General features: G+C 63.2%; 49 protein-coding genes and 3 riboswitches (1 of these 52 running past the window's edge). Of the genes, 27 read left to right on the top strand and 22 right to left on the bottom strand.

The features are described from left to right. On the bottom strand, positions 1 to 414 hold the start of the coding sequence (locus tag DQW77_RS12180; protein ID WP_113258499.1) for a universal stress protein. It extends 426 nt beyond the left edge of the window; the window shows 414 of its 840 coding nt (coding positions 1-414); its start codon is at positions 412 to 414; its stop codon lies beyond the left edge, outside the window. Between the two features lie 202 nt (positions 415 to 616). On the opposite strand from DQW77_RS12180, the gene ccoN reads away from it, so the two are divergent. From ccoN to ccoP, 4 genes are read left to right on the top strand one after another with little or no spacing between them, the layout of a single operon-like run. Then, entirely contained in the window at positions 617 to 2,221 is a 1,605-nt protein-coding gene (gene ccoN, locus DQW77_RS12175; protein ID WP_113258498.1) for a cytochrome-c oxidase, cbb3-type subunit I, read from the top strand. A gap of 16 nt (positions 2,222 to 2,237) precedes the next feature. Next, a complete protein-coding gene (gene ccoO / locus DQW77_RS12170) occupies positions 2,238 to 2,963 on the top strand; it encodes a cytochrome-c oxidase, cbb3-type subunit II (protein ID WP_113258497.1) in 726 nt (241 codons plus the stop codon). A 14-nt stretch (positions 2,964 to 2,977) separates the two neighbouring features. Beyond that, positions 2,978 to 3,172 (top strand): cbb3-type cytochrome c oxidase subunit 3, encoded by a 195-nt coding sequence (locus DQW77_RS12165; RefSeq protein WP_113258496.1) that lies wholly within the window; start codon positions 2,978 to 2,980, stop codon positions 3,170 to 3,172. Positions 3,173 to 3,175: 3 nt separating this feature from the next. Further along, the gene (ccoP, locus tag DQW77_RS12160; protein WP_113258495.1) at positions 3,176 to 4,042 is read left to right on the top strand and encodes a cytochrome-c oxidase, cbb3-type subunit III; all 867 of its coding nucleotides are present in this window, start codon (positions 3,176 to 3,178) and stop codon (positions 4,040 to 4,042) included. A 114-nt stretch (positions 4,043 to 4,156) separates the two neighbouring features. Here ccoP and DQW77_RS12155 read toward each other — a convergent pair whose 3' ends face one another. After that, positions 4,157 to 4,696 (bottom strand): CBS domain-containing protein, encoded by a 540-nt coding sequence (locus tag DQW77_RS12155; RefSeq protein ID WP_113258494.1) that lies wholly within the window; start codon positions 4,694 to 4,696, stop codon positions 4,157 to 4,159. Between the two features lie 555 nt (positions 4,697 to 5,251). Here DQW77_RS12155 and DQW77_RS12150 point away from each other — a divergent pair. The 5 genes from DQW77_RS12150 (at position 5,252) to ccoS (ending at position 10,528) form a co-directional block, all read left to right on the top strand. Further along, positions 5,252 to 6,163: a LysR family transcriptional regulator gene (locus tag DQW77_RS12150; protein ID WP_113258493.1), complete on the top strand. Its 912-nt coding sequence runs from the start codon at positions 5,252 to 5,254 to the stop codon at positions 6,161 to 6,163. A 102-nt stretch (positions 6,164 to 6,265) separates the two neighbouring features. Then, on the top strand, positions 6,266 to 7,702 hold the full coding sequence (ccoG, locus tag DQW77_RS12145; RefSeq protein WP_404947936.1) for a cytochrome c oxidase accessory protein CcoG: 1,437 nt from the start codon (positions 6,266 to 6,268) through the stop codon (positions 7,700 to 7,702). Continuing rightward, positions 7,702 to 8,157 carry a FixH family protein gene (locus DQW77_RS12140; protein WP_181711257.1) on the top strand — a complete coding sequence of 152 codons (456 nt, stop codon included), beginning with the start codon at positions 7,702 to 7,704 and terminating at the stop codon, positions 8,155 to 8,157. The genes ccoG and DQW77_RS12140 overlap by 1 nt, the downstream gene beginning before the upstream one ends. Positions 8,158 to 8,167: 10 nt before the next feature. Then, positions 8,168 to 10,363, top strand: a complete 2,196-nt coding sequence (locus tag DQW77_RS12135; RefSeq protein WP_113258492.1) for a heavy metal translocating P-type ATPase — start codon at positions 8,168 to 8,170, stop codon at positions 10,361 to 10,363. A 6-nt stretch (positions 10,364 to 10,369) separates the two neighbouring features. Then, the gene (gene ccoS / locus DQW77_RS12130; RefSeq protein ID WP_113258491.1) at positions 10,370 to 10,528 is read left to right on the top strand and encodes a cbb3-type cytochrome oxidase assembly protein CcoS; all 159 of its coding nucleotides are present in this window, start codon (positions 10,370 to 10,372) and stop codon (positions 10,526 to 10,528) included. A 165-nt stretch (positions 10,529 to 10,693) separates the two neighbouring features. On the opposite strand, the gene DQW77_RS12125 is transcribed toward ccoS, so the two are convergent. From DQW77_RS12125 to DQW77_RS12095, 7 genes are all read right to left on the bottom strand, one after another. Further along, positions 10,694 to 12,100 (bottom strand): D-alanyl-D-alanine carboxypeptidase family protein, encoded by a 1,407-nt coding sequence (locus DQW77_RS12125; RefSeq protein WP_181711256.1) that lies wholly within the window; start codon positions 12,098 to 12,100, stop codon positions 10,694 to 10,696. A 245-nt stretch (positions 12,101 to 12,345) separates the two neighbouring features. Next, on the bottom strand, positions 12,346 to 13,338 hold the full coding sequence (locus DQW77_RS12120) for an ABC transporter substrate-binding protein (RefSeq protein WP_258523847.1): 993 nt from the start codon (positions 13,336 to 13,338) through the stop codon (positions 12,346 to 12,348). Positions 13,339 to 13,373: 35 nt separating this feature from the next. After that, a complete protein-coding gene (locus tag DQW77_RS12115; protein WP_113258490.1) occupies positions 13,374 to 14,216 on the bottom strand; it encodes an ABC transporter permease in 843 nt (280 codons plus the stop codon). Beyond that, positions 14,213 to 15,079, bottom strand: a complete 867-nt coding sequence (locus DQW77_RS12110; RefSeq protein ID WP_113258489.1) for an ABC transporter permease — start codon at positions 15,077 to 15,079, stop codon at positions 14,213 to 14,215. Before DQW77_RS12110 ends, DQW77_RS12115 begins: the two co-directional genes overlap by 4 nt. A gap of 39 nt (positions 15,080 to 15,118) precedes the next feature. Beyond that, positions 15,119 to 15,904 (bottom strand): ABC transporter ATP-binding protein, encoded by a 786-nt coding sequence (locus DQW77_RS12105; protein WP_113258488.1) that lies wholly within the window; start codon positions 15,902 to 15,904, stop codon positions 15,119 to 15,121. Positions 15,905 to 15,998: 94 nt separating this feature from the next. Then, complete coding sequence (hydA, locus tag DQW77_RS12100) at positions 15,999 to 17,462, bottom strand: dihydropyrimidinase (protein WP_113258487.1); 1,464 nt, start codon at positions 17,460 to 17,462, stop codon at positions 15,999 to 16,001. Between the two features lie 85 nt (positions 17,463 to 17,547). Continuing rightward, a complete protein-coding gene (locus DQW77_RS12095; protein WP_113258486.1) occupies positions 17,548 to 18,798 on the bottom strand; it encodes a Zn-dependent hydrolase in 1,251 nt (416 codons plus the stop codon). Positions 18,799 to 18,936: 138 nt separating this feature from the next. Between DQW77_RS12095 and DQW77_RS12090 the strand changes: the two genes are divergently transcribed. Continuing rightward, a complete protein-coding gene (locus tag DQW77_RS12090; protein ID WP_113258485.1) occupies positions 18,937 to 19,578 on the top strand; it encodes a TetR/AcrR family transcriptional regulator in 642 nt (213 codons plus the stop codon). Between the two features lie 71 nt (positions 19,579 to 19,649). After that, entirely contained in the window at positions 19,650 to 20,273 is a 624-nt protein-coding gene (locus tag DQW77_RS12085; protein ID WP_113258484.1) for a TetR family transcriptional regulator C-terminal domain-containing protein, read from the top strand. Between the two features lie 27 nt (positions 20,274 to 20,300). Here the strand turns inward: DQW77_RS12085 and cobO are convergent, their stop codons facing one another. Continuing rightward, positions 20,301 to 20,909 carry a cob(I)yrinic acid a,c-diamide adenosyltransferase gene (gene cobO, locus DQW77_RS12080; protein WP_113258483.1) on the bottom strand — a complete coding sequence of 203 codons (609 nt, stop codon included), beginning with the start codon at positions 20,907 to 20,909 and terminating at the stop codon, positions 20,301 to 20,303. 188 nt (positions 20,910 to 21,097) lie between these two features. Between cobO and DQW77_RS12075 the strand changes: the two genes are divergently transcribed. Beyond that, complete coding sequence (locus DQW77_RS12075) at positions 21,098 to 21,502, top strand: hypothetical protein (RefSeq protein ID WP_181711255.1); 405 nt, start codon at positions 21,098 to 21,100, stop codon at positions 21,500 to 21,502. 32 nt (positions 21,503 to 21,534) lie between these two features. On the opposite strand, the gene cobN is transcribed toward DQW77_RS12075, so the two are convergent. From cobN to DQW77_RS12050, 5 genes are all read right to left on the bottom strand, one after another. Then, entirely contained in the window at positions 21,535 to 25,260 is a 3,726-nt protein-coding gene (gene cobN, locus DQW77_RS12070; protein ID WP_113258482.1) for a cobaltochelatase subunit CobN, read from the bottom strand. A gap of 129 nt (positions 25,261 to 25,389) precedes the next feature. Then, positions 25,390 to 25,860, bottom strand: coding sequence for a GNAT family N-acetyltransferase (locus DQW77_RS12065; protein WP_113258481.1), 471 nt, complete (start codon positions 25,858 to 25,860; stop codon positions 25,390 to 25,392). Then, the gene (gene cobW, locus DQW77_RS12060) at positions 25,860 to 26,930 is read right to left on the bottom strand and encodes a cobalamin biosynthesis protein CobW (RefSeq protein ID WP_113258480.1); all 1,071 of its coding nucleotides are present in this window, start codon (positions 26,928 to 26,930) and stop codon (positions 25,860 to 25,862) included. The genes DQW77_RS12065 and cobW overlap by 1 nt, the downstream gene beginning before the upstream one ends. Positions 26,931 to 26,971: 41 nt before the next feature. Then, positions 26,972 to 27,466: a hypothetical protein gene (locus tag DQW77_RS12055; protein WP_113258479.1), complete on the bottom strand. Its 495-nt coding sequence runs from the start codon at positions 27,464 to 27,466 to the stop codon at positions 26,972 to 26,974. 62 nt (positions 27,467 to 27,528) lie between these two features. After that, the gene (locus DQW77_RS12050) at positions 27,529 to 28,173 is read right to left on the bottom strand and encodes a HupE/UreJ family protein (protein WP_113258478.1); all 645 of its coding nucleotides are present in this window, start codon (positions 28,171 to 28,173) and stop codon (positions 27,529 to 27,531) included. Between the two features lie 115 nt (positions 28,174 to 28,288). Continuing rightward, a riboswitch (cobalamin riboswitch) is annotated at positions 28,289 to 28,511 on the bottom strand. Positions 28,512 to 28,718: 207 nt separating this feature from the next. On the opposite strand from DQW77_RS12050, the gene DQW77_RS12045 reads away from it, so the two are divergent. From DQW77_RS12045 to preA, 6 genes are all read left to right on the top strand, one after another. Continuing rightward, positions 28,719 to 32,174 (top strand): chromosome segregation SMC family protein, encoded by a 3,456-nt coding sequence (locus DQW77_RS12045; protein ID WP_181711254.1) that lies wholly within the window; start codon positions 28,719 to 28,721, stop codon positions 32,172 to 32,174. 315 nt (positions 32,175 to 32,489) lie between these two features. Beyond that, complete coding sequence (locus DQW77_RS12040; RefSeq protein ID WP_113258516.1) at positions 32,490 to 33,890, top strand: selenium-binding protein SBP56-related protein; 1,401 nt, start codon at positions 32,490 to 32,492, stop codon at positions 33,888 to 33,890. 3 nt (positions 33,891 to 33,893) lie between these two features. Beyond that, positions 33,894 to 34,553 (top strand): hypothetical protein, encoded by a 660-nt coding sequence (locus DQW77_RS12035; protein ID WP_113258476.1) that lies wholly within the window; start codon positions 33,894 to 33,896, stop codon positions 34,551 to 34,553. A gap of 146 nt (positions 34,554 to 34,699) precedes the next feature. Continuing rightward, positions 34,700 to 35,467, top strand: a complete 768-nt coding sequence (locus DQW77_RS12030; protein WP_113258475.1) for a FadR/GntR family transcriptional regulator — start codon at positions 34,700 to 34,702, stop codon at positions 35,465 to 35,467. A gap of 157 nt (positions 35,468 to 35,624) precedes the next feature. Further along, a complete protein-coding gene (locus tag DQW77_RS12025; RefSeq protein ID WP_113258515.1) occupies positions 35,625 to 36,956 on the top strand; it encodes an NAD(P)-dependent oxidoreductase in 1,332 nt (443 codons plus the stop codon). A gap of 38 nt (positions 36,957 to 36,994) precedes the next feature. Beyond that, positions 36,995 to 38,299 carry an NAD-dependent dihydropyrimidine dehydrogenase subunit PreA gene (gene preA, locus DQW77_RS12020; RefSeq protein WP_113258474.1) on the top strand — a complete coding sequence of 435 codons (1,305 nt, stop codon included), beginning with the start codon at positions 36,995 to 36,997 and terminating at the stop codon, positions 38,297 to 38,299. A gap of 73 nt (positions 38,300 to 38,372) precedes the next feature. Here preA and DQW77_RS12015 read toward each other — a convergent pair whose 3' ends face one another. The 3 genes from DQW77_RS12015 to DQW77_RS12005 all read right to left on the bottom strand — a co-directional run bounded on the left by DQW77_RS12015 (position 38,373) and on the right by DQW77_RS12005 (position 41,816). Then, positions 38,373 to 40,346 (bottom strand): M48 family metallopeptidase, encoded by a 1,974-nt coding sequence (locus DQW77_RS12015; RefSeq protein WP_181711253.1) that lies wholly within the window; start codon positions 40,344 to 40,346, stop codon positions 38,373 to 38,375. A gap of 113 nt (positions 40,347 to 40,459) precedes the next feature. Beyond that, a complete protein-coding gene (locus DQW77_RS12010) occupies positions 40,460 to 40,855 on the bottom strand; it encodes a metallopeptidase family protein (protein ID WP_113258514.1) in 396 nt (131 codons plus the stop codon). A 43-nt stretch (positions 40,856 to 40,898) separates the two neighbouring features. Beyond that, positions 40,899 to 41,816, bottom strand: coding sequence for an MBL fold metallo-hydrolase (locus tag DQW77_RS12005; protein ID WP_113258472.1), 918 nt, complete (start codon positions 41,814 to 41,816; stop codon positions 40,899 to 40,901). A 494-nt stretch (positions 41,817 to 42,310) separates the two neighbouring features. On the opposite strand from DQW77_RS12005, the gene DQW77_RS12000 reads away from it, so the two are divergent. The 4 genes from DQW77_RS12000 (at position 42,311) to gltX (ending at position 46,457) form a co-directional block, all read left to right on the top strand. Next, positions 42,311 to 43,012 (top strand): class I SAM-dependent methyltransferase, encoded by a 702-nt coding sequence (locus tag DQW77_RS12000; RefSeq protein WP_147094970.1) that lies wholly within the window; start codon positions 42,311 to 42,313, stop codon positions 43,010 to 43,012. Further along, complete coding sequence (locus tag DQW77_RS11995) at positions 42,999 to 43,679, top strand: class I SAM-dependent methyltransferase (protein ID WP_181711252.1); 681 nt, start codon at positions 42,999 to 43,001, stop codon at positions 43,677 to 43,679. The genes DQW77_RS12000 and DQW77_RS11995 overlap by 14 nt, the downstream gene beginning before the upstream one ends. A gap of 33 nt (positions 43,680 to 43,712) precedes the next feature. After that, complete coding sequence (locus DQW77_RS11990; protein WP_113258469.1) at positions 43,713 to 45,047, top strand: MFS transporter; 1,335 nt, start codon at positions 43,713 to 43,715, stop codon at positions 45,045 to 45,047. A gap of 84 nt (positions 45,048 to 45,131) precedes the next feature. Continuing rightward, complete coding sequence (gltX, locus tag DQW77_RS11985; RefSeq protein ID WP_113258468.1) at positions 45,132 to 46,457, top strand: glutamate--tRNA ligase; 1,326 nt, start codon at positions 45,132 to 45,134, stop codon at positions 46,455 to 46,457. Positions 46,458 to 46,518: 61 nt separating this feature from the next. Here the strand turns inward: gltX and DQW77_RS11980 are convergent, their stop codons facing one another. Next, positions 46,519 to 47,118, bottom strand: coding sequence for a gamma-glutamylcyclotransferase family protein (locus DQW77_RS11980; RefSeq protein WP_113258467.1), 600 nt, complete (start codon positions 47,116 to 47,118; stop codon positions 46,519 to 46,521). Positions 47,119 to 47,191: 73 nt separating this feature from the next. Between DQW77_RS11980 and DQW77_RS11975 the strand changes: the two genes are divergently transcribed. The 4 genes from DQW77_RS11975 to gcvP all read left to right on the top strand — a co-directional run bounded on the left by DQW77_RS11975 (position 47,192) and on the right by gcvP (position 52,437). Further along, positions 47,192 to 47,644 carry an Rrf2 family transcriptional regulator gene (locus DQW77_RS11975; RefSeq protein WP_113258513.1) on the top strand — a complete coding sequence of 151 codons (453 nt, stop codon included), beginning with the start codon at positions 47,192 to 47,194 and terminating at the stop codon, positions 47,642 to 47,644. 30 nt (positions 47,645 to 47,674) lie between these two features. Beyond that, positions 47,675 to 47,761: riboswitch (glycine riboswitch) on the top strand. Next, positions 47,762 to 47,844, top strand: a riboswitch (glycine riboswitch). Between the two features lie 83 nt (positions 47,845 to 47,927). Beyond that, the gene (gene gcvT, locus DQW77_RS11970) at positions 47,928 to 49,052 is read left to right on the top strand and encodes a glycine cleavage system aminomethyltransferase GcvT (RefSeq protein ID WP_113258466.1); all 1,125 of its coding nucleotides are present in this window, start codon (positions 47,928 to 47,930) and stop codon (positions 49,050 to 49,052) included. A gap of 35 nt (positions 49,053 to 49,087) precedes the next feature. Next, positions 49,088 to 49,447: a glycine cleavage system protein GcvH gene (gene gcvH / locus DQW77_RS11965; RefSeq protein WP_113258465.1), complete on the top strand. Its 360-nt coding sequence runs from the start codon at positions 49,088 to 49,090 to the stop codon at positions 49,445 to 49,447. A gap of 140 nt (positions 49,448 to 49,587) precedes the next feature. Further along, positions 49,588 to 52,437 (top strand): aminomethyl-transferring glycine dehydrogenase, encoded by a 2,850-nt coding sequence (gcvP, locus tag DQW77_RS11960; protein ID WP_113258464.1) that lies wholly within the window; start codon positions 49,588 to 49,590, stop codon positions 52,435 to 52,437. Positions 52,438 to 52,452: 15 nt separating this feature from the next. Here the strand turns inward: gcvP and DQW77_RS11955 are convergent, their stop codons facing one another. Then, the gene (locus DQW77_RS11955; RefSeq protein ID WP_113258463.1) at positions 52,453 to 54,972 is read right to left on the bottom strand and encodes an ABC transporter permease; all 2,520 of its coding nucleotides are present in this window, start codon (positions 54,970 to 54,972) and stop codon (positions 52,453 to 52,455) included. Then, positions 54,969 to 55,658, bottom strand: coding sequence for an ABC transporter ATP-binding protein (locus DQW77_RS11950; RefSeq protein ID WP_113258462.1), 690 nt, complete (start codon positions 55,656 to 55,658; stop codon positions 54,969 to 54,971). The genes DQW77_RS11955 and DQW77_RS11950 overlap by 4 nt, the downstream gene beginning before the upstream one ends. Here DQW77_RS11950 and DQW77_RS11945 point away from each other — a divergent pair. Then, positions 55,657 to 56,340, top strand: a complete 684-nt coding sequence (locus DQW77_RS11945; RefSeq protein WP_113258461.1) for an arylesterase — start codon at positions 55,657 to 55,659, stop codon at positions 56,338 to 56,340. The genes DQW77_RS11950 and DQW77_RS11945 overlap by 2 nt on opposite strands. Before the next feature lie 45 nt (positions 56,341 to 56,385). Here DQW77_RS11945 and DQW77_RS11940 read toward each other — a convergent pair whose 3' ends face one another. Next, the gene (locus DQW77_RS11940; protein ID WP_113258460.1) at positions 56,386 to 56,592 is read right to left on the bottom strand and encodes a cold-shock protein; all 207 of its coding nucleotides are present in this window, start codon (positions 56,590 to 56,592) and stop codon (positions 56,386 to 56,388) included. Positions 56,593 to 57,671 lie beyond the last annotated feature (1,079 nt).

The following is a 57,671-nucleotide window of genomic DNA, read 5'->3' as shown; positions in this document are numbered from 1 at the left end:
CCCTTCGAAAAGCGTGGCCTCGGTTACCGCCTCCAGCTCGGCGCCGCGCCCTTCGCCGTAGGGTTGTGGCAGAATTGCAAGGTCCGAATAACGCGCCCGCCCGGCAACATGCCGACCAAGATCGATCATCTGGCTCATGCCGCTTTCAGTACCCCAGCGGATATCGCTGCCGGACAAGATCTTGCGGGCCGCGGCCTCGATCTCGTCCGCTTCCTGACGGGCACGGGAAATTGTCTCTTCCAGCACCACCGCGCTGGCTCCGGCATAGTAATACCCGGTCTGAGTGCGGTCGACACCCATGCACAGCACATCGAGATGCGCATCATGTGCCCGCGCGGCCGCGACGGCATGAGTCAGCACTTCTTCGACAAGGTTTTCGTCGGTCAGGACCGACACGAGGGAATTAAAGGCCATGGTCGCGCTCCTATGCATATGTTTCATCGGTACCAGTTAATCTGGACAGATGATTTGCCGCATTGATACCGGTCAAGAATTGAGAGACCAACTGTTGATGCAGATCAAGGCGACGCTCGGGGCGAGTGCCCATTAACAGCCACAGTCTGAAAGCGGCCGCACGACCTGCGAGTCGTGTGGTATTGAGACGAAGGGACGCAACATGACGAACTACTTCAAGCTGATCGTGCTAGGCTTGGTCACGCTTCTGGCACTGATCGCGGCGAATTACGCGCGGGATCTGGCCTATCTGGTCAATGCGCTTACGGTGGCGCTGGTGGCTGCAGGAATGTTCCTGTGGGTGCTTCGCAACACCGACGAACCCGGCACCAGTGTCGATATGTCGGGTGAATACATGGACGGGGTTGTCCGCGCGGGGGTGATCGCAACCGCGTTGTGGGGGGTCGTCGGCTTTCTTGCCGGCACGTTCATCGCCTTCCAGCTGGCCTTTCCGCATCTCAATTTCGAATGGGCGCAGGGATACATGAATTTCGGCCGGTTGCGGCCTCTTCACACCAGCGCGGTGATTTTCGCTTTCGGGGGCAATGCGCTCATCTGCACATCATTCTACGTCGTGCAGCGCACCAGCGCCGCGCGGCTCTGGGGGGGCAACCTGGCGTGGTTCGTCTTCTGGGGCTATCAGCTTGTTATCGTGCTGGCCGCGACGGGCTATCTGCTCGGGGCGACGCAATCCAAGGAATACGCGGAACCCGAATGGTACGTGGACCTGTGGCTGACAGTTGTGTGGCTGGCCTATCTGGCGGTCTTTCTTGGCACTATCGTCAAGCGCAAGGAGCCGCATATCTACGTGGCCAACTGGTTCTATCTTTCATTCATCATTACCGTCGCGATGCTGCACGTGGTCAACAATCTCAGCATCCCGGTCTCGATCTTCGGGTCCAAGTCGGTTCAGGTCTTCTCGGGCGTGCAGGATGCGATGACGCAATGGTGGTACGGGCACAACGCCGTGGGCTTCTTCCTGACCGCGGGCTTTCTCGGGATGATGTACTACTTCGTGCCGAAACAGGCAGAACGCCCGGTCTACAGCTACAAGCTCAGCATCATCCATTTCTGGGCGCTGATCTTCATTTACATCTGGGCCGGTCCGCACCACCTGCACTACACGGCGCTGCCCGACTGGGCCTCGACCCTCGGCATGGTGTTCTCGATCGTTCTGTGGATGCCGTCCTGGGGCGGGATGATCAACGGGTTGATGACCCTCTCGGGGGCGTGGGACAAGCTGCGTACCGATCCGATCATCCGCATGATGGTGATTTCCGTAGGGTTCTACGGCATGTCGACTTTCGAAGGGCCCATGATGTCGATCCGCGCGGTGAACTCTTTGTCGCACTACACCGACTGGACGATCGGGCACGTGCACTCGGGTGCGCTTGGCTGGAACGGGATGATCACCTTCGGTGCGCTCTACTTCCTCGTGCCGAAGCTGTGGAACCGCGAACGGCTCTATAGCCTCAGCATGGTCAGCTGGCACTTCTGGCTCGCCACTATCGGCATCATCCTCTACGCCGCGTCCATGTGGGTTACCGGCATCATGGAGGGCCTGATGTGGCGCGAGGTGGATGCCAACGGCTTCCTCGTGAACTCCTTTGCCGACACGGTGGCGGCCAAGTTCCCGATGTACGTGGTGCGCGGTCTTGGCGGGGTTCTCTACATCACCGGTGCAATCATCATGTGCTACAACCTTTACATGACCGTCCGGCGGAGCCCGGCTGTGGAAAGCAGCCACTCCACGGTCCCGGCCGCGTAAGAGGAGGGACTGAGAAATGGCAATTCTGGACAAACACAAGATACTCGAGAAGAACATCACGCTTCTGACGATCTTCGCCTTCCTCGTGGTCACCATCGGCGGTATCGTGCAGATCGCACCCTTGTTCTGGCTCGAGAACACGATCGAGGATGTGGAGGGCATGCGCCCCTACTCCCCGCTCGAACTGACCGGGCGCGACATCTACATCCGCGAGGGATGCTACGTATGCCACAGCCAGATGGTGCGCCCCATGCGCGACGAGGTGGAGCGTTACGGGCATTACTCTCTCGCGGCGGAATCGCAGTACGACCACCCGTTCCAGTGGGGATCCAAGCGTACCGGGCCGGATCTGGCGCGGGTTGGCGGGCGCTACTCGGACGAGTGGCATGTCGATCACCTGCGTGATCCGCAGTCGGTGGTGCCGGAATCGGTGATGCCCAAGTACGGGTACCTGGAGGACCGGCTCATCGAGCCCGAGCATATCGAGGATCTTCTGGAGACCCACCGCATGGTCGGTGTGCCGTACACAGACGAGATGATCGAGAACGCCAAGGCGGATTTCAAGGTACAGGTCGAACCGTTCGGGGATTTTGACGCCATGCTGGAACGTTATCCGGGGGCGCAGGTGCGCAATTTCGACGGCGCGCCCGGCATTTCCGAGGCGGATGCGCTCATCGCCTACCTGCAGATGCTGGGCACGTTGGTTGATTTCTCGACCTTCACGCCAGTGGCAAGCCGCTGAAGGAGGGCCGGATCATGGAAACCTATTCCCTGCTTCGCGAATTCGCCGACAGCTGGATGCTGCTCTTTCTCTTCGTGTTCTTCATCGGCGTCGTAATCTGGGTTTTCCGCCCCGGCGCCTCGAAGACCTACGAGAATCCGGCGAACATTCCCTTCCGTCATGAAGACAAACCCGCCGGCGACGATGAAGCCGACGCCAAGGAGGCGTAAGACATGGCAAAGCAACCCAACAAGAAACAGGAACCGGAAACCACAGGGCACGAGTGGGACGGGATTCAGGAATTCAACAACCCCTTGCCGCGCTGGTGGCTGTGGGTCTTTTACGCCACGATCATCTGGGGCATCTGGTACACCATCGCCTATCCGGCGTGGCCGGGCATCAAGGATGCGACTTCGGGGTACATGGGCTGGTCCACCCGTGCCAACGTGGCCGAGTCCATCGCCGAGGCCGAGGCAGCAAATGCGGAGATCAACCAGCGGCTGGTGTCGGCGGAGCTGGCACAGATCCCTGAAAAGCCCGAACTGGCAAGCTATGCGTCATCGGCCGGTGATGCGGTGTTCAAGACGTGGTGCGCGCAGTGCCACGGATCGGGCGCGGCTGGCGCCAAGGGGTATCCCAACCTGCTTGACAACGCCTGGCTCTGGGGCGGGACGATGGAGGAAATCCATTATACCATCTCCCACGGCATCCGGAACGAGGATGACCCCGACGCGCGCTACTCTCAGATGCCCGCCTTCGGCGAAATCCTGTCCGACCAGGAGATCGAGCAAGTCGTCAATTACGTGATGACCCTTTCGCCCAGCTATGATCCGCAGGACGCATCGATGGCAGAGGCGGGCGAAGGCGTGTATCTGGACAATTGCGCGGCGTGCCACATGGAAGACGGCACCGGCGACCAGTTTCAGGGCGCCCCCAACCTGACCGATGCGATCTGGCTTTATGGCGGGGATTACGAAACCGTGAAACATACCGTCGTCAACAGCCGTTTCGGTGTAATGCCGCCCTGGACCGACAGGCTGAGTGAAGCCGAGATCCGCGCGGTTACGGCCTATGTGCACCAGTTGGGCGGCGGCCAGTAGGCCCCGCTTGCGCCACACCCGCGGGCAGTTCCATGTCCGCGGGTCCGGCACCGGCCTTTCCCACCTGTTCGCGCGTTTACGGGGAGGGCCGGTGACCGTCTCAATTGATCAGGATCAGACCACGCTCAGCACCACGATCATCGCCAGCGCGTAGATCAGGATGCCACCACCTATCAGGAAATAGTGGAACTTCCCGATCACGGTGGCTTTTGCAAGGCTGCGGGCCTGTTCCATCAGGTCTGGCCATGTGTAGCTGACAAAATCACCCTGGGTGAAAATGGCCGTGATCCGTCCCTCGTCATCCACGACAGGCAGCCGGCGAAACCGTTCGTTCGACATGATCCGCAACCAGTCGAGAAGATTGTCATCTTCCTTTGCAAGGCGCGGCTCTCGCGTCATGATCTCTGACAGTCTGGTTTCACCGGGATCGCGTCCCGTCGCGACCAGCTTGTTCATGATGTCCCTTTCGGTCACGACACCGATAACCCGCGACTCCTTGTCAGTGACGATGACGCAGCCGTAGCTTTTCGCCGACATGTCGGTTACCGCCTCCGCAACCGTTGTATCCGGGTCACGGGTCAACGGGCGTGGTTTGCTGGGATATTCCGGTCTGTCCCTGAGGCGCGCACCCTGGCGCGGCGTCGTTTCGGTCAATTTCCATCTCCTGTTCGCGGTTCGGCGGTATCCGGACGTAGCTAGGTCTCGCCTGTCCCGAGTCAAAAACGGCGCGGCGGTCCGGGAGCCGCCGCGCCTTGAGGGTCCGGCCGGGCCAACCCCGCAGGGCCGGAGAAAGCCCGCCCGAACCTTTCCGCGTCACACCCGCGTCAGGAGGCCATCATTGCCTCGGAAACGGCGGCCGAATTCTCCTGCCGCCTAGACGGGGACGGCCGGTTTGGGTGGCGCCGTCCCCGGTACCTGAGGGCCGCTCGAATCTCCGGGAGATGGGTGCCGGATCAATCGCGGCGCCGGCCCGTCAAATGAGCTTCCAACTCGGCATTCCGGCGGTTGTCGAAGCGCTCTCCACCTGTCCAATGCGCCGGCGCATCCCAGCGGGCGGGATTATGTCTGCCCGTTGCGGTTCTGAAAGTATTTGCGAAAATCCCAATCATGGCGTTTCCTTTCCTGATTTGCGTTCTGGCTTGAATATGGACAAATTCGTGCCATCCTGCGACTCAGGAAAAATTCAAACATGTAAGTTTGGTTTACACGATGGATTGGCTTTCCCTGCCGCCGCTGACATCTCTTCGCGCCTTTGCCGCGTTGTCGGAAACCGGGTCGACCGTGGCTGCCGGTGTCCAGCTCAATGTGAGCCATGCGGCAATCAGCCAGCAGGTCAGGACACTCGAGTCGCACATGGGTGTACGGCTTGTTGACAGGACTGGCCGGCAATTGTTGCTGACCGCCGAAGGCCGCGAACTTGCCGAGGCTTTGAAACTGGGATTCGGGGCAATCGCCCGCACTGTCGACGCACTGACCGGGGCCGATGCGGATCGCCCGCTGCAGGTTTCGACCACGCCGAGCTTCGCCGCGCATTGGCTGATGCCGAGGCTGACCGAGTTTCAACAGGCCCATCCGGGCATCGACCTCATGATCGATCCGACGCCACAGATCGTCCGACTGGAACCCGGCGGCCTGGACATCGCGATACGCTACGGCACCGGCGACTGGGCGGGACTGGATGCACATCCGCTTTTCCGCAGCCCGATCATAGCGGTGGCCGCCCCCGAGCTGGTGGCCGATCGTGAGGTCAGCGACCCCGCCGACCTGACCGGGCTGCCGTGGTTGCAGGAATTCGGGACCAATGAATCAAGCGATTGGCTGCGCCGCAGGGGGGTGACCCGTGACCGCGAGGGCGGTCTGACGCAGGTGCCGGGCAATCTCTTGCTGGACGGGTTGCGCAACGGTTACGGCGTGGCCGTCACAGTGCATGAATGGGTGCGTCAGGACATAGAGGCCGGGCGTCTTCTGGAACTGTTTCGTGACGACGGGACGGCGGGATATCACATTGTCACGCGGCCCGGGGTCCTGCGCCCTCCGGCCAAGGCTTTCGCGGCCTGGCTGCGCGGACAAGCCGCGACAATGCGCGCGTTGTCATCCGTTGGCGCCGACCGAGGTCACTGATAACATCATTTTCAGAGTCAGAATTTGATGCATGTCAAGGTCCACGGGACCTGCACCTGAGACAAGACCGCGAGCAGAACGCGCAAATTCGGAGTGATTCCGTTGGCACAATCCCAACCTGAAACGCCAGAAAGCCTTTATGCCGCGCGGGAACCCGTATTTCCGAAGCGGGTGAGCGGCAGTTTCCGAAATCTCAAGTGGGTGATCATGATCGTCACCCTCGGGATCTACTATGTGACCCCCTGGATCCGTTGGGACCGCGGGCCCAACCTGCCGGATCAGGCGGTGCTTGTGGACCTTGCCAACCGTCGCTTCTTCTTCTTCTGGATCGAGATCTGGCCGCACGAGTTCTACTTCATTGCCGGCCTGCTCGTGATGGCGGGGCTTGGGTTGTTCCTGTTCACCTCGGCGCTTGGCCGGGTCTGGTGCGGCTATGCCTGTCCACAGACGGTCTGGACCGATCTTTTCATCCTCGTGGAGCGCTGGATTGAGGGTGATCGAAATGCGCGATTGCGCCTTCACCGCCAGAAAAAGCTGGATTTCCGCAAGGCAAGACTGCGCCTGACCAAATGGACGACGTGGCTTTTGATCTCGGTCGCCACCGGTGGTGCATGGGTGTTCTATTTCACCGATGCACCGACGCTTCTGGTTGATCTCTTCACGCTCGATGCGCATCCGGCCGCCTACACCACCATCGCGATCCTGACAGGCACAACCTTCCTGTTCGGTGGGTTCGCACGCGAACAGATCTGCATCTACGCCTGCCCCTGGCCGCGGATCCAGGCGGCGATGATGGACGAGGATACGCTGACCGTTGGCTATCGTGAATGGCGTGGCGAGCCGCGCAAGCACTCAGAGGAGGTCAAGGCCGGGGCCGAGCAGGGTGACTGCATCGACTGCATGGCCTGTGTCAACGTGTGTCCGGTCGGGATTGACATCCGTGATGGTCAGCAGCTTGAATGCATCACCTGCGCCCTGTGCATCGATGCATGTGACGATATCATGGCCAAGATCGGCAAGCCGCGCGGCCTGATCGACTACATGGCGCTGACCGACGAAGAGCGCGAGCGCGCGGGTCATCCGCCAAAACCGATCATCAAGCACATCCTGCGTCCGCGGACGATCCTCTACACGTCGCTCTGGGCGCTCGTGGGGGTGGGTCTTCTGTTCGCGCTCTTCATCCGGTCCGACATCGACATGACCGTTGCTCCGGTTCGCAATCCGACCTTCGTGACCATGGCCGATGGCACGATCCGCAACACTTACGAGGTCCGCTTGCGCAACAAGCACGGTGAGGAACGTCCCTTCCGCATGACAGTCAAGGGCGACCCGGCGGTGCGCGTGACGCTTGAAGGCACCCCATACGAAACGGTAACCGTGCCGCCCGACAGTACGTACAATCAGCGTGTCTATCTTCAGGCTCCGCCCGGATCCGACGCGGCCAACCGGGAACGCACGGATGTGCGCCTGTGGATCGAAGACATCTCGAGCGGCGAGCGCGCCTACAAGGACACTGTATTCAACGGAAGGGCAAACTGATGGGCGAACGCAAGATCACGGGCCGCCATGTCTTCCTCGGTTTCGCGGCGGCCTTCACGGTGATCATCGGGGTCAACCTCCTGCTTGCATACTCGGCGGTCAACACGTTTCCGGGGCTTGAGGTAAAGAACTCCTATGTCGCCAGCCAGACTTTTGATGAACGTCGTGAAGCGCAGGAAGCTCTGGGCTGGACAGTGGATGCTAGCCATTCCGGCGGCCTTCTGACCTTGGCCATCACGGGGCCCGACGGCCGCCCTGTCGAGGTCAAGGCGCTGGATGCCACAGTTGGCCGGGCCACACATGTGGCCGAGGACGTACGCCCTGATTTCCGTTTTGACGGAAAGGCTTATCTGGCACCGGTGCCGCTTGGCGACGGAAACTGGAATATCCGTCTCGAGGCAATGGCCGACGATGGCACGATATTCGAGCAACGGGTCGTGCTGGTCAAGGAGTGAGATCGCGAGAATGACTGCAGGCATGCGCCCTTCGCCGTCGGCCTGCCCGGCCTGCGCTTCCGCACCGGCGGCGGGACATCCGGCCGTCCCGTCACCATCGGCGACCGCGCAGATCGCTCTTTCGCTTCCGACAATCCATTGTTCAGCCTGCATCAGCCGCATCGAAAAGGGGCTCAACGCCGACCCCCGGGTCAATTCGGCACGCGTGAACCTGACGTTGAAACGCGCGAGTATCGACGCCGGGCCCGATGTCACGGCACGGGAGATGCAGGATCTGGTCCAGGGGCTGGGCTATGAGGCGCACGAACTGGATGCCGGCACCCTCAACGCGACCGCGACCAACCGGGCAGGGCGCGACCTTCTGATGCGTCTTGCGGTCGCCGGCTTCGCCTCGATGAACGTGATGTTGTTGTCAGTCTCGGTCTGGTCCGGGGCGGAAGGACCGACGCGCGACCTTTTTCACTGGATATCGGCGGCGATCGCGCTTCCGGCCATTGCTTTCTCGGGGCAGCCCTTCTTCCGCAATGCCTGGACAGCGTTGTCGCGCCGGCAGCTCAACATGGATGTCCCGATCACCCTGGCCATCGTCCTGGCCATCGTGACCTCTTTGTGGGAAACGTCGCTATCGGGAGAACACGCCTATTTCGATGCGGCTCTGGCCCTGACCTTCTTTCTGCTGGCCGGCCGGTACCTGGATCACCGCACCCGCGCAATCGCCCGGTCCGCCGCCGAGGAGCTGACCGCGCTGGAGGTGCCGCGTGCCATGCTGTTGCGTGGTGACGGCTCCGGAGTGGAGGACGAGGTGAACGTGGCGGATGTACGCCCCGGCGATCTGGTTCGCGTGCGTCCGGGGGGGCGCATGCCCGTGGATGGCGAGATTGTCGAAGGCACGTCCGAGATCGACCGCTCGTTGCTTACCGGGGAGACGGTGCCGGTCTTCGCCGGGCAGGGGCAGGAGGTTTCGGCGGGAGAAGTGAACCTGACCGGGCCTCTCACGGTGCGGGCCACCGCCGTGGGCGCTGACACCTCTCTGCATCGAATGGCGGATCTGGTTGCGATCGCCGAGTCGGGACGGTCGCGTTACACCTCGCTGGCCGACAGGGCCGCGAAGCTTTACGCGCCGGGGGTCCACATTCTTTCGGCGCTGGCTTTCGCAGGCTGGTATCTGGCCACTTGGGATTTGCGTACCGCGCTGAATATCGCCGCCGCCGTGCTGATCATCACCTGCCCCTGTGCCCTTGGCCTCGCGGTGCCTGCAGTGACGACAGCCGCCTCCGGGCGGCTTTTCCGGCGCGGCATGCTTATCAAGCACGAGACCGCGCTGGAGCGGCTTGCGGAAGTCGATACTGTCGTGTTCGACAAGACCGGCACTCTGACTTCGGGGTCGCCCGTCCCCTCGAACCTGTCGGATCTGCCGCGCCGCGACGTCGAGTTGGCGTTGGCGCTGGCCGAGGGATCGTCACATCCTCTGGCGCAAGCCATCAGCCGGAACGCCCGCGCCGCCGGCATCGCGCCCGCCCCGGTGACCGACCTGACCGAGGTACCGGGCTATGGCACCAAGGCCATCCACGAAGGGCGGGAGGTCCGCCTGGGGCGGGCAGGATGGACGGGGGCGGACGGCATGGAGGCAACAGCGACTTTTTTGCAGCGGGCCGACGAGCCACCGGTCGCTTTCACCTTTGTCGATCGGCTCCGCGAAGGTGCGGCCGAGGCCGTGACGGCCCTGCGTGACAGTGGCCGGGAGGTTATTCTCATGTCGGGTGATACCACACCGGCGGTCGAGATGCTGGCGGGACGACTTGGAATCACGCGCTGGCTCGCCGAGGCATTGCCGGCGGACAAGGCCGATCGGATCGCCGCCCTGCGTGACCAGGGACGCCGGATCCTCATGGTGGGTGACGGTCTCAACGACACCGCAGCGCTGGCGGCCGCGCATGTCTCGATCTCGCCCGCTTCCGCGCTGGATGCCGCGCGGGTGGCCAGCGATATCGTTCTGTTGGGGGGAGATGTTTCGCCAATCGCCTCGGCGTGCGATACCGCACGAGCGGCCACACGCCGCATCCGCGAGAACTTTCGCATCGCGACAGTCTACAATATAGTTGCGGTTCCATTGGCGGTGGCCGGCCTCGCAAGTCCGCTTATCGCGGCACTGGCAATGTCGGCCAGTTCGATCACGGTTTCGCTCAACGCCCTGAGACTGAGGTAGGCAGAAATGAACGTCCTCGTTTTCCTGATCCCCGTGTCGCTGTTCCTGGGCGGACTTGGCCTGCTGTTTTTCGTCTACACGGTGAGATCCGATCAATACGACGATCCCGAGGGAGATGCGCGACGGATCCTGAGCGACGAATACGACGATCACCCAAAACAGTAGTCCCTGCCAACTCGACAACCTGATCGCGGCACGGCCTGTGTCTCTGAAGGGTGCGCCGGCTTGTTCCGGTCACGGCGCGGGGCCGTGCCTTCGGGCTGCCCAAGGACGGATATTCCTGTCAAACGGAATGGCATGGCGATACCGGGTTCCGATGGTGGCCTGTGCTCAGGCGCCGTCACCGGGATGTATCATGAAACAGGTGATCTTCTTTGCCTGAAGACGTCGACAGGCCAGATCCGCCTTCTCGCGGGTAAGGCCCATGAAATTGGCGTCATATCCGTCCTTGCTCTGGCTGACCTTGCGCAATGCTCCGTCGAGGGTCGTGATCTCGTTCAGGGCGGTGGCTAGCAGCACTTTGCGGGCCTGATAACGGCTGCCATAACGGCCCACGTTGATCCCCCAGTTCCGCCCGCCGGAAGTAGAAAGCCGTGTCACGATCCGAGGGGTATCGTTGCTCTTTGATGCCTCCCGGACAAGGTCGGCGGGTCGTGCGGCGGGTTTCACGGGATCGGCCTTGGCTGTTTCAATCCGTGCGGCGTTCAGCGCCTTCTCGATCCCGGCCTTGTCAGCGATGATCACCGGCGGCTCCGGCAATGGACGGGCGCGCGGACGCAGGCTTTTTCGTACCGCTGCTGCCGCGGTCAACCGCACCTTCCTGCCGAAGGCGCCCGGTGCGTTGCCGCTGCCGATCCGGCCCATGTAGGGGGGGCGGGGTGGGGTGCGCAACGCCACGCGTGACGGTGCGGCGCGAAAGCCAAGATCCAGAAGTTCCTTTACCCGTGCGTTGCGCGTGCGGGTGGACCGGCCTCCGAAAACCGTGGCGATGACCCGTTCTCCCCCACGCTCGGCGCTGGCCACAAGGTTGAAACCGGCGGCACGGGTATAACCGGTCTTGATGCCGTCGGCACCACGATAGGCGCGCAACAGTTTACGATTCGTGTGATAGACCTTGCCCATTCCGGTATTGGCACTGATGCGCGAGAAAAGATTGTAATAATCCGGGTAGTCATAAAAGACGTGACGACCGAGGATTGTCATGTCATGCGCCGTCGAGAGGTGTCCGTTCTCCGTCAGGCCGTGGGCGTTCCGAAACGTCGTGCGGCTCATGCCCATTGCACGGGCAGTGCGATTCATGCGCCGTGCGAAGCGGGCTTCCGATCCCTCGATCGCCTCGGCCAGCGCCGTGGCCGCATCATTGGCCGATTTTACGGCCGCGGCCCGGATGAGATAGCGCAGGCGGATCGTCTGACCGGCGCGCAATCCCAGTTTGCTGGGTGGTTCGCTGGCCGCGTGCCGCGAGATGCGTACCGGATCGTCGAGGCCGATCTCGCCATTCTCGACCGCCTCGAACACGATGTAGAGGGTCATCATCTTGGTCAGCGAAGCTGGATGCAAACGTGTATCCGCATTCTCGCTATGAAGGATCTCGCCGCTGCGCGCATCCATGACCATGGCCGCGTAGGGCGCCGAAGCCGCGCTGAGCGGCACGAGCACCAGAAGCCAAAACGCCGTCACCACAAAAACGCCCAGCCGGGTGTGTCGCCTGCTTGATGTCAGGGAGTGTCCGCTCATGTCCCGCCTCATGCCACCGGTTTGCCCGGTTGACCCGTTTGTTACCGACGAGGCATAGCACATTCAGAGTGACTAATAAACCCTTATGTATAAAGAGTTTTGACAGTATGGGGAAAAAGGTGACCCCATATGTTGGGCCGCTGGCCACGAGCCGCGCAAGACCGTCCATTGTGGCGGGAATGTGGCAGTGAAAAGGGCGCACCCAGTCAGGATGCGCCCGTTCCTTTCGGTCCCTTTCGCGGGGCTCAGTTCAGTGCTTTGTCGGTCACCTCGTGCGTCCACGCGCCGTCACCGGGGTGTTCGGTGATCACCGGATCGGAGCCGCCCGAAAGAAGCGAGTCCACCGTGCGCTCGAAATCGGCGGGATCGAGTTCACCATTCGATCCGGCGGTCAGCTTGGCGATTTCCCGCATCATGCGCTTCTGGTGCTTTTCCGTCTGGGCGCCGGTCGCGTCGTTCTCGAGCACGATCATCGCCGCTTTGTCCGGGTTTTCCTCGGCCCATTTCCAGCCCTTCATCGAAGCCCTCACGAAGCGTGCCAGCTTGTCGACCTCCTCGGGATCGTCGAGCTTCTCCTCAAGAACGTAAAGCCCGTCCTCAAGCGTCGCCACGCCCTGCTCCTCGTACTTGAAAGTGATCAGTTCCTCGGGCTGGATGCCCGCGTCGATCACCTGCCAGTACTCGTTATACGTCATCGTCGAGATGCAGTCTGCCTGCCCCTGAAGCAGCGGATCGACGTTGAAGCCCTGCTTGAGGACTTCAACACCATCCTCGCCGCCATCCGTCGGTATACCCAGCTGGCTCATCCAGCTCAGGAAGGGGAACTCGTTGCCGAAAAACCAGACGCCAAGCGTGCGGCCGCGGAAATCCTCCGGCTCCTCGATACCGGTGCTCTTGAGACAGGTCAGCATCATGCCCGAGGATTTGAACGGCTGGGCGATGTTGACCAGCGGCAAGCCCTTTTCCCGCGCGGCCAGCGCGGCGGGCATCCAGTCCACCATCACGTCGGCGCCACCGCCGGCGATCACCTGGGTGGGCGCGATGTCCGGCCCCCCGGGCTTGATGGTGACATCAAGGTCTTCTTCTTCGTAGAAGCCCTTGTCCTGGGCGACGTAATAGCCGCCGAACTGCGCCTGGGTGACCCATTTGAGTTGCAGGGTCAGGTCGTCAGCGGCATGCGCCATGCCGGCCCAGCTACCCAGGGCCGCAAGCCCGATTGTATTGAAGATCTTGTTCATTTCTTTTCTCCCTTGTTGAACTGGTTGTGTTTTCCTCACGCCCGGCCTCTCTGTGATGGGTGCCAGAATGTCACCGCCTTTTCCAGAAGCGCAACCCCCCCGTAAAAGCCCGACCCGACAATCGCGGCCACCACGATCTCGGCCCAGACCATGTCGATGGCAAGCTGACCGACCGATGTTGAGATCCGGAACCCCATTCCCTTGATGGGTGATCCGAAGAACTCGGCGACGATGGCACCGATCAGCGCCAGGGTCGTCGCGATCTTGAGGCCGTTGAAGATGAACGGCATCGCCGCGGGGAGGCGCAGCTTGAGAAGCGTCTGCCAATAGCTCGCCCCGTAGGTGCGCATCAGGTCGCGCTGCATGCTGTCTGTGTCGCGCAGCCCGGCCACGGTGTTCACCAGCATCGGGAAAAAGACCATCACCACGACGACCGCCGCCTTGGACTGCCAGTCAAAGCCGAACCACATCACCATGATTGGCGCCACGCCGATGATCGGAAGGGCGGCGACGAAATTGCCCACCGGCAGCAGACCGCGCGTGAGAAACGGCGACCGGTCGATGATGATGGCGGCCAGCACCGCGGCGCTGCAGCCCATGGCATAGCCCGTGAAGGCCCCCTTCACGACGGTCTGGACAAAGTCGATCCACAGCGTGCCGAGACTGGCGGCAAAGCGGTCGGCGATGGCTGTCGGGGCAGGCAGGATGACCGGGCTGACCTCCAGTCCGCGCACGATCAGTTCCCACATCACCAGGATGGTGAGGCCGAAGATGACCGGCACGGCATAGCGCGCCGCCCGCGCGCCGGTCTCGGCCAGCCGCACGTTGGCCCACCACGCCACGAGCCAGATCAGCAGTGCCAGTATGACCAGCGTCATCGTGCCACCCCCATGCGACGGTCGGCGGCGCGCTGGATCGCACCGACGACGATGATCAGGATGCCGGCCAGGATCGCCGCGCCGAACAACGCGGCCCACATGATGAGCGGCTGCCCGAACTGGCTTCCGATCAGCATTCGCGCGCCCAGCCCGTTGATCGCGCCCGTGGGCAGCTCGCCAACGATCGCGCCGATCAGGCTGGCGGCGATGGCGACCTTGAGCGAGGCGAAGAAATAGGGCAGCGATGCCGGCAGCCGCAGTTTCCAGAACACTTGTGATCGATTCGCGCCGTAGGTCTTCAGCAGGTCGAGCTGCATCTGGTTGGGCGCGCGCAGCCCGGACACCATGCTGACCAGGACCGGAAAGAACGACAGGTAGGCCGAGATGATCGCCTTTGGCAGAAGCCGGTCCTCGACCCCGACCGCGTTGGCCACCACCACGATCATCGGGGCCAGCGCCACGATGGGCACGGTCTGACTGATGACAGCCCAAGGCATCACCGACATGTCCACCGCGCGGCTGTGAACGATGGCGATTGCCAGCCCCACGCCGATGACGATGCCAAGTGCAAAGCCCCAGAGTGTCGCCTCCAGCGTGACGAAACCGTGATAGACAAAGCTGCGCTTGGATGTCACGGCATGGCCGAAAACACCGTCCCACAGCGCCACGACGACCTGGTGGGGGGCCGCGACCAGGGGGCGGTCCTGCGTCATCGTGGCGACCACCAGATCGGTGAATCCCATTTCGCGGCCCAGCCTCTCGGCCATCTGCAGCGCCCAGGTGGAGTTCATCCAGATGGCCGCGATGTACCAGATGACGATGATGACACCGACGACGGTGAGCACGGGCAGGGCGTTGCGCATCACAAGCCCTCCCTGCCGGGCCGGTGGCACCTTTGCCGGTCAATCCTCATAGCTGTGCCCCGCTCGCAGGCCTTCGCGGACGCGATGCGCGACCTCAAGGAACTCTGGTGTGTCGCGGATGTCGAGGGGGCGATCACGGGGCAGGGGGCTTTCGATGACATCCGTGATCCGGCCGGGCCGCGGGCTCATCACCACGATCCGGGTGCTCAGATACACCGCCTCGGGGATCGAATGGGTAACGAAACAGATTGTCTTGTTGGTTTTTTCCCATAAACTCAGCAACTGCTCATTGAGATGGTCACGGACGATCTCGTCAAGGGCCCCGAAGGGCTCGTCCATCAGCAGGAGATCGGCATCGAAGGCCAGGGCGCGGGCGATGGACGCGCGCTGCTGCATCCCGCCCGAAAGCTGCCACGGAAACTTCTTCTCGAACCCGGCGAGATCCACGAGTTCCAGAACCGAATTCACCCGTCGCGCCTGTTCGGCCCGGTCATACCCCATGATCTCCAGCGGCAGCCGGATATTGCCGCCGATGGTGCGCCATGGATAAAGCCCGGCTGCCTGGAATACATATCCATAAGCTCTTGATTTCCGGGCATCCGCCGGGCTGGTGCCGTTCACCTCGATATCGCCCGCGCTGGGGCTCTCGAGATCCGCCATGACCCGCAGAAAGGTTGTCTTGCCACAGCCCGAGGGGCCGATGAAGCTGACAAAATCACCCCTTTCCACCTCAAGGCTCACATCCTTGAGCGCGTTCACTGGCCCGTCATTGGTCTCGAATGTCAGCGACAGGTCCTGCGCGCTGATGACTGTTTCGGTTGTCACTCCCGGTCCCCCGCTTGCACGGGGGCATTGCCCCCCGCTGGCCTCGATCTGTCAAGATGCCATTCCCGCCGTATCGCGGAAATGGCGCTTTCGTTCAAATCCCTGCCGGAATATTCATCGGATCCCGGTCGATCTGCTTGGGTGCGGTCAGTTCCTTCCATTTGCTCAGCGCGGTATGCGCCGACGGGAAGGCCGGACGCGGCACGAAGCGCCCGCGGCCCGGCTGTGGCTGGGAATTCTGCCCCCAGGCCCAGATGACCTCGCCGCGGGAGATCGTGTAGCGCGCCTGCGCGGATACCTCGAAGCCCTCGAAGACGTTGTAATCGAGTATGGAATGATGGTTGGAAGCGCTGATCGTCTTGGTGATCCTGGGATCCCAGACGGTGATGTCGGCATCCGCGCCTTCCACCAGCGCCCCCTTCCTGGGATAGATGTTGAGGATCTTGGCCACGTTGGTGGAGGTTACGGCGACGAACTCGTTGAGGGTCAGCCGCCCGGTCTCCACCCCGTGGGTCCACAGCACCGCCAGCCGTTCCTCCAGCCCGTTGGACCCGTTGGGGATCTTGGTGAAGTCGCCCACACCCATGCGCTTCTGCTCGGTCGAGAAGGCGGCGTGATCGGTGGCCACCACTTGCAATGAACCGGCCTGCAGCCCGGCCCAGAGCCCGTCCTGGTGGTCCTTGGAGCGGAAGGGCGGCGACATCACCCGCCGTGCGGCATGGTCCCAGTCCTTGTTGAAATACTCGCTTTCGTCGAGCGTCAGGAACTGCGCCAGTGGCTCGCCGTAGACCCGCATGCCCTTCTGTCGTGCCCGCCGGATCGCCTCGTGCGCCTGTTCGCAACTCACATGCACGATATAAAGGGGCACACCCGCGGCATCGGCGATCATGATGGCGCGGTTGGCAGCCTCGCCCTCTACTTCCGGCGGCCGGGAATATGCGTGCCCCTCGGGCCCCGTGATCCCCTTTTCCAGCATCTGCTGCTGAAGGTCGGCCACGACATCACCGTTCTCGGCATGGACCATCGGCAGCGCGCCGAGTTCCTTGCAACGCTTGAACGAGGCCAGCATCTCGTCATCCTCGATCATCAGCGCGCCCTTGTAGGCCATGAAGTGCTTGAACGAGTTGACGCCCATCTCCACGGCGTCCTTCATCTCGTTGAAGATGGTCTCGTTCCAGCCGGTGACCGCCATGTGATAGCCGATGTCGGAACAGATTTGCGGCGCCGATTTCTCGTGCCAGTTGTTGATCGCGTTCTTCAGGCTGCCATCGGCGCCCGGCAGGCAGAAATCCACCAGCATCGTGGTGCCCCCGCAGGCCGCGGCCCATGTGCCGGTCTCGAAGGTCTCGGCGGCGGTGGTGCCCATGAAGGGCATCTCCATGTGGGTGTGCGGGTCGATGCCGCCGGGGATGACATAGGCGCCCTCGGCGTCGATATATTCGTCGCCTTTCAGATCCGCGCCGATCTGCTTGATCTTCTCGTCCTCGATCAGGATGTCCGCCTTCCATGTCCGGTCGGCGGTCACCACGGTGCCGTTCTTGATGACTTTGGTGGTCATGCGTCTAACTCCCTGATTTCAATGCCCGGATTCCCGGCTTCTTCTGGCCGGAAATATCCCGGGGGTTTGGGGGCTGGCCCCCAATTCACTCCACTATCTCCGCCGTTTCCACAACCGCGTGCATAAGTACATCCGCGCCCGCCGTGGCCCAGTCCTTGGAAATCTCCTCGGCCTCGTTGTGGCTCAGGCCGTCCACGCAGGGGCACATCACCATCGCCGTGGGGGCCACGCGGTTGATCCAGCAGGCGTCATGCCCGGCGCCGGAGATGAGGTTGCGATGCGAGTAGCCAAGCCGCTCGGCGGCATTGCGCACGGCGGTCACGCAGCCTTCGTCGAATTCCACCGGGTCGAAGCCGCCGACTTTCTCGAATTCGACATCCAGTCCCATCTCGTCGCAGATTGCCTGCGCCTCCTTGCGCAGGCGGGTCTCCATGTCCTCGATCACCTCCAGCTCCGGTGAGCGGAAATCGACAGTGAAGACGGCCTTGCCCGGGATCACGTTGCGGGAATTGGGATGGATGTCGATATGGCCGGCTGCACCCACGGCATGGGGTTTATGGCTCCAGGCGATCTCGTCGACCTTTTCCAGCACCCGGGCCATGCCGAGCCCGGCATTCCTGCGCATCGGCATGGGGGTCGATCCGGTGTGGCTTTCCTTGCCGGTGATCGTCACCTGCGTCCAGCTCAGCCCCTGCCCGTGGGTTACCACGCCCACGTCCTTGCCCTCGGCCTCCAGGATCGGGCCCTGTTCGATATGCAGTTCGAAGAAGGCGTGCATCTTGCGCGCACCCACCTCCTCTTCACCACGCCAGCCGATGCGTTGCAGCTCATCCCCGAATGTCTTGCCCTCGGCATCCTCGCGCCCATAGGCCCAGTCCTGCGTGTGCATGCCCGCGAAGACCCCCGAGGACAACATCGGCGGGGCAAATCGGGTGCCCTCCTCGTTGGTCCAGTTGGTGACCACGATCGGATGTTTCGTCTGAATGCCCAGATCGTTGAGGGTGCGTATGATCTCGAGCCCGCCGAGCACGCCGAGCACGCCGTCGTACTTGCCGCCCGTGGGCTGGGTATCGAGGTGGGAGCCGACATAGACGGGCAGGGCGTCCGGATCGGTGCCTTCGCGCCGTGCGAACATGTTGCCCATCTGGTCGAGCCCCATCGAAAGGCCCGCCGCCTCGCACCAGCTCTGGAACAGCGCACGCCCCTCGGCATCCTCGTCCGTGACGGTCTGGCGGTTGTTTCCACCGGCAATGCCGGGGCCGATCTTCGCCATTTCCATGATGCTGTCCCAGAGGCGGTCGCTATTGATCTTCAGATTTTCGCCTGGTGCGGCCATGTTAGAATTCTCCCCGTCGCATCGCGTTGCCGGGTCAGTTCCCGGCTATTGCATTCGGTCTTTTTCTGACCGTATGGTCAAAAAGTAGAGCACCACAGCCTGACCAAGCGGTCAAGAAATTTCTGAAGGCGATTTTCGATGGTCCAGCCTCAACGCCCGCTCTCCCGCAAGGAGATACGTCAGGAAAACGAGCGCCTGATCCTCGATGCCGCCGAGAAAGTTTTCGCCGAGGCCGGATTCGGCGGCGCGACAATGCAGCTTATCGCGGATCTCGCCGGTCTGCCCAAAGCGAACCTGCACTATTATTTCCCGACCAAGGAGGCGCTTTATCGCCGGGTGGTTCAGGATATCTTTCATGTATGGCTGCAGGCGGCGGACATCTTTGACGATGCATCGGACCCTGTCGAGGGGATCGGGGCGTACATTGACGCCAAGATGGAGATCAGCCGCCGCCACCCGGCTGGATCCAAGGTCTGGGCCTCGGAAGTCATGCATCGTGCCCCGGTCATTCAGGATTACCTCGAAACGACCCTCGTCGAGTGGACCGAGGACCGGATGGCGGTGATCCACCGCTGGATACGCGAAGGGCTGATGGATCCCGTCGATCCGCGCCACCTTCTCTACATGCTCTGGGCGACAACCCAGCATTACGCCGATTTCGGGCACCAGATCGAAACCCTGAATGGCGGTCGGCCGCTCTCGGATGAGGAATGGGCCGCCGCCAAGGCTTCGGTCAAGACGATCATCCTGAACGGGATCGGGGCGCGCACGGCGCAGTGATTCCGACATGATCTTCCACGCGGCCCGGATTTGTCGCATGATGGAAGATGCCCGTATGGCCGGAGTCCCGAATGAACGATCCGCAACCTGTCAAGAAACGCAGCCGCATACAGATGCGGAATCGCAAACGTATCCTCGACGCGGCCCTCGAGGTTTTTTCGCAGCACGGTTATCGTGGTGCGACGCTGGATCAGATCGCTGCGGCCTCGGGGTTGAGCAAGCCCAATCTTCTCTATTATTTCGATGGCAAGGCCGACATCCATGTCACGCTTCTCAACCAGCTCATGGATATCTGGCTTGCGCCCCTGCATGAAATCGACCCGGACGGCGATCCGCTGGACGAGCTTCTGCACTACGTCCATCGCAAGCTCGAGATGTCGCGCGAACTGCCGCGCGAGAGCCGCCTTTTCGCCAACGAGATCCTGCAGGGCGCGCCACGAATGACCCCGCATCTGGATACCGTGCTGCGCCCGCTCGTGTCGCGGACGGTGGCGGTGATCGAAGGATGGGTCTCAACCGGTCGCCTTGCCCCGGTCGACCCTCATCACCTCCTGTTCTCGATCTGGGCCACGACGCAGCATTACGCGGATTTCGAGGCGCAGGTCAGGGTACTGATGGGCGATACACCGGTTTATCCCGGTGCGGCGGAGTTTCTGGACAACCTCTACCGGCGGCTGCTGCAGCCCCGGGATTGATGTGCGGCCGACACAGGCGTGGCAGCTTCAGTACTCCACCCCGATCTGCGCCTTGATCCCGGAGCGGAAGGGATGCTTCACCAGTTCCATCTCTGTCACCAGATCGGCAATCTCGATCAGATCGTCCTTGGCGTTCCGCCCGGTCAGCACGACATGGGTCATGTGGGGTTTTTCCTCGGCAAGGAACTGCACCACCTCGTCGATATCCAGGTAATCATAGCGCAGCGCGATGTTGATCTCGTCGAGAAGCACCATCTTGTTGGTTTCATCGCGGATCAGCTCCCTGGCCTTTTCCCAGGCCGCCTGCGCCATCTCGGTGTCGCGGTCACGGTCCTGGGTTTCCCATGTGAATCCTTCACCCATCGTATGGAAGGCGCAGATATCGGGGAATTTCGCCAGGATCATGTCCCGTTCGCCGGTGGACATTCCGCCCTTGATGAACTGCACCACCGCGCATTTCATGTCATGCGCGATGCAGCGGAAGATCATCCCGAAAGCAGCCGAGGATTTTCCCTTGCCCTTGCCCGTATGGACGATGATCAGGCCCTTCCGGTCCGTCTTGGTGGCCATGATCTTGTCACGAGCGGCCTTCTTCTTGGCCATTTTCATCGCATGGCGGTCAGCATCTTCGGTCATCGCGGCCTCTTCCCGATCAGTTGTTCAAGGCCAAGACATAAGCCGCCACGATAATTGTCCGCAAGGTATTCGATCTTGCGCGACGAATTGTTGAAGAAGCGTCGGCCCGGCCGGAATGCCGGCCTGCGGCATCCGGCACACGCATGTCGAAACAGCCTGTTAATCATTCATGGGCAAATCTGGGCCACATGCGCAGTGTTTCGCCTTTGTGCCTGGCACTGGTCCTTGCGGCCTGTGATATGCCCCCGCCGGAATTCGGCGGGCTGGAGGCGGTGCGCGTCGCCGTGAACCAAAGCGTCTTCGATGTGCGGCTCAAGGGAAAGCGCGCGCATGCGATCCGGTTGACACCGGAATGGGCCCCGAGGCCGGAAGCCGTGACGCCGCGTGCGGTGGCGGCGATGCAGGCTGTCAGCGGTTGCAAGGTGGCGCGCGTTCGTGGCGATGCGGCGGTGATGATCGGTGCTCTCGACTGCGGGGAAGGCCCGCCGCCTGTGCCGACACGTCCGCTATATCTGGATTGCGATCTTTATCTGCCCGATGATGAGTACGGCACACTCGACTGTCATGTCTCTCCCCGAGGCCCGGCAGAGTGATTCTGCGGGCCTGTCGTACTGTATGGCGCCGGTCAGGGCGTCGAAGCTCCCTGTCGAGCAGCCTCGATCCGGGAGCGTGCCGAGTTCGAGCGCGGCAGCCAGAATCCGCGCTCGATCGCTTCGGCAAGGCGTTCGGCGATCTCGCGCAGCGCCGGCGCGTTGTGATCCGCGATGAACTCGCGGGTCTCGTCATCCTCCAGAAATGCCGCCTCGACGAGGTCGAAATGGTGCCCGGGTACCACGCCGGTGGTGGCGGCGAAGGCAAAAAGGTAGTCCACCGTCGCGGCAATCTCGAAGGCGCCCTTGTAGCCGTGGCGCTTGACGCCCTCTATCCATTTTGGATTGACCACCCGCGACCGAACAACGCGCCCGATCTCGTCTTCCAGGGTTCGGATCACTGGCCGTTCCGGGCGGGAATGATCATTGTGATATATCGGCCGGTCGCGGCCCTGAAGGGTGCTCACGGCGGCCGCGGCGCCGCCTTCGAACTGGTAATAATCATCGCTGTCGAGGATGTCGTGCTCGCGGTTGTCCTGGTTCTGCACGATCGCTTCTGTCTCGCCAAGGCGTGCCTCAAGACCTGCGCGATCCGGGGTGCCCTCATCTTTCGCGCCATAGGCATAGCTGCCCCATGTCAGGTACGCCTCGGCCAGATCGGTGCGGTCGGCCCAGAGCCGCTCGTCAATCATTGCTTGCAGCCCGGCACCATAGGCCCCAGGCTTGGCGCCATAGATCCGCGCCTTGGCGCCTTCGGTCCTGGCACGGGCGGCTGCCGGATTCAGGTCTTCTGGTTCGTCCATGTCCATGACTGCCCGTGCTGCCGAATCGAACAGCGCTATGAGCTGCGGAAACGCATCGCGGAAGAACCCCGATATCCTGAGCGTCACGTCGACGCGCGGCCTGCCCAGTACGCCTTGCGGGAGGATTTCGATACCGGTCACGCGGCGGTTTGCGGTATCCCATTGCGGTTTCACGCCCATGAGCGCCATCGCCTGCGCGATGTCGTCGCCGCCGGTGCGCATGTTGGCCGTACCCCACGCCGTCAGCAGCATGGAGCGGGGCCAGTCACCATGGGTCTGCAGGTGCTTTTCGATCAGCAGGTTGGCCGATTTCCACCCCAGGGCCCATGCCGTGGGCGTTGGAACGGCGCGGCTGTCGACGGAGTAGAAGTTGCGCCCTGTCGGCAGGACATCCAGCCGCCCGCGCGTTGGTGCCCCCGATGGTCCGGGGGTCACGAAATGTCCTGAAAGCGCGGTAAGCAGACCATCGGTTTCGCGCGGTCCGCAGGCACGGATTGCAGGGAAAATTCCTGTTTGTAGTTCTTCAAGAACTGCAGCCGTCCGCGGGCCGGGAACCTGAAGGCCGGAGGGTTCATTCCCCAGGTGGCGCTGTGCCAGAAGCTCCAGCCGCTCGACGGTGTCGCCCGTGCTGCGCCAGGCATCGGCTGTAAGCCCGGTCAATTCGACGGGTCTGGGCCCGGTCCACGGTCGGGCCATGTCGCAATCCAGAGGGTCGAACCCGAGGTTCAGGTCGTCGGCCATCGCGCGGATGAGTGACGCGTCCCCGTCCTTGCCGTCGCTACGGGGAATGCGCGCCAGCGCGATGGCGAGATCGGTGAATTGCCGCCCCTCGGGCGATTGCCCGAAGATGTGAAGCCCGTCACGGATCTGTGCTTCCTTGAGTTCGCAGAGATAGGCATCGAGCCGTGCAAGATCGGTATCCTCGTCCTGTCCCGACATGCCGATATCCTTGTCGAGCCCGGTTGCTGCGCTGAGAGACAGGATTTCCCGGCGCAGGTGGTCGATCCGCCGCGGGTCGACGCCCGCTGCCTCGTAATATTCGTCCACGAGCGCCTCGAGGTCGCGCAGCGGACCGTAGGTTTCCGCGCGGGTCAGCGGGGGCGTGAGATGATCCACAATCACCGCCTGCGTGCGCCGCTTGGCCTGCGTGCCCTCTCCGGGGTCGTTGACGATGAAGGGATAGACATGCGGCATCGGCCCCAAAATGGCCTCTGGCCAGCAGGTCCCGGACAGCGCCAGGGCCTTGCCCGGCAGCCATTCGAGATTGCCGTGCTTGCCCATATGCACGACCGCGTTGGCGCCGAACCGATGCCGGAGCCAGAAGTAGAACGCCAGATAATTATGCGGTGGAACGAGGTCGGGCGAATGGTAGGTGTCGGTCGGATCAATATTATAGCCGCGCGCCGGCTGCAGCCCCACCACGACGTTTCCGTACTCCAGTACGGAAAGGCTGAAATGCCCGCAGTCGACGTCGCCGGGGGTATAAAAGGGATCCGCCTCGGGCCGGCCCCAGCGGGCTTCGACAGCATCGCGGAGTTCCCAGGGCAGACGGCCGTACTCGATCTGATAATCGGCCATGCCAAGCCGCACACCGCCACGCCGCTCCGACCTGTCAGCAAGCCAGTTCGTCGGGCCGGCCATGACCGACCGCATCAAATCCTCCGGTGTCTCGGGGGCGCCCTTCACCCGGTAGCCCGCGGTCTCCAGGTCTTTCAGGGCGCGAACCGTGGCCGCAGGCGTGTCGAGCCCCACGCCATTGGCCAGCCGACCGTCCTTGTTGGGATAATTGGCCAGAATCAACGCAACCTTGCGGTCCCGGGCGGGCAGGGTGCGCAGACGTGCCCAGTTCGCCACAAGCGTTGCGACGAAGGCCACCCTGTCCCCCTGTGCGCTGTACGTGGCGATCGGGCATTGCGTGGCCTCGTCATGGAACGCTTCGCCCTTGAAACTGACCGCACGCGACAGCACCCGGCCGTCAACCTCGGGAAGCGCCACGTTCATCGCGATGTCGCGGGCCGAGAGGCCGGTCAGGCCCTCTTCCCACGCCGCTTCGGATGAACCGGCAAGCACCACCTGAAAGACGGGCGCGCCCTGCGCCGCCGCGATCGTCAATGGATTTTCGGCGCTGTCCTGCCCCTCATGCGGGGAGCCGACCGCGAAGGCGGTGGCGTTGAGGATCACCGATGGCGGCTCGGCCTCGAAAAGGCTTGTAAGCGTGGCCACGGAAACGGAATCCTTGAGTGACGCCACGAAGACAGGCAGCGGATTGAGCCCTTCGCGAAGAAGTGACTTCACCAGCCTGTTGATCGGATTGAGCCCTGCCCCCTGCACCAGTGCCCGGTAGAATATCAACGGCACCACCGGCCGGCCTTCCTGCCAGGCCTGTCGCGTGGTTGAAAGATCAGCCATACCCGCCCCGGGCCAGTAAACCCCGGCACGCAGCAGGGGACGCGCTACGGCCGGCTTGTCGCCGCCATCCAGCATCGCCCGGGCATAGGCCAGCATGTTGATCGAATTCTCGGGGCCGCCCTCCACCAGGTAGGACCAAAGCGCATCATAATCCTCGTCTGTCACGGTGGACAGATCGCGCAGTTCGGCATCCGGATTGTCATCGCCGGGCAGCAGCGCCAGCGGCACGCCGCTCTCGCGCAAACGTGCGGCATACTGCTCGGTTCCATAGCGCCAGTAGCCGGTGCCGCCCAGCACCCGCGCGACCACGAGGCGCGACCGGCTGGCGCAGGCCTCCAGATGCAGATCAACCGACATCGGGTGCTGCAGGTGGGTCAGGTTGGCCAGTCTCAGCGTCGGTGGCAGGGTCATTTCCGACCGTGCCGCGCTCAGGGCAGCGAGCTCGGTGTCGGCGGCGGAAATCACCACCAGGTCGGCGGGTGTCTGTCCCGGGTCGACTGGTTCCTGCCCGTCGTCGATGGCCCCGGGAGTCGCGGCTAGCAAGTGCATGGGTGACGGGCCTTTCGGTCATGTCCGCGTTTGTGCCGGCGCAATGGAACGATCAGGCACCGCGCATGTACTGATCCGAGGCCCTGACGCCGGGCGCACTGCCCGTGTGGCATGGTGTCCGGTATCGTTTCAGGCATCGGGCGCGGGCACGAGAAGAGGTTTTTCCATGTAAACGCTGCTGTCGTTCGGCCTGTAATCTCCGAAAATGTCACGCGCAACGAAACCGTGCTTTTCATAAAGTCGCAGCGCGGAGGTCAGAACGGTGCCCGTTTCGAGGCGCAGGCACGGCAGGTCAAGGCTGCGGGCCTGGTCCTCGATCCGGCGCAGCAATGCCCCCGCCACGCCCCGCCCGCGGGCCTGCGGATCGGTGAACATCGATTTCACCTCTCCGTAACCCGGTCTTTCCACGAGCGCCGCCGTACCCAGAACCCTGCTGTCTTCCGCGGCACTGAAAAAATGAATGCCGGGCGCGCAGAGGGCCTCGAGGTCGAGAAAGTAATTCTGATCCGGCGGAAAAAGCGCACGCATCATGGCGTGGCTGTCCTCCAGGAGGCGCCGCGCTCCGTCGCTGCGCGGATCGGTGCGGGCAATGGTCAGCATCAGGCCGAAAGGGCGGTCTCGATCGCCCCACGGTCAAGGCCAGCCTGTCCGATGACCACAAGCCTTGTCTCGCGCGGTTCGTTCGCCGCCAGCGGCTGGTCGAAATAGCTGTCGATGCGCGGCCCGACCGCTTGCAACGTCAGGCGCATCGGCTTGCCCCGTACCGCTGCAAACCCCTTGAGGCGCAGGATGTCATGGGTGCGAATCACCCTGGCGACCTGCGCCGCGAAGTCGTCCGGATCCGTGATTTCGCCGCGGGTGACGACGAAACTCTCGAAAGCATCGTGATCATGATCATGATCATGGTCATGGTCACCGGGATCATCGTCGTCGTGATCATGGTGGTGGTGATGGAGTTCATGACGTTTCTCCATGTCGGTTTCCGCGCCGCTGCCCTGCCCCAGAAGAACGTTCGCCGGAAGGGCGCCCATGCTTGTGCGGACAACTTGCACCCCATCACGCGCTTGTCCGCGCAGGTGCCCCGTCAGGAGTTCGGCCTCGGCCTCCGTCAGCAGATCGGACTTGTTGACAACGATCATGTCGGCACAGGCAACCTGGTCCGCGAACAGCTCGGACAGCGGAGTTTCATGATCGAGGTTGTCGTCCATCCTGCGTTGTGCATCGACAGCGTCCACATCATGGGCGAATTGACCATCCGAAACGGCCTTGCCATCCACCATCGCCACAACCCCGTCCACTGTCACACGGGTGGAGATCTCCGGCCAGTTGAAGGCGCGGACCAGCGGTTGCGGCAGTGCCAGACCGGATGTTTCGATCACGATATGATCGGGCGGCTCCGCCCGATCGAGGAGCTTCTGAATCGTAGGCACGAAATCCTCGGCAACGGTGCAGCAGATGCAGCCGTTGGAAAGTTCCATCACGTCATCCTCGGCGCATCCCTCGATGCCACAGCCCTTGAGGATGCCGCCATCAACGCCAAGATCGCCGAATTCGTTGATTATCAGCGCGATCCGCTTGCCGCCGGCATTTTCCAGCAGGTGGCGGATCAGGGTCGTCTTGCCGGCGCCAAGAAAGCCTGTGACGACGGTTGCGGGTATTTTTGCGGGCATGGTCTCGGGATCCTTGTCCTTTATGCGCGTGCCGGTTTCGGTCAGTCGATGACCACGGTCGTCGTGGCTTCAATCGGTTGGCCGGAGGTGGCCAGCTGGCTGTGGTCATTCGCGTTGAGCGTGACGCGGATGTCGTGCCTGCCCTGCGGCAGGGCGTGCAGATGCACCCATGGTCCGTAGGCGCGGGCCTGCTTGACGCCGTTTATATAAACATGTGCGTGACCCTGACCGGGCACGTGTACACCGTTCACGCCTTGGGGATCGAAAGCGAAATTGGTCACGTCGATATGCAGGTTGCGGCTCTGTTCGCCATCCGGGTGAACAGCAAGCGTCAGGTCGGGCGGCGGTCCCTCCACCTCGGTAATCGCCGAATGATCATGCTCGCCCTCGCCGTGGTCATGGGCGCTGTGATCATGGGAGGGGCCCGGTGGCGTTTCCGGCGACAAGGACGGTCGCCCTGCCGTTGTCCCGATCAAGAAGCCGAAACCGGCCCCGAAGAGCAGCCCCATGATCATGAACCTGACGGATTTAGTCATGACATCTGGCACCAAATGAAGCGGACGGCCCCCAACAAGCCGCCCGGCACAATTTCAAGGGCTCAGCCAGTGATCGCCGCGACGATCGGACCCTCGACGATTTCGAGGCAGAGGAAAACCCCGACCCCGGCCACCATGGCCCCGACAATACGCGCGTTGGTCGAACTGGCTTCGGCGGTCCCCAGACCTTTCTCGGCGATCCATCCCGCCGCCACCGCGATGGCATACTGAATGATGCCGAGGCCCAGCAGGTACCCGACCAGGACAGCCGTGTTGACCCCGCCCTCCTGTGCCGCGATGCTGCCGCCGAAGGCCGACCCGTGAAACAGGCCGAAGGCGGCGAAAAGCACCACTGCGATCCCGGACCCGAGCGCCCGACCGGACAGAACAACACCGCCGATCGCCAGCAACGAAATGGCAATGAAGGTTTCCTTGAGCGGCATGCCGATCCCTGCATACATCAGGCCGCAACCCACCAGCATTGTGGCAACATAGACCGCGGGAGTCAGGTAACGGTGCGCGGTAAACAGCGCCGCCACACCCATCGCGATAACGAAGAACAGGTGATCGAAGCCGAGCACAGGGTGCCCGATACCGGACAAGACGCCATGCGCGAGGGTTTCCATTGGCATCCCGCCGAGCGGGTGATGCGAGAGAGCAGGTGTCGCCGCGACGGTTGCGGCAGTGATGGCCATAATTTTCTTCATTTGTGTCCCCTTCGGTTCCTTGGCTGTGAAGGGGGGATCCTCAGAGGTTGCTCGGGCCTGCGGTCAGGCCCGGTTTCCCCCAACGGAACACCCCGTCCGTTGTTCTCCTGTCGGGCGCGGACGCCCGGTGCATGGCTGGTCTCCTGGCTTGCGGGTCATGGCGGGCACCGGCCTTCCCGGGACCGAAGTCCCAGTGGCAATTTGGTGCACGCTCTCCGCTTACAGTCGCGGGGGCGGCTGACGATTGGACGCCCTGGTTGGGTCCGCCGTCACGTCATTCCCAATTCATCCCAGGGTGCTTTGCACCCTAAAGGGGAACCTTGCAGGAGCCGGTATGGCCGCGTGCCCCGCAGCCGTCAAGGCCGATTGCGACGTGCCGGGAACGCTTTGCGCCATTTGCTGGGTGCGAATTCGCGCAAGACTTCGCAATATGTTGTGGATAAATTCGGATGGGCGGGCACATTCTGTGGATTGCCGTTGACAGGCAGTTTGCAGAACCGTCACATTCAGGGCCACCACGGAATCAAGCCGATGACAGGATCAAATTGCAATTCACCAAACTCAGATTGACCGGATTCAAGAGTTTTGTCGACCCGACCGACCTGATCGTCGCGGACGGCCTGACCGGTGTGGTGGGCCCCAACGGTTGCGGAAAGTCGAATCTGCTCGAGGCGCTCCGCTGGGTGATGGGTGAAAACCGGCCAAAGGCGATGCGCGGCAGCGGCATGGAGGATGTGATCTTCGCCGGGGCCGCTTCGCGCCCGGCCCGAAACTTTGCCGAGGTGTCGATCCACATCGACAATTCCGACCGCCTTGCGCCGGCGGGATTCAACGAGTCCGATCACCTTGAGGTGGTCAGGCGCATCACGCGGGATGTGGGCAGCGCGTATCAGGCCAACGGAAAGGATGTGCGCGCCCGGGATGTTCAGATGCTGTTTGCCGATGCCTCGACCGGCGCGCATTCGCCGGCATTGGTCCGTCAGGGTCAGATCGCCGAATTGATAAGCTCCAAGCCGCGCGCGCGCCGCCGCGTGCTTGAAGAAGCCGCGGGTATCAGTGGTCTGTATCAGCGTCGGCACGAGGCGGAACTGAAGCTGAACGCGACTGAAACAAATCTGACCCGGGTCGATGATGTGATCGAACAGCTCGCCGGTCAGCTGGCGCAGCTTGAACGTCAGGCGAAACAGGCGGCGCGCTACCGCGCCATCGGGGCCGAGTTGCGTCAAGCCGAAGGATTGCTGCTTTACCGCCGCTGGAAAGAGGCTGATACCGCCCGTGCCGAGGCCGAGGATTCGTTGCGGGAACGCACCACCGCGGCGGCGCGTGCCGAAGCTGCGGCACGTGACGCGGCAAGTGAAAGCGAGGCGGCCGATGCTGCGCTGCCGGCGTTGCGCGAGGAAGAGGCGGTTGCCGCCGCCATCCTTCAGCGTCTTTCGACAAGCCGCGACACGCTTGCCGACCAGGAGGCCCGCGCGCGCGAGCGAATCACGACATTGCGCGCCAGGATCGAACAGCTGGGCAGGGATATCGCGCGCGAGTCCGGCCTGAACAGCGATGCCGTCGAAACAATTGCCCAACTCGAGGCTGAGGCGGCGAACCTGTGCAAGGAGGGCGAAGGGCATGAAGCCCGGTTTGAAGCGGCCGCCGAACAGGCCCGCGCGGCCGCCGGGGACCTTGAAGAACGCGAGGCGGACCTGGCCGGACAGACCGAGGACGTGGCGCGGCTCTCGGCCCGTCACCAATCGGCACAGCGACTCGTTTCAGACAGTCGCCAGACGCTGGAGAAGAGCGAAGCCGCCGCTGAAAACGCCCGAAGAGCCGCCGAGGAAGCAACTGCGGCCCTGAAGCGCGCGGAGGCCGATCACGAGGCCGCGGGAATTGCCGAGGCCAGAGCCGTGGCTGCCGCAAGAGAGGCCGAGACGGCCCTTGTCGCAGCCGACGAGGCACGTGCCGAAACCCAGTCGCGCGAGGCCGAGGCGCGGGCGATCCGGTCCGAGGCCGAGGGCGAGGTCAATGCGCTTTCCGCCGAGGTCACGGCGCTGGCGCGGCTTGTGGACCGCGATACCGCCGAGGATGGACAGATCCTCGATCTGGTCCGGGTCGCGCCGGGATACGAAAAGGCGCTTGGCGCCGCTCTGTCCGATGACCTTCGCGCGCCCGAGGTGGTTGCGGACGGACCGTCCGGCTGGACATTGCTGCCGGGATACGACGACCCGCAGAAACTTCCCGCAGGTGTGACCCCGCTGTCGGCGCATGTCACTGTTCCCGATGTCCTTGTCCGGCGCATGGCTCAGATCGGGCTGATCGAGTCCGATGACGGCCCACGCCTTCAGCGGTTGCTGCGACCGGGGCAACGTCTCGTCAGTCGTGAGGGGGACCTGTGGCGTTGGGACGGCTACCGGGCATGGGCGGAAGATGCGCCGACGGCGGCCGCCCTGCGGCTTGAACAGCTCAATCGTCTGGAGGACCTGAAGCAGGAGCTTGCCCATGCCACCGCGCGTGCCGACGGCGCGCGTGACGCGCATGAGGCCTTGCGTCGTAAGCTTGCCGAACAAACCGAGGCCGATGCGCGTGCCAGAGAGGCCCGGCGCAAAGCCGACAACGCTGTCAACGAAGCCAACCGCGCCCTGAGCCGCGCGGAGGCGGACCGCAACCTCGCGGCGTCACGTCTTGAAAGCCTTGGCCTTGCCGTCACCCGGCACGAAGAAGAGGCTGAGGCCGCCCGTGCGCAACTTCGGGAGGCCGAGGCCGCGCTTGCGGCGCTCGATGACCTTGAAGATGCGCGTGCGCGGATGGAGCAGATCAAGTCGGATGTCGAGACGGCCCGCGCCGTCATGCTGGCCCGGCGCGCGGCGCAGGACGAGTTGAAACGCGAAGGGCAGGCCCGCGAACGGCGTCTGCGCGATGTCGGGCAGGAAATCCGGAACTGGCAGGATCGTTTGCGCACCGCCGAGACCCGCACGTCCGAACTGGCCGAACGCAAGCAGGCCGCCGAAGCCGAGCTTTCCGAAGCGGAGGAGGCGCCGGACAGCATCTCGGCGGAACGGGAGGCGCTGGACAAGAGAATGGCCGAGGCCGAGGCGCGCCGTGCCGCAGCGGCCGATGCGCTTTCCGCTGGCGAAGGGGCCGCGCGCGCGGCGACGGTCACGGCCCGCGATGCCGAACGCACGGCAGGCGAGGCGAGAGAGGCTCGCGCCGCCGCAGCCGCGCGTGCGGAGGCAGCCGGGAACATGGCCGAAGAAGCGGCCGCGCGCATTCATGAAGAAAGTGGTGAAACGCCGCAGGCCCTGCTGGACAGGCTTGAGGTCGATCCGGTGGACATGCCCGCAGCGGACAGGATCGAGGCCGATGTCCTGCGCCTGCGTCGGCAGCGCGACGCGCTGGGCGCCGTGAACCTCCGTGCCGAGGAGGATGCCCGCGAGGTCCAGCAAGAACATGATGCCCTGCAGTCCGAGAAGGCTGATCTTGAGGAGGCGGTCACGACTTTGCGCAGCGGCATCGCCAGCCTGAACCGTGAAGGGCGCGAGCGTCTGCTGACAGCGTTCGAACAGGTCAACAGCAATTTCGCGATGCTTTTCCGGCATCTCTTCGGGGGCGGCGAGGCCAAGCTTGTGCTGGTCGAAAGCGACGATCCGCTTGAGGCCGGCCTTGAAATAATGTGCCAGCCGCCGGGCAAGAAGCTGTCAACGCTCAGCCTTCTGTCGGGTGGGGAACAGACCCTTACGGCACTGGCGCTTATCTTTGCCGTGTTCCTGGCCAATCCGGCGCCGATTTGCGTGCTTGACGAGGTCGATGCGCCCCTCGACGATGCCAATGTGACAAGGTTCTGCGATTTGCTGGACGAGATGTGCCGTCGTACCGAAACGCGTTTTCTGATCATAACCCACAATGCCGTGACAATGAGCCGGATGGACCGCCTTTTCGGGGTCACCATGGCCGAACAGGGTGTGAGCCAACTGGTCAGTGTCGATCTTCGCAAGGCCGAGGCGATGGTGGCCTGAAACGGCGCCGCGGCCGGGATGCCGTTTCCCGTCTTCAACCGATGATGCCTGGCAAGACCGTGCGGGCAGTAAGGGGCGACCTTTCGCCGTTCACCCGACCGGTTCATGGATTCCCCCGCCGGCGCAAATTACGCTTTTGTCCTTTTCAGGACCGCGAACCGGCATGGTTTGTCGCGTTGGTCACATGGCCGCGGGTCGGGGGATGTGATGTCATTCAATTCAATTGTCTGACATTTTATTCTGTGTCACCCTGTTACCAAGACGCTTCAGGATGATGTCAGCCGGATGCGTCAAGAAAAGGGAGGAAAAAAGACAATGAATTTGAGACCTGACCCAACTTTTCACGCCACGCCGAAACTGGCCATGGAGGCCCCGGTCGAAAAGCTGGCCTTCACGCTGATGCTGAGCCCCGATGGCAGCCAACCCGACGGTCTTGCGGTTGTCGATGTCGATCCCGGTTCGGATACGTTCGGGCAGATCGTCCATAGTCTTTTCATGCCCAACAAGGGCGACGAGTTTCATCATTTCGGCTGGAATGCCTGTTCGTCGGCCCTTTCACCCCTGACCGGCCACGCGTTCCTGGAACGGCGTTACCTGATCATCCCCGGCATTCGGTCTTCGCGTATTTACATCATCGACGTGAAAGATCCCCTGAAGGCCAGCATCCACAAGATCATCGAGCCCGAGGAAGTCTTTGCCAAGACGGGCTATTCGCGGCCCCATACGATTCATTGCGGACCCGAGGGCATTTACGTCTCCACCCTCGGGGGTGGCGGGGAGGATGGCACCGACGGCCCGCCGGGAATGTTCATCATGGATTGCGAGACCTTCGATATCCTCGGCCGTTATGAGATGGATCGCGGCGTACAGGACAAGCAGTACGATTTCTGGTGGAACCTGCCGCGCAATTACATGGTCAGCTCGGAATGGGGGCTGCCGCCGCAATTCGAGAACGGGATCGTGCCCGAGGATCTGCTGTCGAACAAGTACGGGCATTCGATCCACTTCTGGGATCTCGCGGCGAGGAAGAACGTGCAGACCATTGATTTCGGAGAAAACCATCAGATGGCGCTGGAAATCCGGCCTGCTCATGATCCGGCCAAGCAGTACGGATTCTGCGGGGTCGTGGTGGACACCACCAATCTGGAGGGCTCGATCTGGACCTGGTGGCGCAATGACGACGGGACGTTCGATGCGAAGAAAACCGTGACCATACCGCCGCAGCCCGCCGCCGCCAACGATCTGCCCGAACTTCTCAAGGGGTTCGAGGCCGTGCCGCCCCTGGTCACCGATATCGACCTCAGCCTGGATGACAAATACCTTTATGTGGCCTGCTGGGGCACTGGTGAGATGCATCAATACGATGTCTCCGACCCGATGAACCCGACATTGGCCGGCAAGGTCGAGCTGGGGGGCATCGTGGCCGACCACAAGCACCCCAACGGGAAGGATTTCGCCTTCGGGCCGCAGATGGTCGAGATCAGCCGGGACGGAAAGCGCGTCTACTGGACGAATTCGCTCTACTCCTCCTGGGACGATCAGTTTTACCCGGATGACGAGGGCGGGCAGATGGTCATGGCCCATGTCGGAGAGAACGGCGGCCTTGAGCTGGACGAGAAATTCTATGTCGAGTTCCCGAAAGGCTATCGCAGCCACCAGATCCGTCTTGAGGGCGGGGACTGTTCGACCGACAGTTTCTGCTACCCGTCAGTCTGAGGCATGGAGGATTTGACGACGGCGGCGGCCCTTTGGTGGGCCGTTGTCGCCTCGGGGATCTATCATGGGATCAATCCGGGCATGGGCTGGCCTCTGGCGGTTTCGGCCGCATTGATGAACCAGGCGCATACCGGCCTATACAAGGCACTTCTGGCGCTCTCCGCGGGGCATCTCGTGGCGATGGCGGCGATCCTCTTTCCGTTCTCCGCGATGATGATCCTGGTCGAGTGGCAGCGCGAAATCCGCGTCGGCGCCGCAATCCTGGTGATCGGGGTAGGCGTTTACCTGCTGATCAATCGCCGCCATCCGCGGTTTCTGGCACGCGTGCCGCCAACGCGCCTTGCGCTCTGGTCTTTTCTTGCGGCGATGGCGCACGGGGCCGGTTTGATGCTTGTGCCGATTTACCTGGGGATATGTGATCTGGCGGCGCAGGATGCCGGGCATAGCGCCGCCGGGGCCCTCATGGGCGCGAACGCCTTGCGCGCCGGTCTGGTCGCGGTGGCGCATACGCTGGCGATGATGGTATCCGGTGGGGCGCTGGCCGTGGGCGTCTATTATTGGCTCGGTTTGAAATTCCTGTCCCGCAGCTGGTTCAATCTTGATATCGTTTGGGCGTCCAGCCTGATCATCGTCGGTCTTCTGTCACTGAGCGTCACGCATTAGAGTGCGTTGCGCCGGATCGGAGCCACCCGCCCGCCTCCGGACCGTTTCCTGTCGAATGCAACATGCTATCAAGCGCCCCGATGGCCGGACTTGCAGGGCTTCCGGGGTGGTCATACAACTTGACCAATCGACCAGAGGCTGCCGGTATGCCATTTCGGAAAGTGACTCCTGAAAAATTGTCGACCGCCGTGACGCGGCAGATCGAGAAACTGATTCTGCGCGGTATCCTGCGGCCGGGTGAGCGATTGCCGCCAGAGCGCGAGTTGGCTGAACGGCTGGGTGTATCACGCCCGTCCCTTCGCGAAGCAGTGGCCGAGCTACAGGAAAAGGGCCTTCTCTGCGCCCGTGCCGGTGCGGGGATTTACGTCGCGGATGTGCTGGGCAATGCGTTTTCGGAAGCCCTTGTGCAGTTGTTTTCCGAGCATGATGAAGCGGTGTTCGATTACATCGCCTTCCGCCGTGATCTGGAGGGCCTGGCCGCCGAACGCGCCGCGCGTCTGGCTTCGGACACCGACCTGCAGGTCGTGGACGCAATACTTTCGCGTATGGAGCGGGCGCATCAGAAGGCGGACCCATCCGAGGAGGCGGATCTGGACGCGGAATTCCATCTCTCGATCATCGAGGCGAGCCACAATGTCATCATGCTGCACATGATGCGCTCGATGTTCCAGCTTCTGCGAGAGGGGGTTTTCTACAATCGCCAGGTCATGTTCCGGCAACGCACCACCCGGCAAGCCCTGCTTGATCAGCATCGGAACATCAACGATGCACTTCAGGCCCGCGATCCCGGCCGGGCGAAGGCCGCGGTCCTGGATCACATGCTCTATGTCGAGAACGCCCTGCGTGATCAGAAGAAGGCGGATGACAACGAAATCATCGCGCGGCAGCGTTTCGAACACCAGAAAACGCGGTAAAAGCCGGATTTTCCGCCGGTCGCCCTGCGCACTGCATGGCGGTCACCGCGACCAGGAAGAGGATTTTTCCCAACTGCCTAAATTTTACCATTTGATAAAAAAATGATTCGTGCTTTACTGCGGCCAGCCAATGGAAAGCCATGCAGTGGAGACCGTCATGACCGACAACGCGCTGACTCCCGGAATTGCCTCGGGGCGACTCGACCCGGAGACCTACACCGAGAATTTTTCCGATCTCCATCCGCCTCTCGACGATCACGAGGCACTCGTTGCGGCGGATCGCTGTTATTTCTGCCATGACGCGCCCTGCATCACGGCCTGTCCTACCGCCATCGACATTCCGCTATTCATTCGCCAGATAGCCACGGGCACACCCGAAGCAGCGGCCGAAACGATCCTGAATCAGAATATCCTTGGTGGGATGTGTGCCCGCGTATGTCCGACCGAGACATTGTGCGAAGAGGCTTGTGTCCGGGAACTGGCCGAGGGCAAGCCTGTTCTCATCGGGCAGTTGCAGCGCTACGCGACAGACACTCTGATGGAGCAGGATGTGCATCCCTTTGCCCGCGCCGAGGCCACGGGCAAGCGGATCGCGGTGGTGGGGGCCGGGCCGGCGGGTCTGGCCTGCGCGCATCGTCTGGCTATGAAAGGCCATGACGTGACCCTGTTTGACGGCCATGACAAGCCCGGGGGCCTCAATGAGTACGGGATTGCCGCGTACAAGACCGTGGGTGGTTTTGCCGAGCGCGAGGTCGAATGGCTTCTCGGGATCGGGGGAATCGTCGTTGAGACCGGCAAGCGCCTGGGTCGTGATCTGGACATGACGCAGCTTCGTGAGGATCACGACGCCGTTTTCCTCGGTGTCGGGCTGGGCGGAGTCAATGCGTTGGCCCTTGATGGCGAGGATCGTGATGGTGTGCGGGATGCGGTCGATTTCATCGCGGATCTGCGCCAGGCGGACGATCTTTCGGCTTTGCCCGTCGGGCGTGACGTGGTGGTGATCGGCGGGGGCATGACGGCGATAGATGCCGCCGTGCAGGCGCGGCTTCTCGGGGCCCTGAACGTGACCCTTGTCTACCGGCGCGGGCGTGACCGCATGAACGCCAGTGTCTACGAACAGGATCTCGCGGCCTCCAAAGGGGTGCGGATCATCACCAACGCATCGCCGCGCGCGGTGCATGGCAACGGCTCTGTAAGGGAAGTCGAATTCGAGTACACCGAAGACGATCTCACCCCGACCGGACAGACCTTCCGCCTGCCTGCCGACCAGGTGTTCCGTGCTATCGGCCAGACGCTGCAAGGCGATGATCTGCCGGAACTCGACGGGCGCAAGATCGCGGTCACAGGTGCGGGCCGAACGTCCCTTGACGGTGTGTGGGCCGGTGGCGATTGTGCTGCGGGTGGCGACGACCTGACAGTGACGGCGGTTGCCGAGGGGCGTGACGCCGCCGAGGACATTCATTCGAAACTTATGCCGCAAGCAGGCTGAGGCCCGCGCGGCACCAGCCGGAAAAGGAGATCAGCAAGATGGCCAATCTCGCAAGTGACTTCATCGGGATCAAATCCCCAAATCCGTTCTGGCTGGCCTCGGCGCCGCCCACGGACAAGGAATACAATGTCCGCCGCGCCTTCGATGCCGGCTGGGGCGGCGTGGTCTGGAAGACCCTCGGCGAGGACGGCCCGCCCATCGTCAACGTCAATGGCCCGCGCTACGGCGCGATCTGGGGGGCAGACCGGCGGCTTCTGGGGCTGAACAACATCGAGCTGATAACCGATCGCCCCTTGCAGACCAACCTTGACGAGATGAAGCGGGTAAAACGGGACTATCCCGATCACGCCATCGTGGCGAGCCTGATGGTTCCGGTTAACGAGGACAGCTGGAAAGCGATCCTCGAGCGCGTGGCCGAGACCGGCTGCGACGGGGTGGAGCTCAATTTCGGATGCCCGCACGGCATGAGCGAGCGTGGCATGGGATCTGCCGTCGGCCAGGTGCCCGATTACGTTCAGCAGGTCGCGGAATGGTGCAAGAAGCACACCGATCTACCCGTGATCGTCAAGCTGACGCCCAACATCACCGACATCCGCAAGCCCGCACAGGCGGCCAAGGACGGGGGCGCGGATGCCGTCAGCCTCATCAACACGATCAACTCCATCACCGGCGTTGACCTCGATATTTTCGCGCCCGAGCCCACCATCGACGGGAAGGGCGCGCATGGCGGTTATTGCGGCCCGGCGGTCAAGCCGATTGCGCTCAACATGGTGGCCGAGATCGCCCGGTCTCCGGAACTGAGAAGCCTGCCGATCAGTGGCATCGGCGGCGTGACCACGTGGAAGGACGCGGCCGAATTCATGGCGCTCGGCGCCGGGAACGTACAGGTCTGCACCGCGGCGATGACCTACGGTTTCAAGATCGTGCAGGAGATGATCTCGGGCCTGTCGCAGTTCATGGACGAGAAAGGCTTGACGTCGACTTCGGAACTCGTCGGGCGCGCGGTGCCCAACCTGTCGGACTGGCAACACCTCAACCTCAATTATGTGACCAAGGCGCGCATCGATCAGGATCTGTGTATCAAGTGCGGGCGTTGTTATGCCGCTTGCGAGGACACGTCGCATCAGGCCATCTCGATGTCCGAGGATCGTGTGTTCGAGGTGATCGACGCTGAATGCGTGGCCTGCAATCTGTGTGTGAATGTCTGCCCGGTGGAGGGCTGCATCACCATGGAGGAACTGGCCCCGGGCGCGATTGACGAGCGCACCGGAAAGGTTGTCGAGGAGGAATATGCCAACTGGACAACCCACCCCAACAACCCGGGGGCCTGTGCCGCGGAGTGATCCGCGGTCGCGGCCTTCCGCGGAGGCGCGGCCCGTTAGGATGGGCGATCGCGGGTCCGCGCGCTGGCCATGATCACTGTGCCGGGTGCTCCGCTTGGTGGTCCGCCGCGCGGTATCGGCCCTTTTTCCTGAGCGCGCCCACGACCTTCCGGCGCGGGATTTTCGCCTCGGGTCTGATTTCCAGCGCCTTGAGATAGGCCTCTATCGCGCGGATCCTGTCGCCCTTGACCTCGGCCAGATCGGCGATCAGCCACCAGCCCTGCCAATGGTTCGGACGCAGGCGGACCACCTCCTCGGCCTGCTTGAGCGCAGGGTCGATGCGGCCTTCGACCGCCAGAAAGCGCGCCAACTGGAAACGCGGTTCGATCATCTCGGGCCACGCGGCCACGGTTTGGCCCAGCAAGGTGAGTGCTGTCTTGCGGTCCCCGGTCATGAAGCGGGCGATGCCGGCCGCCGTCGCGACGGTCGGATTGTCCGGAGCGAGGCCGAGTGTATGTTCGGCAACCCGGCGCGCATTGTCGAATTTTCTTTGACGCAGGTAGGACTGCATCAGTTTCAGCCACGGCTCGTAGCGGGTCGCGCGTGTCTCGAGAAGGATCCGGGCCAGATCGTCACTGGCATAGCTGGCCCCGCCGCCGGTGTATTCGAGGATCGCCATCAGCTTGAGCATCTCGGCTTCGAGACGCGGCATCCCCGCCTCGTCCCCGGAGATGAAGACCTGTTCGACATCCACAGGTTCGCTTTCGATCGGGGCGAGCAGATCCGCGGCCGCGTCCGGGGCCCGGGCAATCTTGTGATCGGTCATCCAGACCTCGACGACGTCCTGCGTGCGCCGTTCCGGCATGTGGCATGTCGTGCCATCCGCCTCTGCGGCAATTTCGGGGTGTGTGCCCGCGGTTCCGGGCAGGTCGGGCAGGCCACGCCCGTCCGTCTCGTGACAGCTCATGCAGGCCTTGCGGTAATGTGCCGCCCGTTTCGCCGGTTTGATCTTCACATGCGGGTCGTGGCAATTCAGGCAGCCGAGCGCCCCCTCGCTCTCGATGAAACAGGCGCTCTGCTCGAGGCGATAGGGATGATGGTTGATCTCAAAACGGTCGGCCCTGGGCCGGTCGGCATCGACGATGTCGATCCGCATCCGGAATTCCTGCAAATTCTCCCCGGGGCGGAAGGAATAATGCCCCCGCCCCATCCTGACCTGCGACATGACCGAGACCGTGGGCTGCATGTGGCAGCCGTAGCAGATGCTGTAGAGTTCCTCCCGCGGCAGTTTCCCGGGATGGACGATCGCGCTGCGAAGATCCTCCATGCCGGTCTCTCCGGTCAGGGCGAACCGCACATGCCTGGCGCCCGGGCCATGGCAACGCTGGCAGCCGATCCCTTCCGGCAGATCGGCGGGATGCAGGTTGGGCATACCCATGCGGCCCTGGCCCTTTGGGTATTCGGCATAGGAGTTGTGACAGGCCATGCAGCCTTTGGGCACGCTGCGCAGGACGCCGTTGTGATCCGGTTTCTCGAATCCCGGGGCCATGGCCCAGATTCCCGACTGGGTGTACCAGGCGAGCGGAAGCTGGAAGAGCGCACCGTCGGGCGTTTGATAGAGATAGACACGGGCGTGGTTCCCGGATCCCATGATCCAGTCCACCGTGGTGGTGAATTCATCCAGCCTCGTGCCGTCGGACGCCTTGCGGTAGCGGGTGAAACGATAAACCCCGTTCTCCTGATCCAGACGATAGTAGCGCCCGCTGGGGGCATGATGATAGGGAAGCTGGCTGAAATCCTCGATCACATTGTCCGCGGAGGGCCTGTAGAAGCTGCGTGCCATGCCCATCTCGGCAAAGCTTTCCGCCTTGTCGGCATGGCAGTCGCCGCACACGGCATCGGGCACGTAGCCCGCCGCGTCCCCGACGGACATCTCGATCCCCTCGCGGGCAAGCAGGTTCATCGTGCCGTGGCCGCCCGTGCCCGGCTCTTCGGCGTTGGAGGCCAGCGCCAGCACCAGAGTGAAAGCAGTGATGCAGATCCGGCTGATCAGTCCGCTTCGTGGCATCGCAACCCCCGCGCAAATCCTTGATTGCGAGGGTGTAGGGATGCTCGTTGACATTCCGGTGACCGCCGGATGACAACCGGATTACATCCCGACAGGTCAGCCGGTCCTGCGGATCATTCCCACCAACGGTCGATGACGGCGATGTCGTTGTCAGACCAGCCGAAATGATGGGCAAATTCATGCACTGTCACATGGGCCACCAGCCGTTCGATCGTGACGTCGTCGCGCTGCCGCCATTCGGCTAGAATGGGCTGGCGGAAAAGCCACACGATGTCCGGGCCGATCGGTTGATCAAAAACGGATTTTCGCGTCATCGGGATGCCTTCGTAGAGGCCGGTCAGTTCGAGCGGATCGCCAATCCCGAGGCTGCGAAGCATTTCAGTGTCGGGCCAGTCGGTGACCCTCAGCGCCACATCGCGGGCGGCCGCCCGAAATCCATCAGGCAGCGCATCGACCGTCCGGATGGCGATGCCCTCGATCTCGGAAAGGCTCGGTGCCGATTCTGACATGCCCGGCATCATAGGCCGTCACGCGGCGCGCCCAACCCCGGATTCAGCCGTCCAGAACCAGTTGATAGCTGGTGGGCATGTAGCTGAAGCCGCTGCCGGACTTGTTCACGAAACCGGTGCCCGGCCACGGCATGTGGTATCCCACGAACGGCACACCGTCGGTGGCAAGCATGTCCAGCATTCGCCGCCGGGTGGCCGCGGCGGCGGACTTGTCCATATCGAATTTCACTTCCCAGTCAGGATGCGCCAGCGACCACAGGTAGTGATTCGCGAAATCTGCCGCGACAAGAAGCTGCGCTCCCTCGCTTTCGATCATGTATGTCATGTGCCCCGGCGTGTGCCCGAAGGCGGCCATGGCGGTGATGTCGCCCGCCACGCTGTCGCCGTCATCGAGCATCGTCATTCGGTCGGCGAGGGGACGGACCTTGGTATTGAAACCGTCACTATCAAAGCCGGACCAAGCGTTGAATTCGACCGCCCCGGTCACATAGCGCGCGTTCGGAAAGGTGGGGGTCTCGCCGCGCGTCAGCCCGCCGATGTGGTCGGGATGCATGTGGGTGATGACCACCACGTCGACCTGCCCGGGCGAGTAACCGGCCGCGGATACGGCGGCTTCTATGTCATCGCCGGTATAGCCGGTGTCGAAGAGCACGAGTTCGCGCCCGGTATTGACCATCGTCGGGGTGAAGAAAAACCTCGACCGGTCCGTAGGTATGCGCCCGGCTTGTGACACGTGTTCGAAGGTTTCGGCGTTGACGTTGAGGCCAAAGATGTCATGCGGGTTCGGCACCGTGCGTTCGGCGGCCAGAAGCGTCGTGACCTCGAAGGTGCCGAGGCCGAAACGGTTGAACGGGCTGCGGCCCTGTCCCAGCATTGGCGCACCGGCAAGGGAAGGTCTGGTGGCGATAGCAACCGGCAGGGCGGCAGCTGAGGCGAGCATGGAGCGTCTGGTATAGGTCATTCGCAATCTCCTTTGTTTTTCCACTGTATAGCGCCGTGGCGCGGTGACAGGGTATTGAATCACGCCATTGTGACATTCCGCGTGTGAGCTGTCTGTCGCATACGCCGTTTTTGCGCCACGCTTCACAGGGACTGTCCGATCAAGAAAGCGGGTGCGATGGCTGTTTCGCGCGCGAACGGCTGCCCAATGCCCCGCGCGTCGCTCATCATGTCCCATCCGCCGGATTGGTGATCGAGGGTGGTCCGGTGCCCGTCAGGCAGGACATCCCGATTTGGCATGCCGTGGTGCAGCGCGATTGCGTGCCAGCCTCGCGGTTGGAGCCACCGGCGCCCTGCGTGCTTCCAGTGACCGGTGCGTCCCGCAGCATTCGGCGGACGCCAATGAAAGACCTTGGCCCGCGGCTTCAAGCAGTCGTATAGTCGGGCATGAGGCATACAGGGCAAAGCCGCATGCAAAGCGGCGCCCGGACTGGATGTTTAGGCAGGAGAGTGGACATGCGCAGAAGGGTTCAGAAAGCATTCGAGCAGAGAGATTGGTCCGTGGGCGGGAAATGGCCGGTTTCGGGACGAGGGTCCACGCTGGAGAATACCGAGCGGCTGAGACGGGCATTGCCGGGGATCTTTGAACGCTATGGCGTCACTACATTCGTGGATGCGCCCTGTGGTGACTGGTACTGGATGCAGCATGTGGATTTGAGCGGGATCACGTATATCGGGGCCGATATCTCCTCGAATATCGTCGAGGCCAACCGCGAGGCGCATGCGGCCCCGAACCGGACCTTCCTGCATCTCGACATCACGTCGGATCCTTTGCCGCAAGGGGACCTGTTCCTGTGCCGCGATTGCCTGTTTCACCTCAAGACATGGCTGCGATGGGAATTCTTCCGCAATTTCGCCCGGTCAGGCAACCGGTACCTGCTGACCACAGTCGTACAAACACCGGAAAACCGGAACTTGCGCAACAATGCGAAATTCGCCGCCTTCAATCCCATGCTTCCACCCTACAGTTTCCCTGATCCGCTGGAGATCATTCCGGAAACGGCCGATGATCTGACGCTTGAGCAGATGCAGGAGACGAAAGAGGGTTACAGGCACCGGGCCTCCTATCTTTGGAGCCATGAACAGGTGGAGGGCGTGGTGGCCGCCCACGATGCCGCCAGCGGCGAGTCGACCGGAGACAGGGATGGCGAAGATTGACGTGAACTGTTCAAGGATGTCGAGACAGACGGAACTGGCCGAACGTGCGCCGCAAAGACATTGCGTTCGGGTCAGGATGCTGGGCCTGATGCCCAAACGCGGGCGCTGTGCCGAGATCGGGGTCTGGGACGGGAAATTCTCGCAGGTCATCCTGGATGAGACCGACCCCGTGGAGCTTGTCCTGATCGATCCCTGGGATCTGCTTGCCGATGGTGGTGAAGAAAGTTTCGTGCATTCCAAATGGGGCGATACCGGCCAGATGGGCGCGATGCATTCGGAGGTGGCCGCGGCCTACGGGCACCTGCCGCAGGTCGACCTGCGCAAGGGATATTCGGTACCGGTCCTGGAAAGCTATCCCGACGGGTATTTCGACTGGATCTACATCGACGGCAATCACCGCTACGAGCATGTTCTGGCCGATCTGCGGATCGCCGCGCGCAAGCTGCGCACCGGCGGGATCATCGCGGGTGACGATTTCTTCTGGAAGCAGGACGAGCGGCTGCATGTGCGCGATGCGGTCCTGAATTTTCTGGAGGAGGTCGGTTACGGCCGGAAGTTGGCGGTACTGCCAAAGAACGGACCGCTTGAGGGCCCGGTGAAGGCGCCTTCACGGCTGGGCCAGCAATTCATGATTCCGGTCGGCGAGGCGGTCAGGGCTCGGCTCTGACCGGTCCGCACTTTCCGTACAGATGGGGGCGCGATGATCCACATCCTGCGTAACCGAACCTATGCCACCCTGTTTGCGGCGCAGGTTATCGCGCTATTGGGGAGCGGCCTTCTGACTGTCGGGCTGGGTCTCATGGCGCATGACCTGGCCGGTACGCGGGCGGGGCTGGTTCTGGGCGCGGCGTACACGATCAAGATGGTGGCTTATGTGGGGTTGTCTCCGATTGCGCAGGCGCTCGTGCAGAACCTGCCTCGCAAGGCGGTGCTTGTCGGTGCCGACATGGTGCGCGCGGGTGTGGCCCTGTGCCTGCCCTTCGTGACCGAGGTCTGGCAGGTCTATATCCTGATCTTCCTGCTTCAGGCGGCCTCGGCGACCTTCACGCCGGCCTATCAGGCGCTGATTCCCGATGTCTTGCCGAAGGAGTCCGATTACACGCGCGCATTGTCCCTGTCGCGGCTGGCCTATGATCTGGAAAATCTTCTCAGCCCGGCATTGGCGGCGTTTCTGCTCACGGTGATGAGTTATAGCGGGTTGTTTGCAGGGACGGCGGCAGGCTTCGCCGGATCGGCGCTTCTGGTATTGGCGGCGGCAGTGCCGCGGTCCCATCCTGGCGGGGGCGGGAGGCGATTCCGTGAAAGGCTGACGCGCGGCATCGGCATCTACCTGGCAACTCCGAGGCTGCGCGGGCTTCTGGCGCTGAACCTCGCGGCGGCCGCATCGGGTGCCTTCGTTCTCGTCAACACCGTTTTGATCGTGCGCGAAGGCTTTGGCCGGCCCGGGGCGGATCTGGGAATTGCGATGACGGCTTTCGGAATGGGCTCGATGGGCGCGGCGCTGATGATCCCAAGGCTGCTGGATCATCTTCCCGATCGGCGGGTGATGTTTGCCGGTGCGTGGGGATTGGTGGCGCTGACAATGCTGGCCGGTATGGTATTGACAATTCACGGGTTGCCGGGCTGGCCTGTGTTCCTTCTGGGCTGGGTGGCGATCGGGTTCTGCTATGCTGCGGTTCTGACCCCGGCGGGAAGGCTACTGCGCCGGTCCGCGCATGCCGAGGACCGCCCAGCGGTCTTCGCGGCGCAGTTTGCCCTCAGCCATGCGTGCTGGCTGCTGAGTTACCCGTTGGCCGGATGGGTGGGACAGGCGGCCGGGCTGGACGTGGCTCTTTTCGTGATGGGCGGGCTGGCCGCGGCTGGGGGCGTCGCCGCACGTATCGCGTGGCCGGCTGACCTGCCGCGTGCGCCCGAACACACCCATGAGGACCTGCCACCAGATCATCCCCATCTGCGCGCCCATGGCGGAAACCGCAGCCACGCCCATGAGTTCATCATCGACGACGAGCACCGGGTCTGGCCGACACAGGGTTGAACATGCCGGGCGGGCCGCAAGGGGCGCAATCTGGACAATCGCGCGGGGCTGTGACATTGCCCACGCCAACGAGGAGCCCGCACCATGACCACCACCCGTTTCGCCCCGTCACCGACCGGCCACATCCATGTTGGAAACCTGCGCACCGCCCTTTTGAATTTCCTGATTGCGCGCAAGGCGGGCGGGCAGTTCATCCTGCGCATCGACGACACGGATCCGGAGCGGTCCAGGGAAGAATATGTCGACGCGATCAAGGAGGATCTGGAGTGGCTGGGCCTGCATTGGGACCGGGTGGAGCGGCAATCCGAACGGCTGGACCGTTATGCCGAAGCTGCCGACACGCTGCGTGGAATGGGCCGCTTCTACGAGGCGTTCGAAACCCCGACGGAGCTGGACCTGAAGCGCAAGAAACAGCTCAACATGGGTCGTCCGCCGGTCTATGACCGGGCGGCCCTGTCGATGACCGGGGACGAGAGAGAGGCCCTGCGCGCCGAACGCGGCCCGGGTGTCTGGCGCTTCAAGTTGGATCAGGAGCGGATCGAATGGGATGACGGCATCCTGGGTCCGGTGTCCATCGACGCCGCCAGTGTTTCCGACCCGGTGCTGATCCGGGGCGACGGCCAGGTGCTCTATACTCTGGCCTCGGTCGTGGACGACATGGAAATGGGGGTGACAGACGTGGTGCGCGGCAGTGACCACGTCACCAACACCGCCACCCAGATACAGATCATAGAAGCCTTGGGAGGCACCCCGCCACGTTTTGCACATCACTCCTTGTTGACGGGCCCACAAGGCGAATCCCTTTCGAAACGGCTTGGCACGCTGAGCCTTCGTGACCTGCGCGAGCGCGGCGTGCATCCCATGGCGTTGCTGAGTCTTCTGGCGCGGCTCGGATCGAGCGATCCGGTGGAGTTGCGGACCGATATGGAAACCCTGGTCGATGGCTTCGATATCACCCGCTTCGGTGCCGCTCCGACGAAATTCGACGAAAACGACCTGTTTCCGATGACGGCGCGGATCCTTCAGGAGACACCGTTCGAGGAAGTGCGCCAGACGATCGCGGCCATCGGCGTGCCCGACGGCCTGGCGGCGCGGTTCTGGGCCGTCACGCGAGACAACATCACAACGCTCAATGATCTGGAGGCGTGGTGGATCATGTTCCGCGATGGTGCGGAGCCGGCGATCGCCCCCGAGGATGCCGATTTCGTGGCCCACGCGATGCGCCTGCTGCCCGAGGGCCCATACGATGACGCGACATGGAGCGAATGGACCGCTGCGGTAAGGGATGCGACGGGGCGCAAGGGGCGGCCACTTTTCATGCCGTTGAGGAAGGCGCTGACCGGGCAGGAGCGCGGCCCGGAAATGTCGCAGGTGCTGCCGCTGATGCAAAGAATACGTGCTGCGGACTGACCGCTTTCGAGGGTCTTGCCTGCTTGGCGCGGTGTGGAGCCGACAGAGCGTCTGCCAGCGATCAGCTGGTCATTGGCCGGATGCCACGCTCCGCAAGGCAGGCATCCACGAAGGCACGTTCTTCCTCGTTCAAGTGCCGATGGCGCGGATAGATCGGGTCGGCGCGATCATCCAGAACCGGCGCCTCCCACCCGTCTGTGGTGGCAAAAAAGCGCTGCGCGCCATCCTCGCCGAACTCTCGCAGGTAGCCTTGAACCACGGTGTCTATATAGCTCAGCAAAGCGGGATGTGCCTGCGACGGGGCGCCGTGCTTGCCTTCGGGAATTGAATAGACAGCGATCTCGGGCCGGTGGGTGAGCCGGTGCTCGATCTGATGGGAGGCCGCGACGCGATCGTAGGCGCTCTCGCGCTCGTCCAGGGCGGCCCAGTCGAGCCGCGGCACTTCGGCGATCAGCCCCTCGATGACGCCCCCGGGGTCGGGCACCACGGTCAAGAAGGCAACGGGGCGCAGCGTGGTGTGGCGCCAGACCCGGCGCCAGCCCTTCAAGCGTGCGGGATGTGCGCCGTCGAAATCATGTGTTTCGCGGTTCACCAGGCTGCCGTAGCCGAAGAAATATGCATGTCCGGTATATGTTATCGGTGCACCCTTGATCTGGATCATGTCGTTCCCCCGTCTTTTGCAAGCAGGATCGAAGGAATGCAAGGAGGGGCGGGGGAAGGGCTCGGGCAAAGACATGCGCATTACAAAACGCACAAATATCGCAATGCGGGTACTGATGTTCTGTGGTGTGAACAAGGACCGGCTGGTCACGAAAACGGAGATCGCCGCGCGCTGCAATGCCTCGGAAAGCCATCTTGCCCAGATCATCAACCAGCTTGCTCAGTTGGGGTATCTCCGCACGCACCGGGGGCGCAATGGCGGCATCGAACTTGCGCGCGGGACTACCGACATCACCATCGGCGAGGTGTTTCGCGCGCTCGAGTCCCCGATGCCGATAACCGAGTGCTTTGCCGATGTTGACAATACCTGCCCCCTTGTCAGCGCCTGCCGTTTGAAGGTTGCGATCTCGGACGCCGCCGAAGCGTTCTACAGCCATCTCGACCATATTAACCTGGAGACGCTGGTGTGCCGCAACGCAGCCCTCTTCGAAATCTTCCTGCCTGTGGGCTGCGCCAAACAGGGTTGATTGGCCGGTGCCGGCATACTATCGTGCACATACATCGGATCGGGAGAACCGGCTGAGCCGGTGCCGAAGGAGCAACCGCCCCGGAAACTCTCAGGCAACAGGGACCGTTCCGACATGACAGGCAACTCTGGAGAGATCCCGGATCACGTCCGGGGCGCCGAAGGGATAGCGATCTCAGGCGAAAGGACAGAGGGGGCATCGGGACGCGGCCATGAAGGCCGTGCGCCATCGGTGTCCGCGAGATCCAAAAGGTCCGCGCGGCAGGCAAAGGGGAGGCCGGGCCATGAGCGATCTTGAGACAACACCACTGACGGCTCTGCACCGTGCTCTGGGCGCGAAGATGGTCCCTTTCGCCGGCTACGAGATGCCGGTCCAGTTTCCCGCTGGCGTACTCAAGGAACACCTGCACACGCGGGCTGCCGCCGGGTTGTTCGATGTAAGTCACATGGGTCAGGTGATCGTGCGCTCCGGGGAGAGCCGCGAATCCGCTGCGGCGGCGATGGAAGCGTTGCTTCCGGTCGACGTTCTGGACCTGCCGGAGGGGCGACAGCGTTACGGCGTATTCACCAACGAGACGGGCGGGATCCTCGACGACCTGATGCTGGCCAATCGAGGCGATCACCTGTTTCTGGTGGTCAACGCGGCCCGCCGGGATCACGACATCGCGTATCTGCGGGCGGGTCTGCCCCGGTGCACGGTCGAGGAAATCACGGATCGGGCGCTGCTTGCGTTGCAGGGACCCGGGGCCGAGGCGGTACTGGCGGGATTGGTGCCCGGTGTCGCGTCAATGCGGTTCATGGATGTCGGGGTTTTCGGCAGTGACCACGGCGAGCTCTGGATTTCACGCTCAGGCTATACCGGCGAGGACGGCTACGAGATTTCGGTCGGGGCTGACAAGGCCGAGACACTGGCAAGGGCGCTGCTGTCCCATGAGGATGTTGCTCCGGTCGGGCTGGGGGCGCGGGACAGCCTGCGGCTGGAGGCCGGGCTTTGCCTTTACGGCCATGACATAGACACGAACACCACGCCGGTCGAGGCCGGGCTTGCCTGGGCAATCCAGAAAGTCCGCCGCCGGGGCGGCATCCGCGAGGGCGGCTTTCCGGGGGCGGAACGTATCCTTGACGAGCTGGAAAACGGTCCGGCCCGCCGGCGCGTGGGACTGCGCCCTGAGGGCCGGGCACCGATGCGCGAGGGCACCGAGCTTCATGCCGTCGAGGAAGGCAGCGACCCCGTGGGGAAAATCACTTCGGGAGCCTTCGGACCAACCCTTCAGGCGCCGATGTCCATGGGTTACGTGCCTGCGGACATGGCCCGGGAGGGCACCCGTCTTTACGGCGATCTACGCGGCAGGCGGCGGCCGGTGACCGTGACGCCGCTGCCTTTCGTGCCCGCCGGTTTCAAACGCTGAACCCAGAAACGACAGGACTTGGACAGGAGACAGGAATGAAATTCACCGAGGAACACGAATGGCTTCGCGACGAGGACGGTGTGATCGTGGTCGGGATAACCCAGCACGCCGCCGAACAGCTGGGCGACATCGTCTTCGTTGAGCTGCCCGAACCGGGCACCGAGGTGTCGAAGGATGACGAGGTCGTGGTAATCGAAAGCGTCAAGGCCGCGAGCGATATTCTGGCGCCGCTGGATGGCGAGATCACGGAGGTCAACGAGGCGCTGACCGACGAACCCGGAAAGGTCAACGAGGATCCGATGGGCGATGCATGGTTCTTCAAGATCAAGGCGGCCGAGCCCAGCCAGATGGACGACTACATGGACGAGCCCGCTTACCAGGAGTTCGTGGGCTAGGAAATGCGCCCGGCCGTGCAAGGCTTCCGCCGGCGAATGCGTGGGTCTCCACGACGGTTTTGCCAGCGGGAAAATCCGGACCAAGCAGAAGCGGGCGCGTCCGGCAAAACCGGCCCCGCATCAGTTGAAGGGAAAACGACATGCCGTTCAAACCGACCGACTACCTGCCATATGATTTCGCCAACCGGCGTCATATCGGACCCTCCCCCGAGGAGATGGCGCAGATGCTCGAGGAACTGGGCGCCCGGACACTTGATCAACTCGTGGACGAGACCGTTCCGGAAGCGATCCGGCAGGAGGAACCGCTGGATTTCGGCAAGCCCAAGTCGGAGCGCGAATTGCTTCACTACATGCGCGGTATCGCGGGCCGGAACCGGGTCCTGACGTCGCTGATCGGGCAGGGGTATCACGGCACGGTGACGCCGCCTGCAATCCAGCGCAACATCCTGGAGAATCCGGCCTGGTATACCGCCTACACTCCCTACCAACCCGAAATCAGCCAGGGGCGGCTGGAGGCGCTGTTGAATTTCCAGACGATGATCAGCGATCTGACGGGGCTGGAGATCGCCAATGCCTCCCTGCTGGACGAGGCCACCGCGGCGGCCGAGGCGATGACAATGGCGCAGCGGGTGTCCAAATCGAAAGCGCAGGCGTTTTTTGTCGACGAAAACTGCCATCCGCAAAACATCGCTGTGATGAAGACGCGCGCGGCGCCACTAGATATAGAGGTGATCGTTGGCCCACCCGGTGACGTTCCGGCCGACAAGGTGTTCGGTGCCGTTTTCCAGTATCCCGGGACATACGGGTACGTACGGGATTTCACCGAGCAGATAGCTGCGCTGCACGAGCACAAGGCGATCGGGATCGTGATCGCCGATCCGCTGGCGCTCACACTGCTCAAGGAACCTGCCGCCATGGGGGCAGATATCGCCGTGGGCAACACGCAGCGTTTCGGTGTGCCGATGGGATATGGCGGACCGCACGCAGCCTATATTGCCAGCCGCGAGGCCTACAAGCGGGCCCTGCCGGGGCGGCTCGTGGGGGTGAGCGTGGACAGCCACGGCAACCGGGCCTACCGGCTGGCCCTGCAGACCCGCGAGCAGCATATCCGGCGCGAGAAGGCAACCTCGAACGTGTGCACCGCGCAGGCGCTGCTGGCGGTGATGGCCTCGATGTACGCCGTCTTTCACGGCCCCAAGGGCCTCAAGGCGATCGCGCAGCGCATCCACCGCAAGACGGTGCGCCTGGCCAAGGGGCTGGAGGCGGCGGGCTTTCACGTCGAACCCGAGGCGTTCTTCGACACGATCACTGTGGATGTGGGCCTGCTGCAGCGCGGGGTTCTGCAATCGGCGGTGCGCGAAGGTGTGAACCTGCGCAAGGTGGGGGACACGAAGATCGGCATCACGCTTGACGAACGCACCAGGCCCGAGACTGTGGAACAAGTCTGGCGCGCCTTCGGAATCGTGATGAAGGACGATGATTACACGCCCGAGTACCGTGTGCCCGACAAGTTGCACAGGAAATCGGATTACCTGACCCACCCGATCTTCCACATGAACCGCGCCGAGACCGAGATGATGCGCTACATGCGGCGCCTGGCGGACCGCGACCTGGCGCTCGACCGGGCGATGATTCCGCTTGGGTCTTGCACCATGAAACTGAATTCCGCCGCCGAGATGATGCCGGTAAGCTGGCGCGAGTTCTCGCTGCTGCATCCCTTCGTGCCGGCCGATCAGGCCGAGGGGTACCGCGTGCTGATCGAGGATCTGAACGCCAAGCTGTGCGAGATCACGGGCTATGCCGCGATCTCGATGCAGCCGAATTCCGGCGCGCAGGGCGAATACGCAGGGCTGCTGACGATATCGGCCTGGCATCGCGCCAATGGAGAGGGGCATCGCAAGGTCTGTCTCATCCCGATGAGCGCGCACGGCACCAACCCCGCGAGCGCGCACATGGTCGGCTGGGACGTGGTGGTGGTGAAATCAGGGGAAACCGGGGATATCGACCTTGAGGATTTCCGCGCCAAGGCCGAGGCCCATTCAGAAAACCTTGCGGGATGCATGATCACCTATCCTTCAACCCACGGGGTATTTGAAGAGACGGTGCGCGAGGTCTGTGACATCACGCATGAGCATGGCGGGCAAGTCTATATCGACGGGGCCAACCTGAACGCGATGGTCGGGCTGAGCCGGCCGGGTGATCTTGGCGGGGATGTGAGCCATCTCAACCTGCACAAGACCTTCTGCATTCCCCATGGCGGTGGCGGGCCCGGCATGGGCCCGATCGGGGTCAGGGAACACCTCGTGCCGCATTTGCCGGGACATCCGGCAACAGGCGGCGATGAGGGACCGGTTTCCGCGGCACCCTACGGCTCACCCTCGCTCTTGCCGATTTCCTGGGCCTATTGCCTGATGATGGGCGGCGAGGGTCTGACCCAGGCCACGCGGGTGGCGATCCTCAACGCCAACTACATCGCCCGGCGTCTGGAGGGGGCCTATGACGTCCTCTATCGCGGCCGGCAGGGGCGCGTGGCACATGAATGCATCCTGGATACCCGACCCTTTGCCGAAAGCGCGGGCGTGAGCGTGGACGACATTGCCAAGCGGCTGATGGATTGCGGATTCCACGCCCCCACGATGAGCTGGCCTGTCGCGGGCACGCTGATGGTGGAGCCGACCGAGAGCGAGACCAAAGCGGAGCTTGACCGGTTCTGCGATGCGATGCTGGCCATCCGCGAGGAGATCCGCGAGATCGAGGAGGGCCGCATGGACCCGCAGAACAACCCCCTGAAGAACGCGCCCCACACGATGGAGGATCTGGTCCGGGAGTGGGATCGCCCGTACAGCCGTGAACAGGCCTGTTTCCCGCCCGGTGCCTTTCGCGTGGACAAGTACTGGCCGCCGGTCAACAGGGTCGACAACGTCCATGGTGATCGACATCTGGTGTGCACCTGTCCACCGCTCGAAGAGTACGCCGAAGCCGCCGAGTAGGCACGGCGCCCCGGATCATTCTCGCCCGCGAAGAACGCGGGCGGGTCGCGCGGCCAGCGGGGGCCAGGCGAAGGCGAGTCCGGCCAGGAGGGTCACGACGATACCCCCGCCAACAATCGCCAGCGCAGCAGGCCAGATCACCGTGAACTGCGTGTCCATCACGAACCGGCTGACCGCCCATCCCCCCAGAATACCGGCCCCGAGCGCCACCGCGCCGGCGGCCGCGCCAAGCAGCGCCGCGCGCAAGGCGAGGCTTTGCAGGATACTGGCCCGGGAGGCCCCCAGAGTCTTGAGGATCGCTGCCTCGTAGACACGTGCCGGGCTGTCGGCCGCAGCCGCGCCGATGAGCACCAGAAACCCGGTCAGAAGCGTCACGGATGCCCCCCATGAAGTGGCCGCCGCCAGCCCGGCCAGCAGTCCCTCGACCCTTGAGATCGCATCGCGCACCCGGATTGCCGTGACGTTCGGGAAAAGCCCGGTCACATCACGCAGGATCGCGCCCTCCGCGGACCGGTCAGCATAGACCGTGGCAATGAAGCTGTGCGGCGCACCGGACAGCGCGGCGGGGTTCATTGCCATGATGAACCCTATCCCGGCGGTCGAGAAATCGACCTCGCGGAAGCTGGTCAGGGTCGCCGTGATGTCCCGCCCGAGTATGTTGACGGTGATCTCGTCGCCGAGAGAGAGCCCCATTTCCGCGGCCTCCTCCGCGGCGAAGCTGACCTGGGGCGCTCCGTCATAGGCCGGCCCCCACCATTCGCCCGCGGTGATTGTCGTGGTTTCCGGCAGCGGGCCGGCATAGGTCACGCCACGGTCTCCCTCCAGCACCCAGTGATCTCCTGCCACCTCCCGTGCCGGGCGCCCGTTGATGCGTGTGATGATGCCGCGCAGCATCGGCGCGCTCTGGATGCGGGTGACATCCGGGTCGGCTTGCAGGCGATCGCGAAACGCCGGCATCTGGTCTTTCTGAAGATCGACGAAAAAGAACGCGGGCGCTTTTTTTGGCAGCTCGCGGGTGATGGCGCCGCGCAGGTTGCCATCGATCTGCCCCACTGCTGCAAGGACTGACAGGCCCAGCCCCAGCGACAGGACCACCGGGGTGGCTGCGCTGCGCGGTCCGCCGATGGCGCCAAGCGCCCAGGCAAGCGGAGGGAAGTGCCGCACCGCGGGGCGCACCAACCGGGCGGTCTGTCCGATGAACAACGCGGTGACCGCAAGGATCGCAAGCGCCCCGGCGATGCCGCCCGCCGTCCACAGCGTCAGAAAAGCCTCCCCGGAAAATCGGATCGCCGACACCAGCAGCAGCCCGACCAGCCCGCAACTGGTCAGCAGGAATGGCAAGGGCGGCAGTATGCGGGCCCGATCCAGTGCATCGCGGAACAGGGCCGCTGCGCGCACCTCTCCGGTGCGGGCCAAGGGCCAGAGCGTGAAGATCAGGGCGGTGAGTGCGCCGTAGATCGCGGCCTCGGCAAGGGGTGCGGGATGCACGGTGAACACCGCCGGCACTGGCAGGCGGGCCTCGATCACGGGGGCCAGCAGGATCGGCAGCCCGGCACCCAGCAAAAGCCCCGCCGCGATCCCGACAAGTCCCAGCAAGCCGATCTGGATAAGGTAGATCAGGAAGATCAGGCGCCGCCCGGCCCCCAGTGTGCGCAGGGTGGCTATCACGCCGGTCTTGCCGGACAGATAGGCGCGGATGGCCGCAGATATGCCCACGCCGCCCACGGCCAGCCCGCTGAGTCCCACGAGGACCAGGAACGCGCCGAGCCGATCCACGAACTCGGCCACACCGGGGGCGCCGTTGCGTGCGTCACGCCATCGCAGGCCGCTGCCACTCAGGGCTTCCTCGGCGCCGGCCTTCACTGTCTCCGGATCGGTGCCCGGCGGCAGGTCGAGCCGATATTGAGAGGAAAACAGGGTGCCGGGCTCAAGCAGCCCGGAACCGTCAAGATCTCCCAGACGGACCATGCTGCGGGGCCCCAGGCCGAATCCGCCGATTGCATCGTCGGGCTCGTCGACAAGCGCCGCCATGAGACGGAACTCGCGGGTGCCGAGGCGGAAACTGTCACCGACTGCGAGTTCCATCTTGTCGATCAGAAGCGGGTCCATGACCGCTCCGGGCAGGCCGTCTCGGCCGTCAAGCGCCCTGCCCAGAGGCATGGCTGGATCGAGCCTTACCTCGCCCAGAAGCGGATAAGCCCCGTCTACCGCCTTCACCTGCGTCAGGCCGCGTTCACCGTTGGGCGCCACCGCCATGGAACGGAAATCCACGATCTCAGAAACCCGAGTGGAAACGTCCTCCATCCAGGCCCGTTCGTTTTCCCCGGCGAAACGGTAGGTCAGCTCGATTTCGGCGTCTCCCCCGAGAAGCGAGGCGCCCTCGCGGGCAATCCCGGCGGAGATGCTTTCCCGAATCGACCCGACCGCCGCAATTGCCGCGACACCGAGGACCAAGCAGGCAATGAAGATACGGAAACCCCGTAACCCGCCGCGCAATTCGCGGATCGCAAGCCGCAGGGCGAGGGGCAATTTCATGCGTTGGCCTTCTCCGGAGCGGTGATGCGGCCATCCCGCAAGGTGACAACCCGGTCACATCTCGCCGCCAGGTCGGGCGCATGAGTGACCAGCACCAGGGTTGCGCCGTGGCGTTCGCGCAGCCCGAAGAGAAGATCGACGATGGCGCGCCCGTTGGCTTCGTCCAGATTGCCGGTGGGCTCGTCGGCAAGGATCAGGTCAGGGCGCGGCGCGGCGGCGCGGGCCAGTGCGACGCGTTGCTGTTCGCCGCCGGAAAGCTGTGCGGGATAGTGATCGGCGCGGTCGGCAAGCCCCATGGCCGCCAGTTCCTGCGCGGCCCTCTCAAAGGCATCGCCGCGGCCGGCGAGTTCAAGCGGCGTGGCCACGTTTTCCAACGCGGTCATCGTCGGGATCATGTGGAAGGACTGGAAAACCACCCCGATATGATCACGCCGCAGGCGCGCCAGCGCATCCTCGCCCATACCCGAAAGGTCATGCCCGAGCGCCAGGACCCGCCCCGAACTGGCGCGTTCCAAGCCCCCCATCAACATCAGCAGCGTGGATTTGCCGGACCCAGACGGGCCGACAAGCCCCACTGTCTCGCTCCGGTGGACATCCAGCGTGATCTCGTGGAGTATCCTTACCGGCCCCGCGTTCCCGGTCAGCGTGAGGGATGCGCCGGCAAGCGACAGCAAAGGAGTGGCCATGGTCTTGCACCTGATTGCAAACGGTTTTTCGAAATATGGTGTGGCGGGGCTGCGGGGCAAGGCGGCGGCGCTGATTATCTGCCTGTTCATGACTGCGCCGGGATGGGCCGGGCCGGTAACGGTACTGGCCATGGGTGACAGCCTGACCCAGGGCTATGGGCTTGTCGAGTCCGAAGGCTTCGTGCCGCAGATGCGGGGCTGGCTGGCGGAGCGGGGCGCCGACGTGGAGCTGATCAATGGTGGCGTCTCGGGCGATACGACGGCGGGTGGAGCGGCGCGCGTTGCGTGGAGCCTGACCGAAGATGTGGATGCCATGATCGTGGCACTGGGTGGCAACGATCTGCTGCGTGGGATCGACCCGGCGGTGAGCCGTGCCAACCTCGAGGCGATTCTGCGCGAGGCGAAGGCCCGGGATGTGGCGGTCCTGTTGGTCGGGATGACGGCGCCGGGCAATTACGGACCGGACTACAAGGCGGCTTTCGACGCGATTTATCCGGACCTCGCGGACAAGTACGGCACGCTCTTTTTCGAGAGTTTCTTCGCAGGCCTGGGCACGTCGGATCCGGCGGCGGCGCGGGATTTCTTCCAGCCCGACGGTATCCACCCCAATGCCGGGGGCGTGGCGCGGATCGTGGACGCGATGGGGCCGGCGGTCCTTCGCCTGATCGACCGGGCGAAATGAAAACGGGCCCCTGAGGGGCCCGAAAAAATCTGTTTTTCCAGTGGGTTACGCCAGGGCGATGTTCGCCGCCGATTCGCGGCCGTCGCGGCCGGCTTCGATGTCGAACGTCACTTTCTGGTCATCGGCCAGGCCGGTCAGACCGGCGCGTTCCACGGCCGAGATGTGCACGAACACGTCCTTGCCGCCACCCTCGGGCGCGATGAATCCATAACCTTTGGTCGAGTTGAACCACTTTACGGTGCCATTGGCCATACCGTTGTCTCCTTCGTTTTATGCTGCCCGCGTTGGTGCGGCAGCCCGGCTAGTCAGTGCAAGATCGAGTGACTGAGCCGTAAGGAGTCAGATGGTCGATAGTGATAACGTCGCGTGAAATACATGGGGCCGCGTGGCCGATAACGCAAGGAAAAAATGGTCCGCGCGGATTGAACAGTTTGAGGATTGTGTCCCGGGGTCTTGAAGTGTTTTGCCGGCCGCGACCGCCGGAGGATCCCGGGCAGCGGGCGGCCCGGCGCGGGCGGGACCTTTCTGCCGGCACCGTGAGCGGATGAGGTGGGGGGTGGTTTCACCCGTGGTGTGACCCCGTTGACGGTCCGGGAAGATGTAAGGCCCGTGGGAAGCACCGGGTGAAGCCCACGTGACGGGGCGTGAGGACCCGCTCGAGCGCTGAAAATGAATGGAGACACCCACCCTGCGGCTTGCCGGCTCAATCCGGCGGAACCAAGACCGGGCGCACCGGGTTGAGGGGCTCCGACAGTGGCTGGCATAAACCGAAGAACCCGGAGCTTGGACCGCCACCCGGTGGTCTGGCGATCATGCAGGCTCTGCCGATGGGTTGGTGTGGCGGGTTGAAACCCGCCCTGCGCCGGGCCCGTGCCCTGTGGTTCATCCGACCGCACCTCGGCGCGACCGACCAGCTTGTCCCAACGGAGCTGCCGGAATGAGGTAAAATCGAGGTCGGACAGGTCCTGATCGGGGAAGGCCTTGGCTTTTTCTTCCGTGGTCATGGCCGAGACCCGCGCGGAATCGAGGGCCGTCAGGCCCGCCGCGCGATCGCCGACGCGCCCCCACGCGGCGGCGATTTGGGGGCCCTAGCAGCCCCTGTGATGGATCAGCGCATATGGTGGTCCTGTTTGGGCCCGCCAGCCGTTTCCGAGCGCCTGCACCATGTGCCGCAAAGCCGGTGGGACGTGCCGGGGGTCTTGACTGAACTGATGCGGTGGATGCCCCCACCTGACGGCATCCTTTATGCCATAATAGTTCGATTGGAACTTAGCGGAGGGCACACCGATGACGACGAATATCAGCATGCTGGCGATCGACCTGGCGAAGGG

The organism is Roseovarius sp. TE539, from assembly GCF_003298505.1.
Lineage (GTDB): Bacteria > Pseudomonadota > Alphaproteobacteria > Rhodobacterales > Rhodobacteraceae > Roseovarius.
This window is presented reverse-complemented; position numbering and strand designations above follow the sequence as displayed.

Coding starts and splice junctions, on each gene's coding strand:
- ccoN (WP_113258498.1), top strand. CDS start 617: ATGACGAACTACTTCAAGCTGATCGTGCTAGGCTTGGTCACGCTTCTG.
- ccoO (WP_113258497.1), top strand. CDS start 2,238: ATGGCAATTCTGGACAAACACAAGATACTCGAGAAGAACATCACGCTT.
- DQW77_RS12165 (WP_113258496.1), top strand. CDS start 2,978: ATGGAAACCTATTCCCTGCTTCGCGAATTCGCCGACAGCTGGATGCTG.
- ccoP (WP_113258495.1), top strand. CDS start 3,176: ATGGCAAAGCAACCCAACAAGAAACAGGAACCGGAAACCACAGGGCAC.
- DQW77_RS12150 (WP_113258493.1), top strand. CDS start 5,252: ATGGATTGGCTTTCCCTGCCGCCGCTGACATCTCTTCGCGCCTTTGCC.
- DQW77_RS12140 (WP_181711257.1), top strand. CDS start 7,702: ATGGGCGAACGCAAGATCACGGGCCGCCATGTCTTCCTCGGTTTCGCG.
- DQW77_RS12135 (WP_113258492.1), top strand. CDS start 8,168: ATGACTGCAGGCATGCGCCCTTCGCCGTCGGCCTGCCCGGCCTGCGCT.
- ccoS (WP_113258491.1), top strand. CDS start 10,370: ATGAACGTCCTCGTTTTCCTGATCCCCGTGTCGCTGTTCCTGGGCGGA.
- DQW77_RS12125 (WP_181711256.1), bottom strand. CDS start 12,100: ATGAGCGGACACTCCCTGACATCAAGCAGGCGACACACCCGGCTGGGC.
- DQW77_RS12120 (WP_258523847.1), bottom strand. CDS start 13,338: ATGAACAAGATCTTCAATACAATCGGGCTTGCGGCCCTGGGTAGCTGG.
- DQW77_RS12115 (WP_113258490.1), bottom strand. CDS start 14,216: ATGACGCTGGTCATACTGGCACTGCTGATCTGGCTCGTGGCGTGGTGG.
- DQW77_RS12110 (WP_113258489.1), bottom strand. CDS start 15,079: ATGCGCAACGCCCTGCCCGTGCTCACCGTCGTCGGTGTCATCATCGTC.
- hydA (WP_113258487.1), bottom strand. CDS start 17,462: ATGACCACCAAAGTCATCAAGAACGGCACCGTGGTGACCGCCGACCGG.
- DQW77_RS12095 (WP_113258486.1), bottom strand. CDS start 18,798: ATGGCCGCACCAGGCGAAAATCTGAAGATCAATAGCGACCGCCTCTGG.
- DQW77_RS12090 (WP_113258485.1), top strand. CDS start 18,937: ATGGTCCAGCCTCAACGCCCGCTCTCCCGCAAGGAGATACGTCAGGAA.
- DQW77_RS12085 (WP_113258484.1), top strand. CDS start 19,650: ATGAACGATCCGCAACCTGTCAAGAAACGCAGCCGCATACAGATGCGG.
- cobO (WP_113258483.1), bottom strand. CDS start 20,909: ATGACCGAAGATGCTGACCGCCATGCGATGAAAATGGCCAAGAAGAAG.
- DQW77_RS12075 (WP_181711255.1), top strand. CDS start 21,098: ATGCGCAGTGTTTCGCCTTTGTGCCTGGCACTGGTCCTTGCGGCCTGT.
- cobN (WP_113258482.1), bottom strand. CDS start 25,260: ATGCACTTGCTAGCCGCGACTCCCGGGGCCATCGACGACGGGCAGGAA.
- DQW77_RS12065 (WP_113258481.1), bottom strand. CDS start 25,860: ATGCTGACCATTGCCCGCACCGATCCGCGCAGCGACGGAGCGCGGCGC.
- cobW (WP_113258480.1), bottom strand. CDS start 26,930: ATGCCCGCAAAAATACCCGCAACCGTCGTCACAGGCTTTCTTGGCGCC.
- DQW77_RS12055 (WP_113258479.1), bottom strand. CDS start 27,466: ATGACTAAATCCGTCAGGTTCATGATCATGGGGCTGCTCTTCGGGGCC.
- DQW77_RS12050 (WP_113258478.1), bottom strand. CDS start 28,173: ATGAAGAAAATTATGGCCATCACTGCCGCAACCGTCGCGGCGACACCT.
- DQW77_RS12040 (WP_113258516.1), top strand. CDS start 32,490: ATGAATTTGAGACCTGACCCAACTTTTCACGCCACGCCGAAACTGGCC.
- DQW77_RS12035 (WP_113258476.1), top strand. CDS start 33,894: ATGGAGGATTTGACGACGGCGGCGGCCCTTTGGTGGGCCGTTGTCGCC.
- DQW77_RS12030 (WP_113258475.1), top strand. CDS start 34,700: ATGCCATTTCGGAAAGTGACTCCTGAAAAATTGTCGACCGCCGTGACG.
- DQW77_RS12025 (WP_113258515.1), top strand. CDS start 35,625: ATGACCGACAACGCGCTGACTCCCGGAATTGCCTCGGGGCGACTCGAC.
- preA (WP_113258474.1), top strand. CDS start 36,995: ATGGCCAATCTCGCAAGTGACTTCATCGGGATCAAATCCCCAAATCCG.
- DQW77_RS12015 (WP_181711253.1), bottom strand. CDS start 40,346: ATGCCACGAAGCGGACTGATCAGCCGGATCTGCATCACTGCTTTCACT.
- DQW77_RS12010 (WP_113258514.1), bottom strand. CDS start 40,855: ATGTCAGAATCGGCACCGAGCCTTTCCGAGATCGAGGGCATCGCCATC.
- DQW77_RS12005 (WP_113258472.1), bottom strand. CDS start 41,816: ATGACCTATACCAGACGCTCCATGCTCGCCTCAGCTGCCGCCCTGCCG.
- DQW77_RS12000 (WP_147094970.1), top strand. CDS start 42,311: ATGCGCAGAAGGGTTCAGAAAGCATTCGAGCAGAGAGATTGGTCCGTG.
- DQW77_RS11995 (WP_181711252.1), top strand. CDS start 42,999: ATGGCGAAGATTGACGTGAACTGTTCAAGGATGTCGAGACAGACGGAA.
- DQW77_RS11990 (WP_113258469.1), top strand. CDS start 43,713: ATGATCCACATCCTGCGTAACCGAACCTATGCCACCCTGTTTGCGGCG.
- gltX (WP_113258468.1), top strand. CDS start 45,132: ATGACCACCACCCGTTTCGCCCCGTCACCGACCGGCCACATCCATGTT.
- DQW77_RS11980 (WP_113258467.1), bottom strand. CDS start 47,118: ATGATCCAGATCAAGGGTGCACCGATAACATATACCGGACATGCATAT.
- DQW77_RS11975 (WP_113258513.1), top strand. CDS start 47,192: ATGCGCATTACAAAACGCACAAATATCGCAATGCGGGTACTGATGTTC.
- gcvT (WP_113258466.1), top strand. CDS start 47,928: ATGAGCGATCTTGAGACAACACCACTGACGGCTCTGCACCGTGCTCTG.
- gcvH (WP_113258465.1), top strand. CDS start 49,088: ATGAAATTCACCGAGGAACACGAATGGCTTCGCGACGAGGACGGTGTG.
- gcvP (WP_113258464.1), top strand. CDS start 49,588: ATGCCGTTCAAACCGACCGACTACCTGCCATATGATTTCGCCAACCGG.
- DQW77_RS11955 (WP_113258463.1), bottom strand. CDS start 54,972: ATGAAATTGCCCCTCGCCCTGCGGCTTGCGATCCGCGAATTGCGCGGC.
- DQW77_RS11945 (WP_113258461.1), top strand. CDS start 55,657: ATGGTCTTGCACCTGATTGCAAACGGTTTTTCGAAATATGGTGTGGCG.
- DQW77_RS11950 (WP_113258462.1), bottom strand. CDS start 55,658: ATGGCCACTCCTTTGCTGTCGCTTGCCGGCGCATCCCTCACGCTGACC.
- DQW77_RS11940 (WP_113258460.1), bottom strand. CDS start 56,592: ATGGCCAATGGCACCGTAAAGTGGTTCAACTCGACCAAAGGTTATGGA.